39 protein-coding genes and 1 other annotated feature are annotated in these 41,547 nt (G+C 36.6%); of the genes, 2 read left to right on the top strand and 37 right to left on the bottom strand.

Features of this window, described 5'->3' with window-relative positions; translation table 11 throughout:
• Positions 1 to 273: 273 nt before the first annotated feature.
• The 22 genes from FG384_RS18090 to pseB all read right to left on the bottom strand — a co-directional run bounded on the left by FG384_RS18090 (position 274) and on the right by pseB (position 24,601).
• Positions 274 to 1,287, bottom strand: coding sequence for a threonine ammonia-lyase (locus FG384_RS18090; RefSeq protein ID WP_276612775.1), 1,014 nt, complete (start codon positions 1,285 to 1,287; stop codon positions 274 to 276).
• A gap of 18 nt (positions 1,288 to 1,305) precedes the next feature.
• On the bottom strand, positions 1,306 to 1,881 hold the full coding sequence (gene leuD / locus FG384_RS18085) for a 3-isopropylmalate dehydratase small subunit (protein WP_142644087.1): 576 nt from the start codon (positions 1,879 to 1,881) through the stop codon (positions 1,306 to 1,308).
• 202 nt (positions 1,882 to 2,083) lie between these two features.
• A complete protein-coding gene (leuC, locus tag FG384_RS18080; protein ID WP_142644086.1) occupies positions 2,084 to 3,499 on the bottom strand; it encodes a 3-isopropylmalate dehydratase large subunit in 1,416 nt (471 codons plus the stop codon).
• Positions 3,500 to 3,518: 19 nt separating this feature from the next.
• On the bottom strand, positions 3,519 to 4,619 hold the full coding sequence (gene leuB / locus FG384_RS18075) for a 3-isopropylmalate dehydrogenase (protein WP_142644085.1): 1,101 nt from the start codon (positions 4,617 to 4,619) through the stop codon (positions 3,519 to 3,521).
• 78 nt (positions 4,620 to 4,697) lie between these two features.
• Positions 4,698 to 6,242 carry a 2-isopropylmalate synthase gene (locus FG384_RS18070; RefSeq protein WP_142644084.1) on the bottom strand — a complete coding sequence of 515 codons (1,545 nt, stop codon included), beginning with the start codon at positions 6,240 to 6,242 and terminating at the stop codon, positions 4,698 to 4,700.
• A complete protein-coding gene (gene ilvC, locus FG384_RS18065) occupies positions 6,229 to 7,263 on the bottom strand; it encodes a ketol-acid reductoisomerase (RefSeq protein WP_142644083.1) in 1,035 nt (344 codons plus the stop codon). The genes FG384_RS18070 and ilvC overlap by 14 nt, the downstream gene beginning before the upstream one ends.
• 74 nt (positions 7,264 to 7,337) lie before the next feature.
• Positions 7,338 to 7,853 carry an acetolactate synthase small subunit gene (gene ilvN, locus FG384_RS18060; protein WP_142644082.1) on the bottom strand — a complete coding sequence of 172 codons (516 nt, stop codon included), beginning with the start codon at positions 7,851 to 7,853 and terminating at the stop codon, positions 7,338 to 7,340.
• On the bottom strand, positions 7,850 to 9,571 hold the full coding sequence (gene ilvB / locus FG384_RS18055; RefSeq protein ID WP_240793481.1) for an acetolactate synthase large subunit: 1,722 nt from the start codon (positions 9,569 to 9,571) through the stop codon (positions 7,850 to 7,852). The genes ilvN and ilvB overlap by 4 nt, the downstream gene beginning before the upstream one ends.
• A gap of 147 nt (positions 9,572 to 9,718) precedes the next feature.
• Positions 9,719 to 9,973 (bottom strand) — a binding site (T-box leader).
• A 186-nt stretch (positions 9,974 to 10,159) separates the two neighbouring features.
• Positions 10,160 to 11,827 (bottom strand): dihydroxy-acid dehydratase, encoded by a 1,668-nt coding sequence (gene ilvD, locus FG384_RS18050; protein WP_142644080.1) that lies wholly within the window; start codon positions 11,825 to 11,827, stop codon positions 10,160 to 10,162.
• 525 nt (positions 11,828 to 12,352) lie between these two features.
• Complete coding sequence (locus tag FG384_RS18045) at positions 12,353 to 12,784, bottom strand: hypothetical protein (protein ID WP_142644079.1); 432 nt, start codon at positions 12,782 to 12,784, stop codon at positions 12,353 to 12,355.
• Between the two features lie 144 nt (positions 12,785 to 12,928).
• Entirely contained in the window at positions 12,929 to 14,617 is a 1,689-nt protein-coding gene (locus tag FG384_RS18040) for a methyl-accepting chemotaxis protein (protein ID WP_142644078.1), read from the bottom strand.
• 18 nt (positions 14,618 to 14,635) lie between these two features.
• Positions 14,636 to 15,388, bottom strand: a complete 753-nt coding sequence (locus FG384_RS18035) for a C40 family peptidase (protein ID WP_142644077.1) — start codon at positions 15,386 to 15,388, stop codon at positions 14,636 to 14,638.
• A gap of 424 nt (positions 15,389 to 15,812) precedes the next feature.
• Complete coding sequence (gene fliT / locus FG384_RS18030; RefSeq protein ID WP_142644076.1) at positions 15,813 to 16,172, bottom strand: flagellar protein FliT; 360 nt, start codon at positions 16,170 to 16,172, stop codon at positions 15,813 to 15,815.
• Positions 16,172 to 16,570, bottom strand: coding sequence for a flagellar export chaperone FliS (gene fliS / locus FG384_RS18025; protein WP_142644075.1), 399 nt, complete (start codon positions 16,568 to 16,570; stop codon positions 16,172 to 16,174). Before fliS ends, fliT begins: the two co-directional genes overlap by 1 nt.
• Before the next feature lie 404 nt (positions 16,571 to 16,974).
• The gene (gene fliD / locus FG384_RS18020) at positions 16,975 to 18,474 is read right to left on the bottom strand and encodes a flagellar filament capping protein FliD (protein WP_142644074.1); all 1,500 of its coding nucleotides are present in this window, start codon (positions 18,472 to 18,474) and stop codon (positions 16,975 to 16,977) included.
• Between the two features lie 15 nt (positions 18,475 to 18,489).
• Complete coding sequence (gene flaG, locus FG384_RS18015; RefSeq protein ID WP_240793478.1) at positions 18,490 to 18,867, bottom strand: flagellar protein FlaG; 378 nt, start codon at positions 18,865 to 18,867, stop codon at positions 18,490 to 18,492.
• 156 nt (positions 18,868 to 19,023) lie between these two features.
• A complete protein-coding gene (pseI, locus tag FG384_RS18010) occupies positions 19,024 to 20,073 on the bottom strand; it encodes a pseudaminic acid synthase (RefSeq protein WP_142644073.1) in 1,050 nt (349 codons plus the stop codon).
• A complete protein-coding gene (gene pseH / locus FG384_RS18005; RefSeq protein ID WP_142644072.1) occupies positions 20,070 to 20,627 on the bottom strand; it encodes a UDP-4-amino-4,6-dideoxy-N-acetyl-beta-L-altrosamine N-acetyltransferase in 558 nt (185 codons plus the stop codon). The genes pseI and pseH overlap by 4 nt, the downstream gene beginning before the upstream one ends.
• Positions 20,624 to 21,703 carry a UDP-2,4-diacetamido-2,4,6-trideoxy-beta-L-altropyranose hydrolase gene (pseG, locus tag FG384_RS18000; protein WP_142644071.1) on the bottom strand — a complete coding sequence of 360 codons (1,080 nt, stop codon included), beginning with the start codon at positions 21,701 to 21,703 and terminating at the stop codon, positions 20,624 to 20,626. Before pseG ends, pseH begins: the two co-directional genes overlap by 4 nt.
• An 11-nt stretch (positions 21,704 to 21,714) precedes the next feature.
• Positions 21,715 to 22,446 carry a cytidylyltransferase domain-containing protein gene (locus FG384_RS17995; protein ID WP_142644090.1) on the bottom strand — a complete coding sequence of 244 codons (732 nt, stop codon included), beginning with the start codon at positions 22,444 to 22,446 and terminating at the stop codon, positions 21,715 to 21,717.
• An 8-nt stretch (positions 22,447 to 22,454) separates the two neighbouring features.
• Positions 22,455 to 23,618: a UDP-4-amino-4,6-dideoxy-N-acetyl-beta-L-altrosamine transaminase gene (gene pseC / locus FG384_RS17990; protein WP_142644070.1), complete on the bottom strand. Its 1,164-nt coding sequence runs from the start codon at positions 23,616 to 23,618 to the stop codon at positions 22,455 to 22,457.
• A gap of 17 nt (positions 23,619 to 23,635) precedes the next feature.
• Positions 23,636 to 24,601 (bottom strand): UDP-N-acetylglucosamine 4,6-dehydratase (inverting), encoded by a 966-nt coding sequence (pseB, locus tag FG384_RS17985; RefSeq protein ID WP_142644089.1) that lies wholly within the window; start codon positions 24,599 to 24,601, stop codon positions 23,636 to 23,638.
• Positions 24,602 to 25,022: 421 nt separating this feature from the next.
• Here pseB and FG384_RS17980 point away from each other — a divergent pair, with 421 nt between their 5' ends.
• Complete coding sequence (locus FG384_RS17980; protein ID WP_142644069.1) at positions 25,023 to 27,626, top strand: IPT/TIG domain-containing protein; 2,604 nt, start codon at positions 25,023 to 25,025, stop codon at positions 27,624 to 27,626.
• Positions 27,627 to 27,763: 137 nt separating this feature from the next.
• Here FG384_RS17980 and FG384_RS17975 read toward each other — a convergent pair whose 3' ends face one another.
• The 15 genes from FG384_RS17975 to FG384_RS17905 all read right to left on the bottom strand — a co-directional run bounded on the left by FG384_RS17975 (position 27,764) and on the right by FG384_RS17905 (position 40,049).
• Positions 27,764 to 29,452: a motility associated factor glycosyltransferase family protein gene (locus FG384_RS17975; protein ID WP_166462483.1), complete on the bottom strand. Its 1,689-nt coding sequence runs from the start codon at positions 29,450 to 29,452 to the stop codon at positions 27,764 to 27,766.
• Position 29,453: 1 nt separating this feature from the next.
• Positions 29,454 to 29,969: a PHP domain-containing protein gene (locus tag FG384_RS17970; RefSeq protein ID WP_142644067.1), complete on the bottom strand. Its 516-nt coding sequence runs from the start codon at positions 29,967 to 29,969 to the stop codon at positions 29,454 to 29,456.
• 85 nt (positions 29,970 to 30,054) lie between these two features.
• Positions 30,055 to 30,873: a flagellin Hag gene (gene hag / locus FG384_RS17965; RefSeq protein ID WP_142644066.1), complete on the bottom strand. Its 819-nt coding sequence runs from the start codon at positions 30,871 to 30,873 to the stop codon at positions 30,055 to 30,057.
• A 157-nt stretch (positions 30,874 to 31,030) separates the two neighbouring features.
• Complete coding sequence (gene csrA / locus FG384_RS17960; protein WP_142644065.1) at positions 31,031 to 31,252, bottom strand: carbon storage regulator CsrA; 222 nt, start codon at positions 31,250 to 31,252, stop codon at positions 31,031 to 31,033.
• 3 nt (positions 31,253 to 31,255) lie between these two features.
• Positions 31,256 to 31,705: a flagellar assembly protein FliW gene (gene fliW / locus FG384_RS17955; protein WP_142644064.1), complete on the bottom strand. Its 450-nt coding sequence runs from the start codon at positions 31,703 to 31,705 to the stop codon at positions 31,256 to 31,258.
• A gap of 91 nt (positions 31,706 to 31,796) precedes the next feature.
• Entirely contained in the window at positions 31,797 to 32,351 is a 555-nt protein-coding gene (locus FG384_RS17950) for a DUF6470 family protein (RefSeq protein ID WP_142644063.1), read from the bottom strand.
• A gap of 90 nt (positions 32,352 to 32,441) precedes the next feature.
• A complete protein-coding gene (flgL, locus tag FG384_RS17945) occupies positions 32,442 to 33,359 on the bottom strand; it encodes a flagellar hook-associated protein FlgL (protein ID WP_142644062.1) in 918 nt (305 codons plus the stop codon).
• A gap of 15 nt (positions 33,360 to 33,374) precedes the next feature.
• Positions 33,375 to 34,892, bottom strand: coding sequence for a flagellar hook-associated protein FlgK (gene flgK / locus FG384_RS17940; protein ID WP_142644061.1), 1,518 nt, complete (start codon positions 34,890 to 34,892; stop codon positions 33,375 to 33,377).
• Between the two features lie 11 nt (positions 34,893 to 34,903).
• Complete coding sequence (locus FG384_RS17935; protein WP_142644060.1) at positions 34,904 to 35,398, bottom strand: flagellar protein FlgN; 495 nt, start codon at positions 35,396 to 35,398, stop codon at positions 34,904 to 34,906.
• Between the two features lie 16 nt (positions 35,399 to 35,414).
• Positions 35,415 to 35,678 carry a flagellar biosynthesis anti-sigma factor FlgM gene (flgM, locus tag FG384_RS17930; protein ID WP_142644059.1) on the bottom strand — a complete coding sequence of 88 codons (264 nt, stop codon included), beginning with the start codon at positions 35,676 to 35,678 and terminating at the stop codon, positions 35,415 to 35,417.
• Positions 35,679 to 35,974: 296 nt separating this feature from the next.
• Positions 35,975 to 36,385, bottom strand: coding sequence for a TIGR03826 family flagellar region protein (locus FG384_RS17925; RefSeq protein WP_142644058.1), 411 nt, complete (start codon positions 36,383 to 36,385; stop codon positions 35,975 to 35,977).
• A 163-nt stretch (positions 36,386 to 36,548) separates the two neighbouring features.
• Positions 36,549 to 37,172 carry a ComF family protein gene (locus FG384_RS17920; protein WP_142644057.1) on the bottom strand — a complete coding sequence of 208 codons (624 nt, stop codon included), beginning with the start codon at positions 37,170 to 37,172 and terminating at the stop codon, positions 36,549 to 36,551.
• Positions 37,169 to 38,221: an ATP-dependent helicase ComFA gene (locus FG384_RS17915; protein ID WP_338101358.1), complete on the bottom strand. Its 1,053-nt coding sequence runs from the start codon at positions 38,219 to 38,221 to the stop codon at positions 37,169 to 37,171. Before FG384_RS17915 ends, FG384_RS17920 begins: the two co-directional genes overlap by 4 nt.
• Positions 38,222 to 38,520: 299 nt before the next feature.
• Positions 38,521 to 39,366 (bottom strand): DegV family protein, encoded by an 846-nt coding sequence (locus FG384_RS17910; protein ID WP_142644055.1) that lies wholly within the window; start codon positions 39,364 to 39,366, stop codon positions 38,521 to 38,523.
• Between the two features lie 107 nt (positions 39,367 to 39,473).
• Complete coding sequence (locus FG384_RS17905) at positions 39,474 to 40,049, bottom strand: nuclear transport factor 2 family protein (protein WP_142644054.1); 576 nt, start codon at positions 40,047 to 40,049, stop codon at positions 39,474 to 39,476.
• 134 nt (positions 40,050 to 40,183) lie between these two features.
• Here FG384_RS17905 and FG384_RS17900 point away from each other — a divergent pair, with 134 nt between their 5' ends.
• Positions 40,184 to 41,104 carry a nuclease-related domain-containing protein gene (locus FG384_RS17900; RefSeq protein WP_240793479.1) on the top strand — a complete coding sequence of 307 codons (921 nt, stop codon included), beginning with the start codon at positions 40,184 to 40,186 and terminating at the stop codon, positions 41,102 to 41,104.
• Positions 41,105 to 41,547 lie beyond the last annotated feature (443 nt).

The following is a 41,547-nucleotide window of genomic DNA, read 5'->3' as shown; positions in this document are numbered from 1 at the left end:
ATTGGATTGGAAGGGGGTACCCCCTTCCAATCCAATCAAATTCATACTTCGAACAGAATCTGTTTGTGATACAAAACAATTGAAAACTTGTAATTAGCATTTTACACAATTATAAGGACTTGACTCAATCGCTCGACATAAGCCCAATTTCATTGCCATTTAAATGAAAGCCTCTTATCCAAAACGAAATATGCTCCCCTTCATCCCAAGAACTCGTGCTACTCTCACTCAAAAAAACCACTAGCCTTAAGCGGCTAGTGGTGAAGAAACTATTTATTTTGCTAATGGAACTTTTAGTGACATTTGTTGGCATTCAGCGAGTTTGCCGATGTCGAAGTTTCCTCCGCTTACGATGATTCCTATGTTTTGGGCGGAGGATGGAGTGTGGTGATTCAACACTGCCGCTACTGCTGCGGCTCCTGCACCTTCAATTAGCGTTTTTTCTCGTTCGAGCATGAAGAGAATTGCCGACGCAATTTCTTGCTCGGTCACCGTGACCATGTCATCTACAAAAGAATGAATTATGTTCATTGTTAGCTTCCCAGGAACTTTCACGTTAATGCCTTCCGCTATCGTTTTTCCTTGAAATGTAAGGATTCCGTCATTTTTCCCTTTATAGGCAATAGTTATTGCTGGAGCATTAATAGATTGAACGCCGATTACTCGAATATCTGGACGAGTAGACTTTACAGCTAATAATGTACCAGCTAGTAGGCCTCCTCCGCCGGCAGGCACAACGATTGTATCGATCTCAGGTCGTTGCTGGAGCATTTCCATAGCAACTGTTGCTTGACCTTCGATTACTGCTAGGTCGTCAAATGGGTGAATGAATGTTGCACCCGTTCGAAGTTGCTCTTCTCTTGCTGCAACATATGCTTCGTCAAAATTTTGTCCAACAAGTTTGACCGTCGCTCCGTATCCTCTCGTTGCGTTCACCTTAGCTTCGGGTGTTCCGGTTGGCATGAAAATCGTGACTGGCACATTTCGTGCTTTTCCGGCATAAGCGACACCTTGTGCATGATTACCAGCAGAAGCAGCGATTAAGCCTTTTTCGCATTCAGCTTCCGAAAGCTGTAGTACTTTGTTCATCGCCCCTCTAATTTTAAATGAACCGGTTTTTTGCAAGTTCTCCATTTTGAGAAATACTTTCTTTCCACTGAATTCATTAAATGTTGTCGACATTTTACATGGTGTTCGGTGAACGAACTCCGCTACTTTTTCTGATGCTAAATATAAACCTACAGTGTCGTATGAATTCCCAACAAAACCATCTCCTAATTTTCTAATTTTAAGTAAGCTTGCGACTTACGCTTTTCTTAATTCATAAGCTTTTATTTGATCTTCATATTGGAATGTCAATGAAATTTCATCCCACCCATTTAGAAGCATTTTCTTTTGGTAAGGATCAATGTCAAATGAATAAACAATACCATCTGCTCCCGTTACCGTTTGAGTTTCTAAATTGACTTCTACGTTATACAATTCTTTTCTTAGAAGTTCTTCTACCTCTTCCACCGACAATTTAATAGGAAGAATTCCATTTTTCATGCAGTTATTATAGAAAATATCTGCGAAGCTCGGTGCAATGACTACTCGAAAGCCATAGTCTAATATCGACCATGGAGCATGCTCACGCGATGATCCACATCCGAAATTTTCATGGGCTACTAGAATAGTAGAGTCTTTATAACGGTCGTCGTTTAAAATAAAATCTTTTATCGGATTTCCTTGTGCATCAAAGCGCCAGTGATAAAACAAGTACTGACCAAATCCTGTACGCTCTATTCTTTTTAGAAACTCTTTTGAAATTATTTGATCGGTATCAACATTTTTTTGATTTAAAGGTGTAATAACACTTTTTATTTCATTAATAGGCTCCACAGTTTTTCCTCCTTACTTATTTACTAAATCAATTTCGCCTTGGCGTAATTGCGTCCAGATTTTAAATTGAACTTAGGCCTGCGTGATGCAGGTCAGATAGCCGTTGTCGCATGGATTCGACGTATTTAGGCTATCATCCTTCAATTACTCCTTTTAAAATCTGTGACATCCGCCGGAGGCCTCAACTTTATTCAGCAAGGGTTTAAATCCCTGCTGGAGAAAGTTGAAATTTGCGAATATCTACGATATGGCCTTCAATGGCTGCCGCTGCTGCCATTGCAGGACTCATCAAATGTGTTTTAGATCCTGCACCTTGACGACCTTCAAAATTACGGTTGGAAGTAGATGCACAATGTTCACCAGCTGGTACAACGTCATCATTCATCGCAAGACACATACTACATCCAGATTCGCGCCATTCAAATCCTGCATCAAGGAATATTTTGTCGATGCCTTCTTGTTCTGCTTGTTTTTTCACTGTTTGTGATCCTGGAACGACAATTGCTTTCACATTTGGATGTACTTTACGACCTTCAATAACGCTTGCTGCTGTGCGCAAGTCGCTCAGACGAGCATTCGTACAAGAACCGATGAACACATTGCTAATAGCAATATCTGTTAAAGGCATTCCTTCCTCCAACCCCATATATGCAAGTGCTTTTTCATGCGCTTGTTGATCACTTGTTTCAGAAAAGTCTTTTGTATATGGAATGTGATTCGATATTCCTGAACCCATAGAAGGATTTGTACCCCATGTAACAAAAGGTTCGATTTCATCAGCGGAAATTTCCACCGTTTTATCGTAAACAGCTCCTTCATCTGAAGCCAATGAAAGCCAGCGATCCGCTTCTTTTTCAAAAGCTTCTCCTGTTGGAACATGCTCTCGACCCCTTAAGAAATTAACTGTTGTTTCATCCGGGCTAATCAAACCAGCTCGAGCTCCTGCTTCAATGGACATATTACAAATCGTCATACGTTCTTCCATCGATAACTTGCGAATAGCTTCACCTGTATACTCTACGATATACCCAGTACCCATATCGATGCCGAATTTCGAAATGATCGCTAAAATAATATCTTTTGCAGCTACCCCGTAACCTAGTTCGCCTGTTACTTTAATTTCCATCGTTTTTGGTCTTGCTTGCCATAGTGTTTGAGTAGATAGAACATGCTCTACCTCACTCGTACCAATCCCAAATGCAATTGCACCAAACGCACCATGAGTGGAAGTATGACTATCTCCGCAAACGATGGTTTTCCCAGGTTGTGTTAGTCCTAGTTCTGGGCCAATAATATGTACGATCCCTTGATCTGGATGGTCCATATTGGCAAGTGGAATTCCAAATTCTTCACAGTTTTGTTGAAGTGTATTGATTTGTGTTCGGGCGATTACATCCGTAATCTGTTCTCTATTTCGAGTAGGTACGTTATGATCCATCGTTGCATAGCAAAGATCAGGACGACGTACCTTCCGATTATTTAGTCGTAACCCTTCGAAAGCCTGTGGAGATGTTACTTCATGGAGCAAGTGTAAATCGATATAGAGAAGGTCTGGTTTTCCTTCTTCCTCGTACACAATATGTTCATCCCAAATTTTCTCGATAATCGTTTTTGCCATTTAGTCCCTCTCCTTTTGGTTAGACATAAGAAAACATAATGCTATCTGATACAAATTCCGAGTCTAACTCTTCTAATACTTTTGCCGTCCATTCAGTTGTAGAAAGAACACGTTTTCCTTCTACTTGTAGATCACCTGTGAAATTACCATCATTTAATACATTAAATACCGCCTCTTCGACCGCAGCTGCTTCTGTTTCCATTTGGAATGCTTCGCGAAGCATCATCGCTGCAGAAAGGATCGTTGCTGCTGGGTTTGCTTTGTTTTGTCCCGCAATATCGGGAGCGGATCCATGTACTGGTTCATATAAACCAAAGCCATCTTCGCGTGTACTTGCAGATGGAAGCATTCCAAGAGATCCAGTAATAACAGATGCTTCGTCACTTAAAATGTCACCAAACATATTTTCCGTTACTATGACATCAAAGGCACTAGGCTGTGTGATCATTTTCATCGCTGTAGAATCAACTAGCATATGCTCTAATTCTACGTCAGGATAGTTCTGTCTCTTTTCTTCTACGATTTCTCGCCATAATTTGCTTGTGTCTAAAACGTTAGCTTTATCAACAGAAGCTAGTTTTCCACGTCGGCTTCTTGCAATCTGGAATGCTGTATCGACAATACGCTCGATTTCTGTTCTTGAATAAGCAAGCGTATCAAGTGCATGATCATGAGATTTTTCGCGAGGTTCACTGAAATACAAACCACCTGTAAGCTCACGAACGATGACTAAGTCGACATTTTCCGCTACTTCCTTTTTAAGAGGTGAAGAATCCAGTAATGCAGGTATAGCTTTCACTGGGCGAATATTTGCATACAATCCAAAATGTTTGCGTATTGCCAACAATCCTTTTTCCGGGCGTAAGTGAGATGGATTTTGATCCCATTTTGGCCCACCAACTGCACCTAAGAGAATGGCATCACTTTGACTACATTGTTTTATCGTTTCTTCAGGGAGTGGATTTTCACAATCATCAATTGCTGCTCCACCAATAAGTTCATAATGCAGATTAAACGTATGGTTAAAACGTTTTGCAATTGTTTGAAGCACCTTCACAGCAGCTTCCGTTACTTCTGGACCGATTCCATCTCCCGGCAATACCGTTATCGTTTTTTCCATCTCATTCACTCCCGTTTCGTATTTTGGATAAAGCTTCAGTTACTTTCAGCACATTCGATTAGGAACTAAAGCTAGTCTTTATTGTGTTACCGGTACTTTTTGTTGGTAATGTACTTTTACTAATTGGCGATTAATCGCATTTAAGTATGCTTTAGCAGATGCTTCTAGTACGTCTTGGGAAGCATTTCTACCTGTTGATATAACATCATTGAAGCTTAGGTTAATAACTGCTTCTCCAAGTGCGTCTCTACCTTTAGAGACTGAAGATACCCGGTAATCAATAATATGAACTTTTCCATTCACAAGCTTTTCCAGCGTATTGAAAATTGCTTCTACAGAACCTGCTCCAGTAGAAGAGACAACTTCTACTTCTCCAGTTGGAGTTTTCGCCTGAACAGTTGCAGTAGGAATATTAGATGTGCCATATTGCACTTGGACGCTTTCTAATTCATACACTTCCACTTCGGAAGTGTGAACTTGCTGATCTGTCAATAAAACAAATAAATCTTCTTCAGTAATTTCTTTCTTACGGTCAGCTAATTTTTTAAATGCTACAAATGCAGCATTTAGCTTTTCATCACTTAATTGGAAGCCCATTTCCTCTGCACGACTTGAGAATGCATGGCGACCTGAATGCTTTCCTAGTACGAGTTCTGTAGTTGCATCACCGATTAGTTCTGGTGTAATAATTTCGTACGTTTCAGGATTTTTCAGCATACCATCTTGATGAATACCAGACTCATGTGCGAATGCATTTTTCCCAATAACAGCTTTATTTGGTTGAACTGCAACACCTGTTAATTTACTTACAAGTTGACTAGTACGTTTCGTTTCTTTTAAAACGATACCAGTTTCCGTGTTGTAATAATCATTGCGAATATGTAGGGCAACTGCAATTTCTTCTAGTGCTACGTTCCCTGCACGTTCGCCGATTCCATTGATCGTACCTTCTACTTGAGACGCACCATTTTCAATAGCAGCTAATGTATTAGCTGTTGCTAAACCTAAATCATCGTGACAATGAGCAGAAAGTTTTACTCGTTCAATGCCATGGACGTTCTCAGATAAGTAACGGAATAATGCACCATATTCGATTGGTGTTGCATAGCCGACAGTATCTGGAATATTGATCGTTGTTGCTCCAGCTTTTATTACTTCATTTATAATTCGAACGAGAAATTCTTTATCTGAACGAGTTGCATCTTCTGCTGACCACTGCACTAGCGGAAAATATTTTCTTGCTAGCTTCACGGATTCAACAGCAATTTCAATTACTTGTTCAGGTGTCTTATTCAATTTATACTGCATATGGATTGGAGATGTGGCGATAAATGTATGAAGATGTGGCTGTACTCCACCTTTTAATGCTTCCCACGAAGTTTCAATATCACTTTTAATAGAACGAGCTAGCCCTGTAACAATTGAGTTTTTAACTGTTCCGGCAATTTGTTTAACTGCTTCAAAGTCCCCAGGGGAAGAAGCAGGAAATCCTGCTTCTATAATGGAAACTCCATATTTTTCAAGCTGACGAGCAATCTCTAATTTTTCTTGTGTATTCAGGTTAATCCCTGCAGATTGTTCTCCGTCACGTAGCGTTGTGTCGAAAATATCAATTTTGCCCACTCGTCACCACTTCTTTCTTCACTTGTTTTTTCCCCTCATTGATGAATGGCATCATTTCACGAAGTTTTTCTCCAACTGTTTCGATTTGGTGCTCAGCTTCTGCCTTTTTAATAGCGTTGTATTTTGGACGGTTTGTTGCATTTTCTTCGATCCATTCCTTCGCAAATTTACCGTTTTGAATATCTGTTAATACTTCCTTCATGCGATCTTTTACAGAAGCATCGATGATACGTGGTCCTGATACGAAATCTCCCCACTCTGCAGTATCAGAGATAGAATAGCGCATTGTAGATAATCCCCCTTCGTACATTAAGTCAACGATTAGCTTCAATTCATGCAATGTTTCAAAGTATGCAAGCTCTGGTTGATAGCCTGCTTCTACTAATGTTTCGAAACCCGCTTTAACTAATGCAGTTGTACCACCACAAAGTACTGCTTGCTCTCCGAATAGATCTGTTTCTGTTTCTTCTTTAAATGTAGTTTCAAGAACTCCAGCACGAGCTGCTCCAATACCTTTCGCATATGCTAAAGCTGTCTCTTTTGCGTTGCCAGTAGCATCTTGATATACCGCAAATAAACCTGGTACTCCAGCTCCTGATTCATATGTTCTACGTACTAGGTGACCAGGACCTTTTGGTGCTACTAGGAATACGTCCACATCTGCTGGAGGTACGATTTGATCGAAATGAACGTTAAATCCGTGTGCAAATACTAATGATTTACCTGCAGTTAATGCTGGTGCGATTTCTGCTTCATATACTGCTTTTTGTCTTTCATCAGGTAATAAAATCATAATAACTTCTGCTTTTTCAGCAGCTTCTTTTACAGAATACACTTCTAATCCATCTTCTTTTGCTTGGTCGAATGATTTTCCTTCACGAATACCTACCACTACGTTAAAGCCTGAATCTTTCAAGTTTTGAGCATGTGCGTGACCTTGTGATCCATAACCGATGATTGCGATTGTTTTGTCCTTTAAAAGTCCTTCATTGATATCTCCGTTGTAATACATTTTAGCCATTGTAATTTCCTCCTCGAATTTGGTTTTTAATTTATTTAAAAGTGAAAACTTTATTACTGTATTTAGTTACTCCACTACTGCAAAATGGATAGCTGAGTAGAATGAACTTTCTGTGTTTCGCGAACAAATGCGGTGACACCAGTTCTAGTTAGCTCTTTTATGCCATAAGGCTTGAGTAAATCAATAAATGCATCAATTTTTTCTGAGTTGCCTGTCACTTGGAATGTCACTACATTTTTCCCAGTGTCAATTGTGGCTGCTCGGAAAGGTTCGACAATACTATTAATCTCTGCTCTTACTGCTGGTGGCGACACGACCTTCACAAGCGCCAACTCTCTAACAACAATCGACTTTTCGGAAATATCATTTACTTTTAGCACATCTACTTGCTTTTGAAGTTGCTTTAAAAGTTGTTCCAGCTTTTGTTCATCTTCCACATTTACTACAAACGTCATCTTTGAAATTTGTGGTTGTTCCGTATGACCTACTGTGATGCTTTCAATATTGAACTGGCGCTTCATGAGTAGGCCAGTTACACGGTTTAAGACCCCGCTTTGGTTTAACACAGTGACGGTAATGATCCGCTTCATTCTGGCTTCACTCCAATCATTTCATGTAGTCCTTTTCCTGGAGCAACCATTGGAAATACACTTTCTTTTTGAACAACTCTACAATCTATTAATACTGGTTCATCCGATGCAAGTGCTTCTTTTAACTGCTTTTTGGCATCTTCATACGTTTCGATTTTATAACCTTTAATATCATAAGCAGCTGCAAGCTTCACAAAATCAGGTTGAATCGGCATAAGTGACTGGGAATAACGCTCTCCATGAAATCTTTCTTGCCACTGACGAACCATTCCAAGTGCTTGATTGTTTAAAATAATCACTTTCACTGGAATGCGCATCTCCTGAAGTAAGGACAATTCCTGAAGTGTCATTTGGAACCCAGCATCTCCAACGATTGAAACTACTTTTGCTTCTGGTTTTGCCAGCTGTGCACCTATAGCAGCTGGGAAACCAAATCCCATTGTTCCAAGTCCTCCGGAAGTTACCCAGTTATGTGGTTGATTGAATTTATAATATTGGGCCGCCCACATTTGATGTTGCCCTACGTCTGTAGTGACAACTGCATCTCCATTTGTATACTCGTGAACAAGTTCCATTACTTGCTGTGGAAGTAGCCCTCGTTCTTCACTTGCTTCATAAAATAAAGGATATTGTGCTTGATTTACATGTAAGCTTTCTAACCATGCAGCAGTATTCCCGTTTGGAGTATTTTGCTCTAGTAAAGCGGTTAGTGCTTCTTTCGCATCTGCAACAATCGGAATTTCAGTGTGAACATTTTTACCGATTTCTGCAGGATCTATATCGATATGAATCACTTTTGCATTTGGTGCAAAGTGAGCTAAGTTTCCTGTTAAACGATCGTCAAACCTCGCACCTACATTGATGAGTAAATCACAAGTTTGAATAGCCATATTAGCTGTGTACGTACCATGCATTCCTGCCATCCCTAAAAAAAGTGGATGATTTCCTTCTATACTTCCAAGTCCGAGAAGAGTATTTGTTACAGGAATTTGATATTTCTCTGCAAATGCTGCAAGTTGTTCGGATGCTTTGGCAAACAACACTCCTGCTCCAGCAAGAATTAGCGGTTGTTTCGCAATTGTAATAGCTTGAGCAGCTTTTTGAATTTGTAAAAAGTTGGGTGTTGTCGTTGGCTGATACCCCGGAAGATTCACTTCACTCGTTGCATCTTCTTTTACAACAAACATTCCTGTTGCCATATTTTTCGGAATATCTACGACGACTGGTCCTGGACGACCTGTGGAAGCAATATGAAAAGCTTCGTTAATAATTCTTGGTAAGTCAACTACATCTTTTACTTGGTAATTATGTTTTGTAATTGGTTGAGTAATCCCGATAATATCTGCTTCTTGGAAAGCATCTGTACCAATAACCGTTGTTGCAACCTGACCTGTGAATACAACAAGCGGTATCGAATCCATCATTGCATCCGCAATTCCTGTTACAACATTCGTTGCACCAGGGCCAGACGTAGCAATTACTACCCCTACCTTCCCAGAAACTCGTGCATACCCTTCAGCAGCGTGGATTGCTCCTTGTTCGTGACGCGCAAGAATATGTTTGATTGGGTTTTTATGTAGTGCATCATAAATCGGTAATACAGCACCACCCGGATAACCAAAAACTACTTCAACCTGATGTTTTTTCAATGTTTCGATTAAAACATCTGCTCCGTCTAATTGTTTGGGAGCTTCCGCCGTTTCGGGCTCTTCATACATTTGTTCTGCTTCTTCAACAGTCAACTTCATCATCATTTCCTCCTTCTGATCAAATCGTCCAGTGTCACAATTGTTTCTTTCTTGCATGATCTTTATATAAAAAACAAAAAGAATTTCTCCCCACACAAAGAAACTATAGTTCTTTTGTATAGGGATGAAATTCTTTTCATGGTACCACCCTAGTTCGCAGCGTAACCGCTACCTCGCAGACAACCGACAATCGTCAATTATCCATTTATAACGAGAGTAGCTTTTTACTACACCCGGAAGTATCTAAAAGGTTTCCCGTTCAACACTTCACTCCGAGGGGATGTCGCTAAAGGTTGTATTGCCGGTTCCCAGCTACACCGGCTCTCTGTAAATACAAGATTCCTTTAACTTTTGCCTCATCAATGATTTATAATATTAGATTTAATCAAATTCGCCTTGGCGTATTTGCGTCCAGATTTAGCATCGAACTTAGGCCTGCGTGATGCAGGTCAGTTAGCCATTGTCGCATGGATGCGACGAACTTAGGCTAACATCCTATACTTTACAAAATCTGTGACATCCGCCGGAGGCAACTTTATTCAGCAAAGCTGAATAAAGTTAGATTTTCATTACTCCACCAGTACTAGCGGATGTTACTAGTTTCGAATATCTTGCTAAATAACCTTTTTTAATTTTTGGTTCAAATGGTTGTAAGTTTACTCTTCTTGTAGCTAATTCTTCTTCAGTAACTTGAAGTTCTATTGTTCTATTTGTTAAATCAATAGCGATGATATCATCATTTTCAACAAGTGCGATTGGACCACCGTCTGCTGCTTCTGGAGAAATATGTCCAATGGAAATTCCTCTAGATGCTCCGGAAAATCTACCGTCTGTTATGAGTGCCACTTTCGTTCCTAAACCGCGACCTTGAATCGCTGAAGTTGGAGCTAGCATTTCTGGCATCCCTGGTCCTCCTTTAGGACCTTCATAGCGTATTACTACTACATGACCTTCCTGTACGATACCTTCGTCAATTGCTTCCTGTGCTGCCTCTTGTGAATCAAACACAATGGCTTTTCCAGTAAATTCTTTAATGGAAGGATCGACTGCTCCCACTTTAATCACTCCGCCTTCTGGAGCAATATTTCCGAATAGGACGGACAAGCCTCCTACTGGACTATATGGATTTTCTTTTCGACGTATGACTTGATCATTTTTAATCTCTGATTCTTTGACATTTTCATAGAGTGTTTTACCTGTAATCGTCATCCGATCCGGGTGAACCGCTCCTGGAATTTCACAAAGTTCTTTTATAATGGCACTAACCCCTCCTGCGAGATGAACATCATGCATGGAGTAATCAGAAGCAGGCATAATTTTTGATAAATATGGAATTCTCTTTGCTACTTCATTAATTTCTTTTACGTCGTATTCGATTTCAGCTTCATGCGCAATAGCTAATGTATGAAGTACTGTATTAGTAGAACCTCCCATTGCCATGTCTAGTGCAAATGCATCGTCGATCGTTTCTTTCGTAATCAGATCTCTTGGCTTCACATCTTCTTTAATCATTCGAACAAGATGTTTCGCTGCTTCTTTAATGAGGCGGTGACGTTCGTCTGATGTAGCAACAATCGTTCCGTTACCTGGCAATGTTACACCGAGCATCTCCATTAATGAGTTCATCGAGTTTGCAGTGAACATACCTGAACATGAACCACAAGTAGGACATGCGTTTTGTTCAATATCGAGTAATTGTTCCGCTGTCATAGATCCTGATTTATACGAACCAACACCTTCAAATACAGATGTAAGCGAAAGTTGTTTTCCATCAGCAGAAGTACCAGCTTCCATCGGACCACCTGATACAAAAACAGATGGGACATTTGTTCTTACTGCTGCCATTAACATACCTGGAGTAATTTTGTCACAGTTCGGAATGTAAAACACTCCGTCGAACCAGTGTGCGTTAATAACTGTTTCTGCTGAGTCTGCAATTAGCTCACGACTCGGAAGTGAATATCTCATCCCGATGTGACCCATTGCAATTCCATCATCTACACCTATTGTGTTAAACTCGAACGGAATTCCACCAGCTTCACGAATGGCTTCTTTAACGACCTCTGCAAATTTATTTAAATGCATATGGCCTGGAATAATATCAATATAGGAGTTACAAACACCAATAAACGGTTTGTCTAAATCTTTCGTTTTAACCCCAGTTGCATAAAGTAAGCTACGATGAGGGGCTCGATCTACGCCTTTCTTAATCATGTCACTTCTCAATTTCCATCGCTCCTATACTTACCGCTTATGTAGCGTTTAGCTTTGCAGGCTATTACTCTATTAGTTTGTGAATTTTATCACAATATTTAATATATTGTTGCTATCATATCGCCTTTAAAATGCCCCGTCAACACTCTTTTTTAAAATAATCTGTCAGTTTTGAATATTCGTTTTTCTTGTAATCGCTTACATCTGCGATATATCGCATTTTGTATGCAATCAAAATTTTTTGTGAATTTCATAAAAAAATACACTGCGATGTGAGATGTGAATCGGCAAGTTTAACTTTTGAAAATGAAAGTTCGAATTGGGAATCACAAGTACTAATTCAGGAATAGCAAATTTAAACTCGTTAAGTACAAGTTCAGATCTTCTAAGTGCAAATTCTAACTGGATATCCGCAATTTCAAATCCTCTAAGTGAAAGTTCTCCCTCGGTAAGCGCAAATTCGTCTCTCTCAGTCACAAATTCATTCTGATTAAAATTAAAAAAAGACCCCCTCTCAACAATCTGAGAAAGAGTCCATTACCATATATTAGGCTTCACTACCATAAACCAAAGCATTATTAGTAATAATATAATATATAACCAAACAGAACGATGCAATTTAAAAATAAGAGTATGTGAATCAATTACTCCAGCATTAAACTGTCGGATATTGGGCTTAAATGCTTTTGCAAGAAACACAATCGAACTTACCATTATTACTATCGTCATGACGATCCATGATGTAGACCAAGCCCAATTCCCTTGCCACATAAGCAGTATTCCGGAAACGACAAGGACATGACCAGCATGTTTTACAATTCGAATCGCTGCTTGAAACACTTCAATATGGGAATCCAACAAATCTCCACTTTTCCCCTTCATTCGATTTAATACCGGAAAAAGAACAAAGAATGGACCGATCGATAGAATCGCACTAATTACATGGATAAAAATAATGAATTTGTACATAAAATCATCACCTACAGCAATTATACTTTATTAAGTCTACTAAGATTGTGTCGACTTGAGGAAACTTTGATTTTTAATATACTGAAATTTTTTCACAAAAATATACCTCTGAATCTTGTGTAACAATTCAGAGGCACATAGTAGTTAGATTTTGAAATGACTCACATTATTTTGGAGAACTTCTGCAAGATCAGCTAATGATTGTGCATTAGAAGTTATTTCTTCGTTTGCAGCGAGTTGCTCTTCAGTAGCAGCACTTGTGTCATTTGCACCATCTGCAGCAAGTGCAGCAAGTCGTTGTACCTCAAGTGAACCTTCCGAAACAGATTCTGCCATTGCTTGAATTTGCTCGATGGCTGCAGAGACTGATTCTACTTTAACTCCAACTACGCCAACAGCTGTTTCGATCTCAGTAAACACCTGAAGAGATTCGGTTGTTTTCATAAGCCCCTCTTCTACTTTCTCTCCACCCATTGTGATGGCTTTCACTGCATCCCCAGAAGCAGATTGAATTACTTGAACCATAGATTCTATTTCAGATGCAGAGTTTTTTGATTGCTCGGCAAGCTTACGCACTTCTTCCGCTACAACAGCAAAACCCTTACCATATTCACCAGCTCGTGCTGCCTCGATAGCCGCATTTAATGCTAGCAAATTAGTTTGCTCCGAAATATCTGTAATGAGTGCAGTGATGGATTGAATATCATCAGAATGCTTCGCCATATTGTTCATAAGTATAGACGTATCTTTAAATGTTGAATGGATTGTGTTCATTTGTTCTGAAACATTAGACACTACATTCGATCCTTTTTTCACAAGTTTTGTTACATCATCTGCTGCATGTAACATTTCTTCATTACTTATAGAGATTTGAGTTACGCCTTGGGATAATTCATGCATTGCATTGACAGAAGAGTCTAAATGATGAACTTGTTGCTCACTTGTAACCATTTGACCCTCTGCTGACTTGGCAACCATTTGTGAAGAAGCTAAACTTTCCTCTGCACTTGCAGAAAGCTCTTCCGCATTTGCAGCAAGCTGCATAGATGAATCACGCACATTCGACACAATTTGTCTAAGATCAACAGACATTGTATTGAAAGCCGCTGCCATTTCACCAACTTCATCTTTATTTTTAATATTAATTGGTTCTACAATTAAATTTCCTACTGCAATTTCTGATAATCCTGTTGTAACTTTTTTAACTGGAAGAGAAATGTTTTTACTAATAAAGTAAGCTAAAACTACTCCCAACAGAATTGCTAAAATAGATATTCCTATAATAAAGGTAGTAGCAACTTTCTCATAATTATTTATTTGTTCTCTCTCTTTCTCCATATCATTCTGTAAAAACTGCTCAATCTCATCTAAAACTTTCAGAGCATCACTATTAATAGATTTAGCTTCTGAAGAAAGTTTATTAATATTCATTGTGTCTTTTTTCTGCTTCGCGTTAATAATCTCTTGATTTTTAGCAGCAAATGAAACTAACTTTTTGTCGAATCTATCCATCATTTCTAATGTTTCAGGAGAAAAAAGTCTTCCTCTTAAATCCTTTGCTAGGTTTTCTGTATTTTTTTGATTATCAGTAATACTTTTTTTTGAAATATCAGTGTTAAACAATAAATACTCCATTAAATTATTTGTTGTATCTTTTTGTGACATCTCAATTTCTCTCACTAGATTCACTTTCACTACCCGATCATCAAGCAAAAATTGATATTTTTCACTATTATCTGACATCGTTAAAAGTGTCAAAACAACAACAATAATCATTAAACTTAACACAGAAGAAAATCCTAACCACAATTTTTTACCTATTGTCCACTTCATATATAAAACCCCTATCCTTTAATTCACACTAACAGAGTGGAAACGTTTAAATGAAACAAAATGATCTTTCCAATAAACAGAATCTAATCTCGCTATCTCGACACCCTTTGTACCAGCATGTATAAACTCATTATTACCAAGATAGATACCCATATGGGAAATACCTTCTTTATATGTATTTTCAAAAAACACTAAATCTCCTACTATAGGATTCACAACAGTAGCACTTTCTGCAAAATAGGATTCACTACTTTTTCTAGTTAGATTAAGTCCTGCTTGAGAATGAATAAAATGAATAAATCCACTACAATCAAAACCAGCTATCGTATTTCCAGCATATAAATATGGAATGCCTTCCAACCTTGGTGCAATATCTAGAAGCAATAGATAAATTGCTTGTCCACTTTCAGTTAATTGCTTCGCTTCATCAACCAACACTGGAGGATTAACGACTTGTTCCGACTTTACTTGACCTGGTTGAACTATTATTTCAGTAATAATCGGTGCAACAGGCTTATTACCTACAGGTTTAGGAACAGGTTTAGTTGCAGTTTTCACATTCGTAGGCTTCTGTACGATTATTTTTTGCTTTATATAAATATTGTCTTTTTTTAGCTTATTCCATGTGCGAAGGTCATTTACTGTCACTTTATACATTTTGGCAATCTTTGATAACGAATCACCTTTCTTCACTTCATGCAATGTATCTGCATTTGCTGTCGCTGAAAACGAAAAAAATAAGACCATTACTATTAAAAATTTCTTGATCATATAGACCCTCCTCCTATTTTACTATTAATCTAATCATATCACTTATCTACTGTTATCTCACTATTAATTTTGGAAAGATATTCCCTGGGAAATAACACCTTCAATTATAGTCTGGTTATATGTTAATTATTCAGTTTAAATGACAGTAACCGACATAAATTATAGTTTGATTACACTTGAAATTAATCAGAAAATACCACTGTAAAAATTATGCCTAATCTAAATCATTCTTACCCTCTGGCGATTGGAGATATTAATATGATTCAAACACATCTAGATGTATTCAGAAAACCATCCAATCTAAGAGCTAATATGGCTTAAAATATATTTGGCACATTAACTGATACATTTGCCTTAAGGATTTCTGCAATAACTATCTAAAAATAAAAAGACCGGCTTCATTATTTAAAAGTCGGTCTTTTTTTCATTTCTTATTATCAAAATATATTCCATCAATAGTTTGTGTTGCTGCATAAGGGTTAGAATAAGATTTTTCTCGACGTTTCATTTGCTGTAGCTCACTAATATCTCCTTTGATAACTGACATTACTTTATTTAATCTATTGATAACATCTTTATCAAGTTCTATTACACGGTCTTTTAAAGTATCATTTTCAAGATTAAATTCCTTTAAGTTAGAGAGTACTCGAATGAAGTTTTCACGTTCATCTAATAAAACTTCAATTCGCTCAATAAACTCATCACGCTTGTCTTCTGACGGAATTGTATCTAGATGTACCAGAAGAGCTTCAGAAGCTACTAATAAATCTTCCACTACACTCATTATGCTTGGTCTCCAGTGAATTGCTTTTGACGATTTAACTGAATAAGCTGTTTCCAAGTATCACGGAATTCTAGAACATACTGTTCTACTTCCTCAATAATTTTCACGTCATTTTGGATATTTGCTTCGATTAGGCGATGGTTCATATATTCATACATTTGCATCATAGACTTGGAAATTTCAATATTCATATTCAGTGTCACCATGAGCTCTTGAATAATTTTCTGAGCCTTTTGCAAATTAACGTTTTTTTCTTGAATGCTATTCTCATTTATAGCAACTTTTGCTTTTCCTAAAAATTTTAGACATCCATTATAAAGCATTAACGTTAATTCACCAGGTGAAGCAGTGCTCACACTATTATTTTGATAAGCTTGATGGACTGATTGTGCTGCCAATATGATACAACTCCTTTTGTAAGAACTTCTAACTATATTCTATACTTTTGTTCTACAAATTACGATAAAATACCTAATTGTGATTTTTCTTTATTGTGTTTAACTTGTCTCCTGCAACGAGTCTCCACAAATTCCAATCTAGTTTTGTTGAGTGCCTGTATAGAAGAATAGATGATTATCTCAAAAACAGGAAAAGAATCTCTTACTTTTCCTAATTAAAAGGATGAATAAGGGATTCTTACCAAATCAAACTAAGTAAATGTCACTGCATAGAACATGATTTCCTTAAAATCCAATCAATACTTATTGCCAACTCCGTATCGAGGAAAAGCCCCTACCAGATTCCTTTATCGATTCGCATCAAAAAATTGACCTTCTTGCTACACTGTAGAGGGTGATTATTATTAAGCCCCACCTCCTAAGGAATTCATCAACTGCGCAGATTGTGCGTTTGCTCTCTGAATTGCATTTTCCATCGCATTAAATTGTCTCCAGTATCGATCTTCCACCTTTTTCATGCGGTCTTCATAGCGATCCATTTGTTTGTTCATTTCATCCAAACTACGTCCCATAGTAAATGATGCATTTGTAGAACCAGCACTTCCCGCTCGCTTACTAATCTCTTTTATAGTTATGTCGGTAAGAGCCTTGAGTCGCTGTGCAAATCCTTGTTCACCTACTATTTCACCAGGTTTTGTAGGGTTTGCAGGGTCTCCAGTTTGTGCAAATAATTTATGAACTTTGTCTGGATCAGCATTGATAGCTTCTTTTAACTTATCCTCGTTGATAACCAGCTTGCCGTTATCCTGCCAAGCATATTTACCAGTTGTTGATCCTATTCCAATCTCTTTTAGTGAACCTAAACCTTCAACAGAACCCATAAGTGCCGAACGCATCTTTGTTACCATTCCAGAAATCATTGGATCATTACGAAGCAATCCGCTTTTCGCTTTTTCTTCCCATAGTTCGATTTCTTTTTCTGACATAGCAGCTTTTTCTTCTGTAGAAAGAGGTTGAAACGAACGGTATTTGGATTCTCTAACTAGACCATTCAACTCTTCCATCAGCTTATTATAATCATCCACAAATTTTACGACGGTCTCTAAAACAGCTTCCGTGTCCGGCTTAGATGCAAAATTAATCTCCTTTGAATTAGCCTCTTTGAGTGTGAACTCAAATCCATTGACCTCAAACGTGTTGGTTGAACGTTCCATTTCTAATCCATTTATACTAAATATTGCATTTTGTCCAGAAGTAACAGGCTGACCATTCAACCCTAAACTAGCACCAAGATCACCGCTCACTTGGATTTCATCATTATTGCCAGTTGCGCCACCAAGTTTTGTTGTCATTGCAATTTTGCCAGTTTTTGAATCAAAAAAAGCATTTACACCTGTCTCTTTATTGATTTTGTTCAGTACATCTGACAATTTATCTGTCGAAGCGAATGTTAACATTTTACCCGGCTTAATTACCCCATTCTCATCTATTGCGTCAATTGTGATTTCAGTTCCAGTGATACCTAGTTCCGTCAACGTTTTATTTGCCGACTGCCCTACTGCTCCCGTTATTTCAGAACCATGCATCGTGGAGTTTTTCGCTAACTGATCCACTTTAATTGTACCTGTAAAATCACTTGTCGAATTCTTATTGCTAATTGATACATCGTTTGGAGCTGAAATCTCCATTTTTTTTGCTCTGAACGAATTAGACATAATTATATTGTCAAATGTCTTTTGGCTGAATTCTTGCAACTTTCTATTTACTGCACGATAACTGTCTAATTGCCACTGCAAGGTTTGTTTCTTTTGTGTAATCTTAGTAAGCGGCATTCGTTCCGCTTTCATTAAATCTTTAATAATTGTTTCTGTATCCATACCACTTGCTAATCCACTTAAACGCATGAACTCATCAACCTCCTAGATTTTCTCGTCTACAAAGAATCCTACAAAATCTTTCATTGCTGCGTACATATCCATTAATTTTTTGGAAGGAACTTCTTTTACCACTTCGTGTGTTTTGGAATCCACTAAGGTTACATAGTATTCTTTTAGTTCTTTATGGAACTCAAATCTTAATTCTGTGTTTGTGGTTTCTAAAAATTTGTTCATGCTTTCTGTCATTTTTCTAGCTTTTTCTGCTGGTAATGTTTCAGCTGAAACATTACCCATGGGATGAGTTTCTGCTTGAAATGAGACTGGCATAAAAGTGTCAACAGCACCCACAAAATCCTCTTTTTTCTGGGGCACACTGTATTGAGCACCATTTATAGCAGTGTCAGAAATTCGATTAACCATATGATACTTCTCCCCTTGTAATATATATTTCTTAACTTATATATCGACTAGGGCAAATTAATATTAAGTTATCATTTCAAATTACATAATAAAATTTACATTATTAGTAATAAAAAGCATTAATTCTTATCTCTAATTCTTTTTCTTGCATTCTCTTTAAATATCCCTATATGTCAGGGGTGATCCAGCTTTCAACTCACTTTTCGCCTTATTTCCAAGGACTTGTTCATAATACTTTGGTGCAAGACCATAGCCAGGTCGGATGACTTTAATATTGTCCTTTGTGAATACTTCCCCATCCTTGATATCTGCTGCTGCATAAATAGATCTTCTAAATTTTAATGATGCTTTTTCTTTTTCTGTAGGACCGTATGTGACTACTCCCATCGCCTGCCATGCTCTTTCAGTGTCCACTACAAGAGCTCTCATTTCATCCGGTTCCATCGAAAAAGCCGAATCTACTCCACCATCTTCTCTGGACAAGGTAAAATGTTTCTCAATCACGGTCGCACCCAAAGCTACACTTGCCACCGCTACTCCAGTCCCCATCGTATGATCTGATAATCCAACTTGAACGCCAAATAAATCCCCCATATGAGGAATTGTTGAGATATTCGTATTTTCTGGGGTTGCCGGATAAGTACTTGTACATTTAAGCAAAATCAAATCTTTGCACCCTGCTTCACGTGCTGCAAGCACAGTCTCTTCTAACTCTTCTATCGTCGCCATTCCGGTAGAAACAATCATAGGTTTCCCGGTAGAAGCTACTTTTTTTATTAAGGGAATATCAGTATTTTCGAATGATGCTATTTTATATATTGGCACATCCAGTTCTTCTAGAAAATCTACAGCAGTTTCATCAAATGGGGTGCTAAATGGGATCATTCCTAATTCTCGTGCACGATCAAAAATCGGCTTGTGCCATTCCCAAGGAGTATATGCTTGTTGGTATAGCTGATATAAATTTTGCCCATTCCACAGACTATTCTCGTCATTTATCTTAAAATCTGGATTTTCAATGTTCAATGTCATTGTATCAGCAGTATATGTCTGGATTTTAAGAGCATGTGCTCCAGTTTTTGCGGCAGCCTCTACAATTTCTAATGCACGCTCTAACGACTGATTATGATTGCCTGACATTTCGGCTATGATAAAAGGTTTATGTTCTTTACCAATTTGAACTCCTGATACATTAATGCTATTCATATTAATCTCCCCTCTATAATTGTTTTTATATTTGAGGACTTCTCCTCCCATTCCGAGGCAAATAAACCATACAAGAGAATATCTAAATATGTATCATTTCTTAAAATATGTTCTCTTAGTTTCCCTTCTTGTGTAAAACCTAATTTCAAATGGAAATGGATACTTTTAATATTATAATCCAACACTTCAGCAGAAATTTTACGAATCTTCATTTCTCTAAAAATGTAGTTTAAACTTGTAAAACCTAAAATTGTCCCCATCCCTTTAGGTGCTTCAGAATTTCCAATATAAAAACCCCATTCGCAAGAGTTATTTTTCGAATCAATATTTGTAATATTCAATACTCCGTAAGGAACACTATCAAAATAAAAAATTTTAGTTGTTTTATTATCATTGTTCTTCAAACCTTGAAACCACTGGATATGTTGTTCCCAAGAGATTATTCCAGAATTGTACATTACTTCTCTTATAAATTCTTGGTTACGCCATTTGAATAAGAGTGGTAAATCATTTTCAGTTACATCCTTCAACTTTACTAATTTATTTATATTCATAACAACAGCTCCATGACTTTCCGTATTACTTGCCGTTTTTTTACCGAACTAACACTAACGAATTCTGCGCATTTTTCTGACATCAATTTAACTTTTTCTTGATTTTGAAGTAATTCTAGCATAACATTTTGAATTGATTCTTTTGTAAATTCGGATATATCGCCTAAATTAATAATGGCTCCCTGATTTGCTATAACTTCTGTCAATTCTTGCTGATTATCTGCTATTGTTACTGTAATTGCAGGTAATCCTAATAAGCATCTTTCCCACGTTGTAGAACCACCTGCTCCAATTGCAAGATCTGCCATATTCATTAACTCTGCCATATTACTAATTTGACAAAAGAAATTCGTATTAACCATTTGGGAGCATATTTTTTTAACTTTTTCTACATTCGGATTTGCTGTTCCTACAACAACATTTATCTCTATGCCACTTAATGCCATTTGTTTTATGGCATCAAGTACCTTTATAGTTTCACCAGTTGGATCCGTACCTCCGAAAAAAATGAGAATGTTTCTAATTTGCCCTGTTCTTTCTCTTGATATCTTTACTGTTTCGATAAACTCTTCTCTAAGTAATAAATAATCAGGACCAAGCATCTGAACACAATTGTTTGGTACCAGGCCCATGTACCGTCTTTCTTTGTCTAGGTAATAGTTTTGATCTAATAACAAATCACACTCGTGCTTTCGATCAGCTAGGTCATCAATCACCATTATTTTGCTTACAAACAATCTAACTTCTGCTTCCCACTGAATGTCTATTCCATAATGATCAACGACTAGCAAATCAGTCTCATTGCAAAGTCCTTTTAAAATAGATTTGGTGTCATCAGCATCTTGCTGCCAATTTAACTTTACCCATTGAACATTGTCTTGTTTTTCTTCACAGGATAATGACACAACGTCAAATTCTTCCCTTTCTATAAATTTTATGCTATTTCCAGGAAAATCTCTGCATACGAAAGTAACAGTTGCCCCTCTATTTCTCAACTGTTTCGCGAGTGTTACACACCTCATCACATGCCCGGTACCAATTTCAATTGAGGCGTCAGTTCTAATGACAACTTTCATTTAATCACGACCTATAACTTCTTTTGTTCGATATGAGCATTGATTTCTCTCCACTTTGGATGCACAGTTAACAAATTTAAAACATCACCCATATAAAATATGTTGTCATCATCATATAGCTCATTTAATATTCGATGGATCAATTCTAAATCCTCTGGAGTATCAACTGTCCATCGAAAATTGCTATAATCCAGATTGCTCTTAATATGTTCAATTCTAAATAAGTCAGGATTTGAATAAAAATAAGCAGTTACATGCTCGCGATCTTGTTGCAAATTTGCTTGATCATTAGCCCTCTGTAATGCATCAAAAGAGAAGACTTCTACATCCAATCCTCTTGGATAAGTTCTAACAAGAGTATTAGAAACATAATCAATCGAATCTTGCTGTTCTATAAAAGAGGTAATCACTTCATCAACAATAGTTGGATCAATAAGTGGACAATCTGATGTTAGTCTGACAATTACGTTTGCATTGAACTCCATTGCTGCTTCATAGTAACGTGACAAAACATCTTCTTCCGAACCACGATAACAATCAATATTCAACTGGTTACACAAATTAACGATTAAATCATCTTGCTCTAATGTTGTTGTTGCAACAATAATTTGATGAATAAGAGAAGAATAATTTAGACGTTCCAGTTGTATTTCAAGCAATGTTTTATCCTTCACTTTTTTTAGAATTTTTCCTGGAAGACGGGTTGAACCCATTCTAGCCTGAATAATAGCAACTACCTTAATGGGTTCATTCATTTCCTATACTCCTCTATTACGACCTTCACAGCCTCAATCACATCCATCACATCTTTTACAGTCATAGCAGGAAAAAGTGGTAATGTAATAATTTCTTCATATAACTGTTCTGCATTCTGTAAAGAACCCTTCTTATACCCTAATTCCTGATAGTAAGGAAGTAGATGAATTGGAATGTAATGAACATTTACTCCTATATTTCGCTGTAGTAAAGCTTCGAAGATTTTTTTCCTTGTACCTTTTAATAAGTCTAAATTCAACTTGAGAATATATAAGTGCCAGCTCGACTCCCCATCAGAAGACTGATGTGGAACAATGACTTCAGGCATATTGTTAAAGGATTGATTGTACGTTTTCACAAATCCTTTTCTTTTTGCAATGAATGTATCTAGTTTGTCCATCTGACTAGATCCGAGTGCCGCTTGAATATCAGTCATACGGTAATTATAGCCAAGAAATTGCATTTCGTAATACCATGGTCCGTGATTTTCAAGCATCTGCTTTGAATTTCTGGTGATTCCATGAGAACGGAATTGTTTTAGCTTCTCGTAGAGTTCCTTACTGTTTGTTGTAATCATGCCACCCTCACCTGTTGTTACATGCTTAACAGGATGGAAGCTAAACATAGTCATATCTGATATTGAACCAATGTTTCGTCCTTTATATGTAGCACCAATAGCATGAGCTGCATCTTCAATAACAATTAAATTATATTCCTTAGCAATTTTATGAATAGAATCCAGATCTACTGGTTGCCCAGTAAAATGAACAGGAATAATGGCTTTCGTATTTATGGTTATTTTTTTTCTTATTTCTTCTGGATCTATATTATATGTACGAGGGTCAATGTCAGCAAAAACGACAGTTCCATTTTGATATAATACACAGTTAGCACTTGCAGCAAATGTCATTGGTGTAGTAATTACTTCATCCCCCTCACCAATCCCTGCTGCAAAACACGCTCCGTGAAGAGCAGCTGTTCCATTAGAAAAGGCAACAGCGTATTCAGCTCCTACATAAGCTGCAACTTTTCGTTCAAATTCATCAATCGCTGGACCAGTAGTTAAAAAACTTCCTTTAAGCACATCTACAACTGCTTCTATGTCTTGATCATCTAATTGTTGCTTTCCATAAGGTAAAAAAGTTTCTCTAATATTCATAGAAAGATGCCTCACATTCACATTTCTTCGATTAAAGATTTTAATTCCTCTACAGATAACCATTCATTATTTAAATCACTTGTATATTTAAAACCTTCCACTAGCTTCTTTCCACCGTCTCTATATTTTTCTGACCACCATGGAAATTCAGGTTGTATAACAAAATATGTATCATATTCAAGTGTTTGTCGCGCATCATCCTCGGTAATCATTGCTTCATGTAGCTTCTCACCAGGACGAATACCTACAACTTCAATTTTACAATCAGGAGCAATAGCATTTGCCAAATCTGTAACTTTCATGCTTGGTATTTTTGGTATAAATATTTCTCCACCATGCATTCTTTCAAGACTATCTAGAACAAATTTAACTCCTTGTTCTAAGGTAATCCAGAAACGTGTCATTCGCTCATCAGTAATAGGAATCGTGCCAGTAGATTTTATCTTTTTGAAAAAAGGAACGACACTTCCTCGACTTCCAACTACATTTCCATAGCGTACCACTGCAAATCTTGTTTTCTTTTCTCCCACATAAGAGTTTGCAGCTACGAACAGCTTGTCTGATGCTAATTTCGTAGCACCGTACAAATTAAGGGGACTTGCAGCTTTGTCAGTGCTCAGTGCTATTACTTGCTCAACTCCACGATCAATAGCGGCTTCTATTATATTTTGTGCCCCATGAATATTCGTCTTAACTGCTTCAAAAGGGTTATATTCACACGCCCCTACGTGTTTTAGTGCAGCAGCATGAATAACAATATCAACCCCATCAAATGCACGATATAACCGATCCTTGTCTCGCACATCACCAATAAAAAAGCGAATACGGGAATCTGTAAATTCTTGAGCCATCTCATATTGTTTCAATTCATCACGACTGAAGACGATTACTTTTTTTACTTCTTGCTGTAATATTGATGAAATAAATTTTCTCCCGAAAGATCCTGTTCCACCTGTAACTAGGATTGTTTTATTTGTAATGATTCCCACTTCTAATTCTCCTGTCTTGATGTAATATCTATATTTATTCTTATCGCATATTAACTAGATTAATGTTATCACAACTCTCTCTTTATTAAACAATAGGTTAAAAACAAACAGTACTTGCTGATTATTAAACTATTATTATGTTTCTGAACTATTACCTACTAAAAAGGGATTTATATGAAACAATTGAAAAGTATTAAAATGTTTCTATGCGTCATACTTATTATCGACAAAACTACCCAGTTTCTAAATAATAATAAATTCTAATCTATATTCTCTTTTTAAAAACTTTATCTAATAATATCTCGTTTACTCGAGAAAAAAATCTAAAAATAATTATTATTTAAAATCTATCAACATTACTTTATACCTTCCGATAAAATAAGAGTATTGAACTATAATTATAGGAGGTAAAAAAATGAAACTATTGAAAACTATTAAATTTGCATTAATAGCTATTCTTATTATCGGCATAGCTACACCACTTTCAACAGAAGCTGCGTTAGTTAATAGTGGCGAACTGATGAATATTAATAAAACAGTAAGTAAAAATACCCTTGTAAAAGGAGAAACTACTGATGTTACGCTTACTGTCAAAGGTACTCCGAAAGATACTACTTTTGTAAAACCAAATGATGTAATTCTTATTATCGATAAGTCAGGTAGTATGACAACTGATAATAGAATTACTGCTGCAAAAGATGCCGCTAAAGAATTCATCGATTTGATGGATTTATCTAAGCATGAACTCGGCATTGTAGATTTCGAAAATAATATCTACTCACTACCTTTAACTACTGATAAGGAAGCTGCCAAAAATTATGTAGACACAATTAATGCAGGTGGAGGAACTAATACTGGCGATGCTATAAGAAAAGCAACTGAAATTCTTGCAAATCATCGACCTGATGCTCAACCAACTATTATCATTATGACAGATGGAGCTGCAAACAGTGCTCCTGACGCGCTTGCTGCTTCTAAAGCTGCCAAAGATGCTGGTATTACTTTTTATTCCATCGCTCTACTTGGACCAAATGAAGATCCAACTACTAGTGCTCCAAATCTATTATTAATGGACATGGCTTCTTCAGCTAAACATCATCATTTTGTTTTAGGTTCTATTGGACTTTCAGATGTATATAAAAGAATTGTAGAAGAAATTGGTCTTGCAAGTGCTTATAACGTAAAAATTACAGATACGATTGCTCCAGGTTTTGAATTAGTTCCGGGCTCTTATGATAATCATATTCCTAGACCGACAGTTACTGGAAATACAATCGAATGGTTTATTTCAGAACTAAAATCAGATGAGCTAAGTTTCACTTACCAAGTCCGTGCTAAAGATGACGCAACTGCGGGGAAATACACATTAGCTCAAACAACAACTACATTTGAAATTGGTGATGGTTCTACGTATTCCTTAAATACAATAAATCCTATTGTAGAAATTAAGAATCACGCTCCAGTAATTACAAGTATTACAGAAGATAAAGGACTTACAACTGGTGGGGAGACAGTAACAATTACAGGTCAAAACTTCCTACCTGGTGCAAAAGTTTATTTTGGTTCAAAATTAGCAACAGTAATTTCTGAAACTGGAACTGAATTAATCGTTACAACTCCTACTGGAGTACAAGGGCCAGTAGTTGTAAAAGTTGAGAACACTGATAAGCAATTCGCAACTGGAAACTTTAATTATTATGCAATTCCGACGATTACATCTATCTCTCCTGCAGAAGGTCCATTGGGAGGTGGAAATCAAATTAATATTAGTGGCTCTAATTATTTGAAAGGTGCAGTAGTTTATATTAACGATGTTGCTGCAGTTACTTCTTTTTCTAGTAGCAGCTTACTACGTGCAACTGTTCCTGCATCAACTGAAAGTGGGATTGTATCAATTAAAGTAGTCAATCCGGATAATACCAGTATAGAACAGTTAGATGCATACACTTATCTTGCACCTCCTCCACCACCTAAAGTAGAACTTACTTCGTTATCAACTACAAGTGGGAAACTTATTGGTGGTGAAACGATTATACTAACAGGTAAGAATTTTGATCAAAACGTAAAAGTATATTTTGGTGATAATGAAGCAGTCGTATCTTCTTATATATCATCAACTTCAATTCGAGTTGTTGTACCTGAAGGAGTTGCTACTGGTCTAGTAACTGTTAAAGTTATAAATCCTAGTAATTCAACTGCAGAATTAACAAATGCTTACGAATATTTAGCACCTCCGCCACCGCCTGTACCGGTAGTCACATCATTATCTGAGGATTCTATCCTTGTTGGGACAACTAAAACTATTGCAGTTATTGGTGAAAATTTCCAAAGGACGTCTAAAGTATATTTTGGTGATTTAGAAGCAACGTCATTTACTTTCTATTCAGCTAATAAAGTAACTGTCAGAATTCCTATTAGTACTATACCTGGAGTAGTAGATGTTAAAGTAGTTAACACCGATGGAGAATTTGGGGTCCTTAATAATGGCTTTACTTTCATAGAACCTATACCAGATCCAGCTCCTATCATCACATCTCTTTCAGATACTTCAGGTCCAATGACAGGGAAAGAGATTTTAACTATTACTGGACAAAATTTCAATAGATCATCAATAGTTTATTTCGGCAATAAAGCGGGACGTATTATTTCGATATCTGACACAGAAATAACAGTGGAAACACCTGCTACAACGGTTAGAGGAATTGTATCTGTAAAAGTAGTAAATCCTGATAATCAGGAATATACACTTCAAGATAGTTATATGTATGAAGGTATAAAACCAACGATAACTAGTTTAACTCCGGATAATGGTCTTGCAAAAGGGGGGTATCTTGTTGCAATTTTAGGAACCAATTTCAATAATAAAATGAAGGTAACAGTTGGTGGCACACCACTAACTTACACTTATTATAGTGCAACTAAAATTGTTATCCGAATGCCAGCAAGTACTCCTGGTGTAGTAGATATTACAATTGACCTTGATGGAGAAACTGCTACAACAAAGTTTACTTATAACTAAGTGCTAAAATGAGTCTTCATTAATATTATCCTCTTGAAGTAAGGAAGAATAATACTTCAAGGGGATATTTTTTCATAAAAAAAGATGTATCTAGATACACTTTCCAAAAGAATAAATGTTTCTAGTACACATCTCAGTTAATTAATAATCTTATCATTAAGTCTTTCATCTTTTAGTAGTTCATCACAATAATTTGAAACAAGTAAGTATAAAGTTTCTAATTCCTCTATCATAGCAAGATAATCTTTACTAGTATATTTTCTTTTAGTTTCCATCATCATAAATGTATTAGTAATTCTATGGAACATAAATGTTAGGTGCGATAATATTACTTTATTTAGCATGTCATTGGCCGCTATTCTTCTAAAATCCTTCAGCACTTTTTCCATATCGTTTGATGTGATTACACCGACTTTTATATGCCTATTCAAATTGCTCAATATTTGGTTTACTTCTTTTTTCAATGACTTTATATCTTTGATGAAATTTTTGATAAACAATTTAGTATTTCCGTTGGATTGGATTGTTTCGGTATTAATTGAAATTTTATTCTTTTCGCGTTCAGTAATGCTTCTTTCACTAATAAATTCAGCTCCATTAATTTTCGCACCATTTTCCGAGAGATTATATATTTTCATTTCTGGTGGCAATGATTTTATTAGTAATTCAAACGATTCTAAAAATATTTTTAATGATTTTGTCGTTCCAACCTGTCCACCTTGGTTATCCTCTACAATTAACTCTTCCTTCATATCTTTTGAAATCTCTGTATCTTTAACACCCTCAGCATAATACTTTCCATCAATAAGTGCTAAGTCTTGGCCTACTAAATAAACTTCAGAAAATCCTAAATAGGCAATCACTTGCAATGTAAATATAGCGACAGATGGGGAAGCATTAAAAGTATATAGATCATTAAAGAGTCTTGAACTTAGATAATCGGCTGTACTTTTTACAACAATTAAATCACCTAAATGATTAGTTTGAATATTAGAATTAGAAATTGTTTCATAAATTAAAGGTCCTTTATAATCTAAATCTTTAAAGTGACTTTCATAATTAGTTTTTCCAGAATCAATTGATAAAGCAAAATCTGGTGCAATCCCATTTTGAAGTAAAGGACGTAAAGAAGGGCCTAACGAAAATAGATGAAATGAATCTTTATTCTTTTTTATAAAATTCATATGTTTCTTTAATGATGGACCAGAAGCAACTAACATTGCTCGTTCACCATTAAATTTTCCTTCAAGTTCCCTTATATTTATTGAGTTTGCTATTGAATCTATATTTGCCAAGGGCTCTAATATCCAATCTAGTGCAAACTTCATTTCGGTCGTATTTAAAATTTTTTTTGTTTCGATTCCCTCATTAATGACTTTTAAACAGTCTTTAATCTTCTGATCGTTCAGTTTAATATAGTTTGGGTGTATCTGAATAGTTACAGAAATACCAATTAACTTAGATAAATAGTCTGCAAATAAAATAGAGGTGAAGTCTTTACCGTATATGAATGATATTTTTTTTGTTGATGAAAAGATTTTAATATGCTCCTTTTGAAGTTCTACTTCAGAAAAAGGTTCAATAAATAAAAAATGGATATTTTGTTCATATATTTTGCTCTCTATCAATTTTTCTAGCAATGCTCCATTACCAAACCCAATGAAAATAACAAAATGATTTTTTATTTCAGTTATTTTTTTTAGAAAACGTTCCGCTTCTTTTTCAGGAGAGTAAAGGGAATTTAAAGGAACTTTTTGTTCATTCTTTTCATACACATATACATTCTTATTTGAATCTGATCGTTCTAAATTAATTGTATAAGACATACTATATTTCCTCATTCGTTTCATTTAAAAAATTGTGCAATATCGGTAGTAACTCATATTCTATTAAATCAAGTACATACTCGTTGTTACCAACCTCCGCCTGTTGTATTGATTTTTCTGATATTTCTAGTAGGTGTTGTTGATTAATCAACTCCTTTTGCAGGAAATCTTCAACTTTCGAGAACTGCAATAAGGCTTCCGTCACTTGTATAAAGCTAGACAAAGTATCCGAAAAATCCTCACAGTCACGAGTATTTTCTATATAATCTTCCACTTCCAAAATATAATTATGTAATTCTTCCTTAAAATCTCTTACTAATGTTGAAATTCGTATTGCCACTAGTTTAACTACTTCTGCTCTTTTCGATAAAAGTTCTTCTATTTCTTCATTTGATATTAACTCATTATGCTCATTAACTAATATTAATTTTTCCGTCGTTAAGTACGATTTCAATATTTCATTAGCTTTATCTTTATTCTCTTCTTTCGAAACTAACACATCATTTACAAAAATCAAATTCTTTTACCTCCAATTTAAAAAATAGATAGCCAATGGAGGCTATCTATTTATTCTCTAATATTCCATCTTTGATCTTCTAAAATTAACGAAGTAATTGAAGAACACCTTGTGGTTGTTGGTTAGCTTGTGCAAGCATAGCTTGAGCAGCTTGAGTTAAGATATTGTTCTTCGTGAATTCCATCATTTCTTTAGCCATATCAACGTCACGGATACGTGATTCAGCACCTGTAAGGTTTTCCGAAGATGTACCTAAGTTATTGATTGTGTGCTCAAGGCGATTTTGAATCGCACCAAGATTAGCACGTTGTGCTGAAACTAGGCTAATAGCTCCATCAATAGTAGTGATAGCTGCTGTTGAAGTAGCATGGTCTTGAGCTAAATCAATACCAGCCGCACCTATTAGGGCTGTTGAGTCCATAGCATTGATAGAAAATGTAATAGCTTGGCCTGAGTTTGCTCCAACTTGTAAAGTAAGACCTGTTAAGCCACCGCTAAGTAAAGTTTGTGTATTAAACTCAGTTGTATATGCAATACGGTCGATTTCTTTAGTTAATTCAACTACTTCCGCTTGGATAGCAGTACGGTCTTCTGCTGTATTCGTATCATTAGCAGATTGTACAGCTAGTTCACGCATACGTTGTAGAATTGAGTGAGTTTCGTTTAAAGCACCTTCTGCAGTTTGGATTAAAGAGATACCATCTTGCGAGTTTTTAGCAGCCATGTCTAAACCGCGAATTTGTCCACGCATTTTTTCAGAAATCGCAAGACCAGCAGCGTCATCTCCTGCACGGTTAATACGAAGACCTGAAGATAATTTTTCTAAACTTTTAGAAGAGTTAGCGTTGTTGAAAGATAGTTGACGGTGCGTGTTAAGCGCAGCAATATTATGATTAATTCTCATTATTAATTTCCTCCTTGAGTGTGGTTTAGTTCACATCCATGTGAACTTATTTTTTATGTTTACAGCGGTTAAGGAGTCGGCCGTTCTTCCTTAATTACTGCTTACAATATTACTATCGGAGTTCGTTCCTATTTGTTTAGCTTATTTTTGAAAAAAGTTATATTTTTTTAGTTAGTCTTGAAAATAAACTCTCGTCTACAATTGTCGATTCTTTATTCGTTTCAGTAATAGAGAGGATGAGTTCCCCGCGTAAAATCTCTGTTGTTTTAGGCGCCTCTATACCAATACGGACACTATCTCCTTTTATCTCTAACACTCTAATTTCTATATCTTCACCTATTATTATCGTTTCGTTTGTTTTTCGAGATAAAACTAGCATTTTTTACCCCTCCTCCAAAATAGTTTTTGAAGATGAACCAATTACATGACGTAAAGAAAATTTATTCTCATTAATAATCATTTGCTTTGCTTTTTTAGTGCTTGAGTTGAAAATGATTGGGGCTTGTAAATTAATAGTGGACGTTTCAAATGGATCTTTTAATGATAAAACCCCTAATACAAAAATCTCTTCAACATTTTTAATGTCCAATACTTCAATTGTTGGTTCGTCAATATCATAGGAGTAGTCTTCTACTAAATTATAAGGGTTTGCCACTATTAGCGCTATATCTCTAACATTTACAGATTGAAGCACACTAAAAATTGGGCTATCTGTAATCGGGAGTAATACAAATTCTTTTTCTTCCTCAAATCCAGGAAGTCCTTTTGGAAAACTCCATATTTGTTCATTTTGTATTTCTATTTCACCGAAGAACTTTGTTTGAATATTCATATGATCTTCTCCTTCATAACAATTATATATGTAGACTATCACTCTTTTAAACAGATAAAAAGACTGGCTTTTAAGTCCAGTCTAAGATAACTTACCATTTCACATCGATTTGAATAGATGGCCATTGTTCCATTTCACCAGTTAATTTACTTGGAGTATAATGATAAATTGGATTTTGTATTGTAACATCATTAACCGGCTTTTTTGTTTCTATATTAATGTCTAATGACCCGGGCTGAAACGACATTTCAAGTTTTAAACGATTTGGTATAAATTGAATACCAAGAGATTTCATTGGTCGACTACCATTTTCAACTGCTTGTTCTTTAATTACATTTCTTCCTTTAGAAATATCCATGAGTTGCCTACCCTGTGCTGCTCTACGACCAGTACCTTCCGATGAACCTTCTCTCCCAAGTTGAGCAAACTCTTCCGTCCGTTTAAAAACACTTTTTAAGTCTAAATCGGCACGTACTTCGGTCGTATCAAGTGAGAGTTGGGCTTGTGTCGTAGAGATTTCCAAAATGGCAGCAGGTTGCTGTTGCGAAAGTATTGCACGTGGTTGTTCTATTTCTTGTGTTCCTGGTGTTGTTCTAAGACCAAGAATTCCACGTGTTGTTGTAATTTGAAGTTGTGGGATATTCAAATAAGTCACCTTCTAAAGAAAGGCGCTTGGATTATATCCAAACGCCTTCTTGAATTTTGATAATAGAAAAACACTTATACTACCACTGGGTTATCGCAGAAAGTCAACTAGTGACGGTTGGATAATTCGAGACCCAACGGCTAATCCAGCACGATGAATCGATTCTTGAGTAATTAAATCTGTTATTGCTTTTTCATATTCAACATCTTCATTTTCAGACATTTGTTTAGTAACAATTATGTTTTGGGAAGACAGACGATTTTCCATCATTTCGACACGATTTTGGCGAGCACCTATCTGTGAACGAGCTGAAAGTACTAAATCAGTATTCTTATCAGCTAATCCAAGCAGAGCATCATAATCACCTTTTACTCCAGTAATTTTTTCATCTTCCAATGCGGTCTGAAGTTGCTTCATCATATCATCTATTTCATTAAATATTCCAATTCCATTGGTATTTACCGGCAGCTCTACACCAGCATTAATTTCGATATTAACGTCTTCCATAACACCGGGATTTGTAGGATCTAAAAAGCCGTTTGCATCATAAAGTGGAGCAGTTCCATTCGGATCATACAAAGGAGATAGCGTTTTGGTACCAGAAAATATAAACTTGTCCCCAATTTTCGTATTTCCTAAATCACGGATTTGCAATTTGATTTGATCAATTTCTTTTGCAATCTTGTCCCTATCATCAGGTGTTTTAGTATCGTTTGCCGCGTCTAAAATTAACTCTCTAACACGGTGCAAAGCTTGACCTACTTTGTCTAGTCCATCATCCGAAGAGTCTAACCAATTATTCGCTTCACCTAAGTTTCGTTCAAATTGTTCTACCCTATTTAAATCTGATCGAAATCCTATCCCTTTCATAGCTACTACAGGGTCTTGCGATGGTCTCGATATTTTTTTCCCAGTATTAAGTTGTTCTTGTAGAACTCCCATTTTAGTGTAGCTACTTGATAAATTGCGAAGCATGTTGCTTGAAAGCATTGATTGAGTTACACGCACGTTATTTACCTCCTATTATAATCCTACTCGTCCCATACCATTGATAATTTTGTCTAATGTTTCATCAACAACTGTAATCATACGAGCAGATGCATTATACGCTTGTTGGAATGTAATCATATTTGTCATTTCCTCATCAAGTGAAACTGAGCTTACTGAAGCTCGATTATTAGCAATTGTTAACATTTTTACTCCTGAAGTTTCAGCTAAACGATTTGCTTGTTCACCATCTACCCCTAATTTCCCGATTAATGATTGATAAAAAGATTGAACAGTCGCATTACCTAAACCATTTATGGAAGTAGTCTTTACTCCTGCAAGTAACATTGCATTCTTACCATTCCCCTCTTGGTTAGGCTCAGTAGAAGCTGCTACTTTATTTGGATCATCTTTTATCACTTGATTGACAGCAATGTTACCAGCGGTAATAGGTCCCCCATTAGGATCTACAAAGAAATCAAGTGCTGTTGAGTTATCTGGAGGAAGTCCAAATCCAGCACGATGTATTGCATTAAATGCATTTGCAAATTCTTTTGCCATTTTATCAAGTTGGGCAAGCATTTCTGGATAATCTCCTTTGCCTGCATTACCATATCCGTATGAATTAATAATAGAGAGCATTTTCCCTTGTCCAGCTTGTAGATCTGCATGTCCAATTGTTACACCATTAGTTGGTGCTCCATTAATTGTGAATCCTTGGAAAGGATCTTTGTTATCTCCTGGTGGAAGATTATGTTCAAATTGAGATGCCTCTTTACCTTTAACAAGTTCAATTAGCCCACTATTTGTTTTGAGACTTATTGTAACGGTCCCTTCTGCAATTGCTAAAGAATTCCCTCCTGTTTTAACATAATCTACTTGTATTGGGAAGTACTGTGATAATTCATCTATTAAAGTATCTCGAGCATCATATAAATCATTTGGCATATATCCATTAGGTTCAACTTTTGAAATATTTTCATTCAGTGCAGCAATTTGTTTTAAAATAGAATTGACATCTTTTGTAGAAACATCAATTTCATTTTTTAAGTTTCCTTGTATTTCAGCAAGTTGTTTATAAATATAATTGAATGATTCCGCTGCAGTAACTCCACGCTCAGTAACTACTTTACGTGCTCCAGCATTTTCTGGAGTTGTACTTAAATCTTGTAGTGATTTCCAAAATAAATCTAACGATTCATTTAACCCAAATTTAGAGGGTTCTGTCATAACATCTTCCATTTGCGTAATAGCACGCGATTTGGCATCCCAATAGCCAAGCTCGTTTGATTCCTGTCTAAATTGACGATCAATAAATTGATCTCGAACTCGTTGGATTGAATGAGCTTCTACACCAGTGCCAATAAAACCAGGTATTTTTGGAGCATTTAAACCAATTCCCGGGTATGGAAGCGTTGGTTGCATATTAACGCGTTGACGTGAATAGCCTAATGTATTTGCATTAGATATATTATGACCTGTTGTATATAGAGCGGTTTGTTGAGTAAACATCCCACGTTTACTTGTTTCTAATCCCATAAATGTTGAACGCATGATTTGCCTCCTTATGCTTGTGAATCGAAATATGTTTTATCCTTTGAAGGACCTTTTACTTCAGTTTTTGAATAATTTATTTGATCTGGCTTTGGTCTTAGCATATCTAATGTTAGATTGACGAATTGCAGAGATTGTAAAGTCAATTTTTGGTTTAGGTCATTTTGATGTTTAAGAGTTTCTAACGTCAGCAGTAGTTTATTTCTTGCTACACCTAGCAGTTCTTTTTCTTCCTCTGTATTGGTATTTTCTAAGACATGTGCAACAGTAGGGTTGTCAGTAGGAGCAATTCCTTTTGCTCTAAGGTAATCCGTTACCTCTAGTTGACGCTGTTGCTCAAGCTGTGAAATACCTGCTACATGCGCCTGCTCGTCCTTGAGCAGTTGATTTAGACTGTCCATGTCCCCAATTTTAATAGCTTCTGTTTTTTTGTATGCAATTTCTAGTAAACTTTTGTGAAGCATTTCAAGTTTAGTTAGAGTATGCAAAATCTTTTCGATGGACATCTGTGAAAGCTCCTTTTTACATACGGTAGTAATTTAGGATGTTCGATGCTAGTTTTTTTGCATCTACTTTATATGTTCCTGCATCTATATCTGCTTTGATAGCTGCAATGCGCTCTGCTTGCTCAACCTCTATAGGAGATTTTGTTTGCATGCTTTTCGCAGCAGATGAAATCTCTAATTGATCTGTTGTAGCTTTTCTTGTATTCTGTGCATTTTCGGATAATTGTTGGTTGCGTTTATATGGATTTACTTGGCTTAAACCTATGTTTGTAATTTTCATAGAAAGTCCTCCTCTCTTCTTAACCCAGTGTCTATTGTATATTTCGGTTCAAATATTTAAGTGTTTAGTACAATTTACAGGAAATATTAGGAATTTTTAATTTTTTACTCTTGGATAACGGTTGGAATCTCTCGGATAGGTATTTGATTCTCTCGGATAAACCACTTATTCTCTCTTAACGGATTAACTTACCAAAAAAACTCCTAAATAGATTAGGAGTCCTAGGTTATAGACAAATTTAAATTTCGAAGGTGTCACTTCAGACTGTCTTGAAAACGCTTGTCAACAGTCTGAGACTATTTACGATCTGTATGGTACGTTCCATTTTCATGATTTGATACTTTTTCACGGAATTCTTGCGCAGCGTCGAATTGACGAAGTCCTGATTTTAATTCTTCGGTACAATTTTTGCATAGTTTGCCTTGTGTAGTTAGGCTACCACAGTTATCACATGGATATCCAAGGTTTGGGAATAAAGCTGGTTGAAGACGTCCTTTTCTAACCCATTTATGGAGAAGTGTTTCTTCCACACCTGTTGCTTCGACGATTCGTTCTACGGTCGCAGCACGATTTTCTCGTTTTCGAAGGAAACGATATACGATTTCGTACAATTTTTCTTCGTTTAATGCGCAATTGTTACATACTTCTCTTATACCTGTATAGTTAAAAAACTCGCCGCAACTCGGACAATTTTTTAGTTCTCCCATGATGGAATCCCCCTAAATTCTTTTAATGCTACTGCACTAAGCTCATCGTTGAAAAGCGTCATTCTTTTCTTTATGCGCTCCGTTTTCACTGCTAGCAAGCACCTTTAGCTTTTCTAATTATATCGGCATATGATCCTATTATTTAAGTAATAATCTCTATCTTTTAGCCTTTTATTAGAGTAATTGCCTCAACTTTTTTCGCTCCTGCATCTTTTAAAACTTTAGCAGCATGGTGGATGGTTGTACCAGTTGTGTAAATATCATCGAACAAAATATATGTCTTTTCCTCTACTTTACCAATCACTTCAAAAAGTGGGGTTGCTTTTAATCGTTCCTTTTTTGACTTTTTTCCTTGTTCACTAGTCGCAGTTTTAACTAACAAATGCTTGAATGGTATGCTTGCACTATTTAATAGTTCATCCACTTGGGCAAAGGTTCTTATTTGCAATTTTTCGAGATGCATCGGAATCGGTACTACTATGCCTTCTTTGTTCTCAAATAATTGACTTAAATCCGTAGCAAAAACTGTAGCTAACGCAACATCTTGTAAAAATTTGTATTGATGCAAATAGCTTTTCATCGCTTCATTGTATGCATAGAGCGCTGTGACAGAGTCAACTGCTTCTTCATAGATGGTTCCTTTGAAATCTAAAAAATCAACTGCCGTATCAGCTTTTTGAAATTTACTATAGCAACGATTACATGTAGAAGCATCTACTTCATATAAAAATAGCTTTCTCCAAGTAGGGGCTGAATAAAAGGGATTTCCACAAATCAAGCAATTCATCCTTTATTCCACCCTTCAATTGCAGCTTTCGCTCTGTCCATTTCATGAGTTATACCATGGTGAAAGAAGACTATATCCCCAGTTGGATAATTGCTTGAGCGTCCTACACGTCCACTAATTTGAATAAGTGCACTAGATGTAAATATTGGTTGCTCCGCCCCAACTACTGCAACATGGACATTTTCTATTGTAATACCACGTTCTAATATGGTTGTTGTGAGTAGTCCCGGTATTTTCTTTTCACGAAGGTGCATGACGGTTTCTTTTCGCTCTGGATGTTCTGCATGAACTCTTGGTAAATCACCTGGGAAGCTTTCTAGTATTTCAATAGTCGGCAAGAATACGAGAAATGGAATTTTGTCTCTGGTTTTCTGTTCGATCCATTGCTGCAATTTATATGGTACTTTCCCTTTTTTCAATTTTTTCTCGTACCCCCAAAGACCGCTAAATCTTGGTACTGGTAAATTGTGTCCGTGGTATCTTTTTGAAAGCATGGATTGGTTCTTTGTTTTCAATGATTTGTTAGGAGTGGCTGTTACATAATGAATAGCAGCATCTTTTTTTGCAGCTTTTGTAACAGCACGCTGCAAAGTTTCATCTGCATAGTAGGGGAATGCATCCGCTTCATCGACAAATACGACATCAAAGGCATTTTCAAAACGGTAAAGTTGGTGTGTTGTTGTAAGCACTAAATCGGCAAAACCTTCTTGGTCCCGTGCTCCACCATATAGTGCATGTATTGTCGTCTTTGGAAATACTTTTTGGAATCTAGGGAAGAGTTCTAGAATGACATCGGTTCGAGGAGCTGCTACACAAACTCGTTTTCCTCTTTGGAGACAAGTATATATGGACGGAAATAATAGTTCGGTTTTCCCTGCTCCGCAAACGGCAAACAATAAGTGAGATTCGTTTCTTTCTACACTTACTAAAAGCTCTTCACTAGCTTTTTGCTGAAGTGGAGTTAGCTGGCCATTCCAGTCAAACACATGATCGTTCGCGCCGCGAGCATGCTTTCCGTTCCAAAGGATAAGCTCGGAACAACTACTCACCCGCCCCATCCGAATGCAATGGCGGCAATAGACACAACTTTTGTTACAACGTGCACAGTGAAATTTGTAGAATAAGGAATGGTTTGTGTTGTGGCATCGGTTACAGAAGTTCTTCTTTAATTTCCAAAACAAAAAAGTGCTTTTGTCTGACTCGATTCCGCGTTTGAGGCGAATGTGGCCACTGTCAATGTGGGCATCGATGACTTCGCGAGGGAATGGGGTATGTTCGCGAAGCCATATGCGGCCGGTAAGAAATTGTTGTAGTTGTTTGTTCATGGGTATCTTCCTAACTTTTTAGGCTAGTCAATTTTCACCCATCCAAGTCCCATCGAACCCTCACCTAGATGCGTGCCAATGACTGGTCCGAAATAGCTGATTGTAAATTGAACGTTTGGTAGAATTTCTTCTAATTCATTTTTCCAATCGATTGCATCGTTTTCATTGTTTGCGTGGATGATAGTCGCTTGTAGTTTTTCGTATTTTTGAGCGTCTTCTTGAAGTAAGTCTGCAATTCGTTTCATCGCTTTTTTGCGAGTGCGTACTTTTTCGAATGGTACGATGACTTTATCTTGGAAATGGAGGATTGGCTTTACTTGAAGTACAGAGCCAATGATACGTTCGATGCCGTTTAAGCGGCCACCGCGATGCAAATGATCCAGGTTGTCCACCATGAAGTAAGCACATGTCGTTTGTTTCATCGCGTTTAGTTCTATTAAAATTTCCTCTGGATGGGCACCAGATAGAGCCATTTCAGCAGCTCGAACGACATAAAAGCCTTGCACCATGCAAGAAACTTCTGAGTCAAATGTGTACACGTCCAAATTGTTTACTATTTCGCCAGCTTGTTTCGCACCAGCAAGTGTTCCACTAATTCCGCTCGATAGATGGATAGAAATGACTGCATCGTATTCTTTCGATAGCTCTTCAAATGTCTCGACAAAATTCCCTAGGGACGGCTGAGACGTTTTCGGAAGGGCTCGATCATTTCGGATTTTCTCGTAAAATTCAGTCGTGCTAATGTCAATTTCTTCTCGATATGTGTCATTTCCAATGACAACGCTAAGGGGCACCATGTGGATGTGAAGGCGATCACGTATTTCTTTTGGGATATAAGCGGTGCTATCTGTTACTACTACCGTTTTCATGTAAATAATCACACTCCTAACATTAGTTTACTGAATAGTTTTGGGAAATGAAAGCATAAAAAGGCCCTCGACATGATATTTGTCATATATGCGAGGGAGCTTGTATTTTATTCTGATGAATCTCCTATAAAGTAGACGCTTGTAACAAGCCATTTACCATCTTCTTTAACAAATACGGTTACTTGGCGACCTTCCCGATCAAGTTTGGCACCAGTGGATGGTTGCTCTAAGGCGATATGTACATTTGCAAAAACTTGAGCATGGGTTTCTTCGTATTTGATAATAGTGACGTTTTCCGCTGTACGTTTTGTATCGTATTCTTTAAATGTTTCTTCGACTACAGCTTTTTCATCGTCATAGTTGAAGCCTTCTGGATTTTTAGAAATGACACTCATGTAACGGCTAATATTCTCTTCATTGAATGCATCCATATATTCGTTGAATGCTTCGAGTACTGCTGTTTTTTCTTTTTCCGGTACATTCTCTGCTTCTTCAATATTTCCGCCAGCCATTTCAAACCCTACTTCAGATTTGTCTGTAGCTCCGTGGTCTGTAACTGATTGTGTATCAGATGGCGCGTTGTCGTTTACGGATCCGTTGTTCTCATTACTATCTTTATTGCTACCGCATGCTGTTAGTAGTAGTGTGAGTGATGCAATTGCTATTGTATGTATTAGTTTCATTGGTTCCCCTCCTGCTAGTGGATATTTTGTCATACTTAAGACGAAAACTCAATTAATTGGTTTCAAGTAATTTTTGGTAGAATATTCTGTCTCATGTATGTATCATAAAGGGAGATTGGAGGTGAACTATTTTGGTGAAAAGACACCATGCTTTATTGAAAAGATTACCTGATGTACACAAGGACCTTCATTACCTGAGAGAAGAAATAAGAAAAATGGAAGCTGGTTCTCGTGGGGAAAATCGAATTTTAAAGAAACTGGCAGAGGTCAGATTGCCAGGTCAAATAAAAATTTTTTCCGATGTGAGATTGGAATTAGGTGACTGGAAAGTGCAAATTGATTGTCTACTTGTGACGGATCGCTGCTGTATCATTCTCGAATCAAAAAATTTTAGTGATGATTTATTTATTGATACAGATTCAGAGGAATTTTATAAAATTGATAAGAAAGGTGAAGAGATATCTCTACCAAATCCATATTTCCAACTTATGAAGCATATCCGGTTTATTAAGGCATATTTTCAAAAAGAGCTACCGAATTGGAACGTGATTGGAGCCGTCATCATGACAGCCAAATCGTGTAGAATTCGGAAAAAACCTATCCACTACCCATTCTATCAATTAGAAAGTATGAATGAAAAAGTAATTCAGATGTACAATCAATCCAATTCCCCTCCCTTATCTTCTAAGCAATTGCAAACTATTGAGCAAGTGATTCTAACAGAGCAATTCACTTTTTCTTATCCACCATTATGTGAATTTTACCGTATATCTCCCACTGAGTTGATCGCAGGAGTTGAATGTCCCTATTGTGGGGTGTTAGGAATGAAACGAAACGGAAAAACATGGACATGTCCTTCCTGTAAAAAGAATGCGAGGGATGCTCACATTCAAACTGTTCAAGAGTATTTCTGGTTAATCAAAAATGAGATTACAAATAAAGAGTTTCGTGATTTTTGCAAATTAGACTCTATTTACTCTGCATCACGTATGCTAAAAAATATGAATTTACATGCTCATAAAGGAGGTGCTTGGCGATATTACTCTCCTCAATAGAATCGATGACTGTAGATTCATTTTTGGGGGTTTTAAATTGGTAGTTCAATGCTTTCTTTGGACCGATTTCTTGGAATCGCAAACTCATGTCCGCTAATCACAAGTTCAGTTTACCTAATCGCAAATTAAACCTTTATAATTGCAAGTTCAGGTACTCTCTTTTGACTGATTTCTTAGAATCGCAAACTCAGTGGCGCTAATCGCAAGTTCAGCTTCACGAATCGCAAATTAAACCTTCATAAACGCAAATTCAGGTGCTTTCTTTGGACCGATTTCTTGGAATCGCAAACTCATGTCCGCTAATCACAAGTTCAGTTGATTAAGTCCATATAATTGTGTAAAAAGGAAAAGGGTCAAATTAATCCCTCTTGGTTACAATGTTTTCAACGACGATAAACAATGAGGAGAGATTAATAATGACCCAATTAAAGTTTACCCTAGAT

Source organism: Psychrobacillus vulpis (assembly GCF_006861825.1).
Lineage (GTDB): Bacteria > Bacillota > Bacilli > Bacillales_A > Planococcaceae > Psychrobacillus > Psychrobacillus vulpis.
The sequence above is the reverse complement of the archived record's forward strand: the minus strand, read 5'-3'. Positions and strand labels throughout refer to the sequence as shown.

Bases quoted from the DNA above. Each gene is read 5' to 3' on its own strand.
- csrA (WP_142644065.1), bottom strand. From the start codon at position 31,252: ATGCTAGTTTTATCTCGAAAAACAAACGAAACGATAATAATAGGTGAA.
- FG384_RS17905 (WP_142644054.1), bottom strand. From the start codon at position 40,049: ATGAAACTAATACATACAATAGCAATTGCATCACTCACACTACTACTA.
- flgK (WP_142644061.1), bottom strand. From the start codon at position 34,892: ATGCGTTCAACATTTATGGGATTAGAAACAAGTAAACGTGGGATGTTT.
- pseI (WP_142644073.1), bottom strand. From the start codon at position 20,073: ATGAATAGCATTAATGTATCAGGAGTTCAAATTGGTAAAGAACATAAA.
- leuB (WP_142644085.1), bottom strand. From the start codon at position 4,619: ATGGAAAAAACGATAACGGTATTGCCGGGAGATGGAATCGGTCCAGAA.
- ilvB (WP_240793481.1), bottom strand. From the start codon at position 9,571: ATGTATGAAGAGCCCGAAACGGCGGAAGCTCCCAAACAATTAGACGGA.
- pseG (WP_142644071.1), bottom strand. From the start codon at position 21,703: ATGAAAGTTGTCATTAGAACTGACGCCTCAATTGAAATTGGTACCGGG.
- flgM (WP_142644059.1), bottom strand. From the start codon at position 35,678: ATGAAAATTACAAACATAGGTTTAAGCCAAGTAAATCCATATAAACGC.
- fliD (WP_142644074.1), bottom strand. From the start codon at position 18,474: ATGCGTTTAAGTGGATTAGCAAGTGGTATGGATACAGAAACAATTATT.
- FG384_RS17935 (WP_142644060.1), bottom strand. From the start codon at position 35,398: ATGTCCATCGAAAAGATTTTGCATACTCTAACTAAACTTGAAATGCTT.
- fliT (WP_142644076.1), bottom strand. From the start codon at position 16,172: ATGAGTGTAGTGGAAGATTTATTAGTAGCTTCTGAAGCTCTTCTGGTA.
- FG384_RS17980 (WP_142644069.1), top strand. From the start codon at position 25,023: ATGAAACTATTGAAAACTATTAAATTTGCATTAATAGCTATTCTTATT.
- leuC (WP_142644086.1), bottom strand. From the start codon at position 3,499: ATGGCAAAAACGATTATCGAGAAAATTTGGGATGAACATATTGTGTAC.
- FG384_RS18035 (WP_142644077.1), bottom strand. From the start codon at position 15,388: ATGATCAAGAAATTTTTAATAGTAATGGTCTTATTTTTTTCGTTTTCA.
- ilvC (WP_142644083.1), bottom strand. From the start codon at position 7,263: ATGGCTAAAATGTATTACAACGGAGATATCAATGAAGGACTTTTAAAG.
- flaG (WP_240793478.1), bottom strand. From the start codon at position 18,867: ATGGTTAATCGAATTTCTGACACTGCTATAAATGGTGCTCAATACAGT.
- FG384_RS18045 (WP_142644079.1), bottom strand. From the start codon at position 12,784: ATGTACAAATTCATTATTTTTATCCATGTAATTAGTGCGATTCTATCG.
- pseC (WP_142644070.1), bottom strand. From the start codon at position 23,618: ATGAATATTAGAGAAACTTTTTTACCTTATGGAAAGCAACAATTAGAT.
- ilvN (WP_142644082.1), bottom strand. From the start codon at position 7,853: ATGAAGCGGATCATTACCGTCACTGTGTTAAACCAAAGCGGGGTCTTA.
- FG384_RS17910 (WP_142644055.1), bottom strand. From the start codon at position 39,366: ATGAAAACGGTAGTAGTAACAGATAGCACCGCTTATATCCCAAAAGAA.
- hag (WP_142644066.1), bottom strand. From the start codon at position 30,873: ATGAGAATTAATCATAATATTGCTGCGCTTAACACGCACCGTCAACTA.
- FG384_RS18040 (WP_142644078.1), bottom strand. From the start codon at position 14,617: ATGAAGTGGACAATAGGTAAAAAATTGTGGTTAGGATTTTCTTCTGTG.
- fliW (WP_142644064.1), bottom strand. From the start codon at position 31,705: ATGAATATTCAAACAAAGTTCTTCGGTGAAATAGAAATACAAAATGAA.
- FG384_RS17920 (WP_142644057.1), bottom strand. From the start codon at position 37,172: ATGAATTGCTTGATTTGTGGAAATCCCTTTTATTCAGCCCCTACTTGG.
- pseH (WP_142644072.1), bottom strand. From the start codon at position 20,627: ATGAATATAAATAAATTAGTAAAGTTGAAGGATGTAACTGAAAATGAT.
- FG384_RS17925 (WP_142644058.1), bottom strand. From the start codon at position 36,385: ATGGGAGAACTAAAAAATTGTCCGAGTTGCGGCGAGTTTTTTAACTAT.
- FG384_RS17975 (WP_166462483.1), bottom strand. From the start codon at position 29,452: ATGTCTTATACAATTAATTTAGAACGATCAGATTCAAATAAGAATGTA.